Consider the following 57,671-nt stretch of genomic DNA (forward strand, 5'->3'; position numbering starts at 1 on the left):
AAGCCGAGGCCATCGCGCTGGCCAACGATACCCCCTATGGCCTCGCCGCCTACTTCTATGGCCGCGATATCGCCCGGGTATGGCGCGTCGCCGAGCAGCTCGAATACGGCATGGTCGGCATCAACGAGGGGATCATCTCAACCGAATTGGCCCCCTTTGGCGGCATCAAGGAGTCGGGTCTGGGTCGGGAGGGGGCAGCCGAAGGGCTGGAGGAGTATCTGGAGACCAAATACCTCTGCTTTGGCGCCATTCGCTAGCCCTGTGATAGGGGTAAGGTATCGCCATTTCGGATGCCTTACCCATCAATCCATCGCTTAAGTAGATAGATTTCGCAGCGCAATCTGCGCCACAGGGCCGAAACATAGCCAGTCAGGCCCATTCAGGCGCTTTTGCCACACAGAGAGTAGGCCGCCGACTCCGTCCGATGGACCGGTCGGCGGCCATGGGCGACAAATCGCCCGCGACCCATTCAGTCAGGGAATTTCGGGGCCAGGGCCCCTCAGGGAGGAAAGATGAGTCAGTCAGAATCAAACAAGGCGTGGCAAGCGCGCCGCGAAGCGGCCGTGGTCAACGGCGTTGGTACCCTGCTGCCGGTCTTTATCGACCGTGCGCAAAATGCCGAGCTGTGGGATGTGGAGGGCAACCGCTACATCGACTTTGCCTCCGGCATCGCCGTGCTCAACACCGGCCACAACCACCCGAAAGTGGTGGCGGCGGTGCGTGAGCAGCTGGAAAAATTCAGCCACACCTGCTTTCAGGTCACCCCGTACCCGGGCTATATCGAGCTTGCCGAAAAGCTCAACGCCCTGGTGCCAGGCCCGACCCCGAAACGCACCCTGTTTCTCTCCACCGGCGCCGAAGCGGTCGAGAACGCCATCAAGATTGCCCGCGCCCACACCGGTCGCAGCGGCACCATCGCCTTCAAGGGGGGATTTCACGGCCGCACCATGATGGGGATGGCGCTCACCGGCAAGGTGGTCCCCTACAAAACCGGCTTTGGCCCCTTCCCGGGCGAGGTCTACCACATCCCCTTCCCCGCCGACTATCTGGGGGTGAGTGAAGAGGATGCCCTGCATGCTCTCGACCTCTGCTTCAGCGCCGACATCGAGCCGAGCCGGGTGGCCGCCATCATCATCGAGCCGGTACAGGGCGAAGGGGGCTTCTATCCCGCCTCCCCGAGCTTTATGCAAAAGCTGCGCAGCATCTGCGATCAGCACGGCATTCTGCTTATCTGCGACGAGATCCAGAGCGGCTTCTGTCGCACCGGCAAGACCTTCGCCACCGAATATGCCGGCATCGAGCCGGACATCATGACGTTGGCCAAGAGTCTGGCGGGCGGCTTCCCCCTCTCCGCCGTGGTGGGCAAGGCAGAGATCATGAACGCGGCCAAGCCGGGCGGCCTTGGCGGCACCTATGCCGGTTCCCCCATCGCCTGCGCCGCCGCGCTGGCGGTCTTGCAGGTGATCGAAGAGGAAAAACTCAACCAGAAAGCACTGGATCAGGGTGAGCAGATCAAGGCGGGACTGCAACGCATAGCCGAGCGTTTTGACTGCATAGGCCAAATTCGCGGACCCGGTGCCATGGTGGCCATGGAGCTGGTGAAACAGCGCAATGCCGACCAGCCTGATCCCGACCTCACCAAACGTCTGGTGGCCGAGGCGGGCAAACGCGGTCTGGTCCTGCTCTCATGCGGGGTACGCGCAAATGTCATCCGTTTTCTCGCCCCGCTGACCGCCCCGGCGGCAGTGATTGACGAAGGGATGCAAATCCTTGAAAAATCACTGGAGGCCGCGCTGGCCTGACCAGCAGGAAAGTAACCGCTAACCTGTGCAAAAAAATGCAGTTTTGCCCCCTTTTTTTCTTGTCAAGGGGGCCCTGCAAATGCACAATGCGCCGCCACTGCAAGGACCGGTATTACCACATCTCGCCGGTCCTTTTTTGTACAGTGAACAAACCCATAAACGAGGCCGGATCAACCCCGGAAAAGATAGCGAGATTGGCAGCAATCTCCCGACACCACATTCAGTGAGGAACAACATGGGGCATCTCAATGCTTTCCGACCGGCTCTGCCCGGTGCGCGCCACCCCGGCGCCCTTGATTCCCGGGCCTCTTTCCCGGTTTCGTTGATGGAGTGTGCCGCCCCGGCACCGCGTGAGGAACAGGCATGATGAACGCCCAACCGGTTGGTCTGAAAAAGACCCTGAAACTGTGGCAGGTCGTGGTCATGGGTCTTGCCTACCTCACCCCCATGGCAGTGTTCGACACCTTCGGCATCGTCACCGAGATCACCGAAGGCCATGTCCCTACCGCCTACCTCTTTGCCCTGATCGGCATGCTGTTCACCGCCCTGAGCTACGGCCATCTGGTGCGCAAGTTCCCGTCGGCAGGCTCCGCCTATACCTATGCCCAGAAGGTGTTTCACCCCTATGTCGGCTTTATGGTGGGCTGGACCTCCCTGCTCGACTATATGTTCATGCCGATGATCAACATGCTGCTTGCCAAGATCTATCTGCAGGCGCTCTTCCCCGAGGTGGAGCCCTGGACCTATATCTTCGGTCTGGCGGCGGTGATGACCGCCCTCAACCTGCGCGGCATCAAGCTGGTGGCCAACTTCAACAGCGTCATCGTCATCATGCAGTTCAGCATCATCGCCGTCTTTATCGGCCTGATCGCCTGGGGCGTGCACAATGGCGAGGGGCTGGGCACCGTGGCCAGCAGCCGTCCCTTCTTCTCCGAACAGATCAACATCTCGCCGCTGCTGATGGGGGCCTCGATCCTCTGTCTGTCGTTCCTCGGCTTTGATGCCATCAGCACCCTGTCGGAAGAGACCCCGGACGCGGATCGGGTCATCCCCCGCGCCATCGTGCTGACGGCGCTGATCGGCGGTGTGCTGTTTGTCACCACCTCCTACTTCCTGCAGCTCTTCTTCCCGGACATCTCCCGCTTCCAGCATCCGGACGCGGTGCTGCCGGAGATCGCCCTCTATGTGGGCGGCAAGCTGTTCCAGGCGGTGGTGCTGGTCTGTACCACGGTGGCGGTACTCGCCTCCGGGCTCGCTTCCCACGCCGGCGTATCGCGCCTGCTCTATGTGATGGGGCGGGACCGCGCCCTGCCGAGCCGCTTCTTCTCCTACGTGCATCCGAAGTGGCAGACCCCGGCCTGCAATGTGCTGCTGGTCGGCCTGCTCGCCCTCTCCGCCGTTTCGTTCGATCTGGAGATGGCGCTGGCCCTGATCAACTTCGGCGCGCTGGTGGCCTTCACCTTCGTCAATCTGGCGGTGATTGCCCACTTCTATGTGAAGCTCGGTCGCAACAAGACTCTCAAGGATCATCTGATCTATCTGCTGCTGCCGCTCTGTGGCGCTGCCTGCATCGGGGTGCTGTGGCTCAACCTTGAGCCCTCCTCCTTCGAGCTGGGGCTGATCTGGGCGGCGCTCGGTGCCATCTACCTCTTCCTGCGCCTGACGGTGTTCCGCATTCCGCTGCGCACCAGCGAGGAGCTGGTGCAATAAGCCAGCCGCGCGGATAAAACGATAAAGGAGCCTGCGGGCTCCTTTGTTTTTACTCTGTCATGCTGATTTTTTAGCGCGTTGCTCCCCGTTTTAACGCTTTGCGGTGGCTCTCCTTCACCGCTCTGGCGATCCCCTGATCTGCTCTGTGTGATGCGGTTATGACCGCCACCTTTTGGCCGTCCCGCATGTTTTGCCATTGCGCTTTTTGCTGAAAATGTGACTGCTTTCAAATCGGCCCCCGCCACTATCGCCCTCCGTGACATGGCACTGACCAGACAAACCATTTAATTTAGTCACTTTAATGACTAAAAATGCAATTGCTATTCTCCCCCGCCAACCCCCTTATTCCCGCCAGCAACGCCTCCGGGAGGTTGGGCAACTACCCGGGTGATGGCGGCAAATATGATCAGGATCAATCTTGAGGCGCAATGCGCCCTGCAGGGACAATAAGGACAAATTTCGCACAGCAGGGAAATAGTGCATAGTCCCCCTCTATGCCCCCGTAAAGAGGGGGGCGGCACGGGGTCAGCCACAGGGGGCGAGTGACCACTTACCTTCGCTGCGCTTATGCAAAAAAATGCGATATTGAGCCGATTATTGCTTGTCAAGGGGGAATCCCGAATGCACAATACGCCGCCAATAAAGGACCGATGTTCACTGCGACATCGGTTTTTGTATTTTGAAGAGCAGTGCAAACCCACCACAAGAGGCCGGAAACGTTCCGGAAGTGATACCCGAGATTGCCAACAATCTCCCGACGTTAATGAGGAAAAACATGGGGCGTTTCAATGCTTTCCTGCCGGCTAATACCGGTTTGCGCCTCCCCGGCGCCTTTGATCTGCAGGCCTGCGAATCCACCGCAATCCTGTACTCGTTGCAAGCACGTGCTGCGGCACTGATTGAGGAGAAAGCGTAATGGCATCTCAAGGCGCCAAGCTGCTCAAAACCCTGACCCTGACCCAAGTGATCGTCATGGGTTTGGCCTACCTGACCCCCATGGCTGTATTCGATACCTTCGCCATCGTCGGTGACATCACCGAAGGCCGGGTCGCCACTGCCTATCTGCTGGCCCTCGGCGGCATCCTGCTGACCGCCTTCAGCTACGGCCATCTGGTGCGCAAGTTCCCCTCTGCGGGCTCTGCCTATACCTACGCCCAGAAAGTGTTCAACCCCTACATCGGTTTCATGGTCGGCTGGTCCTCCCTGCTCGACTACATGTTCATGCCGATGATCAATATCCTGCTGGCCAAGATCTACCTGACCGCCATGTTCCCGGGTGTCGAGCCCTGGGTCTTCATCTTCGGTCTGGTGACCGTGATGACCTTCCTCAACCTGCGCGGCATCAACCTGGTGGCCAACTTCAATGGTCTCATCGTGGTGATCCAGCTGGCCATCATCACCATCTTCATCGGTCTGATGGCATGGGGCATCTACCACGGCGAAGGCGCCGGCACCCTAATGAGCAGCCGTCCGTTCCACTTCGAGTCAGCACAGCTGGTGCCGCTCTTCACCGGCGCAACCATTCTCTGCTTCTCGTTCCTGGGCTTTGACGGGCTGAGCTCTCTCTCCGAAGAGACCCCGAATGCCGGCAAGGTGATCCCCAAAGCGATCGTGCTGACTGCCCTTATCGGTGGCATCATCTTCGTGGTGGTCTCCTACTGCCTGCAGCTCTACTTCCCGAGCCTCTCCCGCTTCCAGCATCCGGATGCGGTACTGCCGGAGATCGCCCTCTACGTCGGCGGCACCTTCTTCCAGTCGGTAGTACTGGTCTGCACCACGGTCGCGGTGCTGGCCTCCGGCATGGCGGCTCACGCCGGTGTGTCGCGCATCCTCTACGTGATGGGGCGTGACCACATGATCCCGGAGCGAGTATTTGGCTATATCCACCCGAAATACCGCACTCCGGCCATCAACGTGCTGATGGTTGGTGCGCTGGCTCTCTCCGCCGTGTCGTTTGATCTCGATACCGCGCTGGCGCTGGTCAACTTCGGTGCGCTGGTGGCGTTCAGCTTCGTCAACCTGTCAGTGATCGGTCAGTTCTGGGTACGCGAGAAGCGCAACAAGACCCTCAAGGACCACATCGTCTATCTGCTGATGCCGCTGCTCGGTGCCGCCACCATCGGCGCCCTCTGGATCAACCTGGAGCAGAGCTCCCTCGAGCTTGGCCTGATCTGGGCAGGTCTCGGCGTGACCTATCTGTTCCTGCGTCTGGCGGTGTTCCGTATCCCGTTCCGTCAGTACGAAGAGGCGGCCGACGCCTGATCGCCTGCAGATAGCGCATAACAAAAGGGGAGCCATGGCTCCCCTTTTTGCTGCCGGTCTGTTGCCGGTCACACGGGCTTGAGCCCGGTCTGCTTACTGCTTATCCAGCACGGCGGTCGCCGCAGCCTTGAGCGGATCGCGAGCGATGGTTTTGGCATCCTGCTCCGCCTTGTGCAGCTGCTGGTTTGCCTTGTCCATCTTCTGCTGCATACCGTTGCCGCTCTCCTTGAGGTCGGTGCGCTTCTCGCCCAGCAGGTCGGTGCGGCCTTTTTGCACCTCGGCTTTCACCTTCTCTTTCTCCTGCTTCACCAGCTTGCTGGTATCACAGTTGCCCTTGACCCCCAGAGTGGCATTAACCGCTTCGTTTTTGAGGGCCTTGTCGAGGTTGCAATCTGTTTTCAACAGGCTGGCCTGTGCCCCCGCCGAGAGCAGCCCCAGCGACAGAGAGAGGATCCATGCACGCATCATCTTGTTTACTCCTGCTTGCCAATAAAGGGGCGCAGTGTAGCGATCACGTCCCGGCTGGCAAGGCGACAGTGCCTTCGTCCCCCCTTTTGCCACCCCAGAGCCAACCGGCTCGGTCAACGCTTGTCGCCGCAGCTCGTCGTCATAAAAACATCATCGAAATGTCACGTTGTCATATTTCTGTCATTAACCACTGATTAAATGCGCGGGTCATCAACAACCCAAGACGGCACGGCCGTCCCAAGAGGCTTTATGCAACAGAGTGACTCCCAACAGCAGCAGTCAGCGACCCGCGCCCTGTTCAACTGGATGAGTGTCATCGCCCTGGTTTACCTGATCCTGGTAGCCGTCGGCGCAGTCTCCCACGGTTTCAAAGGTTTCTCCGGCGGCGCCGAGGGCGCAGCCCAGATCTTCGCGTTTGCCAACAACCCCTTCGTCGCCCTGCTGCTCGGCATCCTGGCGACCGCGCTGGTGCAATCCTCCAGCACTGTGACCTCGGTGATCGTCGGTCTGGTTGCCGGCGGCCTGCCCATCGGCATGGCCATCCCCATGGTCATGGGTGCCAACCTCGGCACAACAATCACCAACACCATCGTTTCGCTCGGCCATGTCCGCGACCGCACCGAGTTCCGCCGCGCCTTCGCCGCCGCCACCGTACATGACTTTTTCAACCTGATGGCCGTGGTCATCTTCCTGCCGCTGGAGCTGATGTTCGGTCTGCTGCAACATAGCGCCGAGTGGCTGGCCAACATGCTGGTGGGCTCTGCCAACATGTCGATGAAGGGCATGGACTTCATGAAGCCGCTGACCGCACCGGCCCAGCAGCTGATCGACAGTGCAGTCTCCTTCCTGCCGGGCAAGGGTGCCGCCATCGCTACCATCGTCATCGGTATCCTGCTGATCCTTGCCAGCGTCACTTATCTGGGCAAAGTGCTGCAGAAGGTGCTGGTTGGCCGCGCCAAAGAGGTGCTGCACAAGGCGCTGGGCCGTGGCCCGCTGAGCGGCATCACCTCCGGTGCGCTGGTGACCATCATGGTGCAGTCCTCCTCCACCACCACCAGCCTGATGATCCCGCTGGCCGGCGGCGGCGTGTTCAGCACTCGCCAGCTCTACCCCTTCACTCTGGGGGCCAATATCGGTACCACCATCACCGCCCTGCTGGCTGCCACCGCCATCAGCGGAGCCGGTGCCCAGCTGGCCCTGACCATCGCGCTGGTCCACGTACTGTTCAACGTCTTCGCCGTGGTGCTGATTTACGGCCTGCCGTTCCTGCGTGACTTGCCGGTGCGCGCCGCCGAAGGGCTGGCCCGGATTGGCAGCGAGAACAAGCTGCTGGCGCTCGGTTATGTGGCGGGTCTCTTCTTCGCCCTGCCTGCCCTGATGATGGTGGCCGCCAAGTAAGCGCTGCCGCCATGACAAGGGGCGAGTCACCGACTCGCCCCTGTTAACGTCTGCGTCCCCCTGCTTTGCCTGCCCGCTCACATCCTCCCGCCCTGTGGCTCGCCATCAGGGACGGTGCGCGATAAGATGGCCCCTCATTGCACTCTTTGTCTTTCTTGGAATAGGAAAACCGATGAAATTCATACTGATCGCGCTGCTGGTTGCCGGTGTCGCCTACTACTTCTACTCCAGCAGCAGCAACAAAAAGCTGGCCGAAGATAATGTTCGCAAGGGGGCCGAGTTCCTCGCCAGCAACAAGGAGAAACCGCTGGTGACCACCACCGCCTCCGGCCTGCAGTACGAAGTGCTGACCCCGGGCACTGGCACCGTTCACCCGACTGCCGCCAGCAAGGTGAAGGTGCACTACGAGGGCAAGCTGCTGGACGGTACCGTCTTTGACAGCTCGGTTGCCCGTGGCGAGCCCATCGAGTTTGGCCTCAATCAGGTGATCAAGGGGTGGACTGAAGGGGTTCAGCTGATGGTGGAAGGGGAGAAGACCCGCTTCTATATCCCGGCCAACCTCGCCTACGGTGACCGCGCCGCCGGCAAAATTCCGCCGGGATCCGTGCTGATCTTCGATGTGGAGCTGCTGGGTATCAAATAATCCCCTGTGGCGAAATCCCACGCCCGAGCTGATCTTCGACGTGGCGCTGCCGGGTATCCAGTCAACCGCAGCTCGGAGAGGGCCGACCATCAGTCGGCCCTCTCTGTTTGGAATGAACTCTGGCCATCAGCGCCCACAAAAAAACCGCCCGAAGGCGGTTTTTTGCAATCAGGCAGAGTCAGCCAACTTAGATGGACTGCTCTTCACCACCCAGGGCGGCAAACAGCGCCGGGATAAACTGGGAAAGCTCGGCGGTCACCAAGGCGAAGTCAGCATCCAGACGGGCGGCCGGATCTTCGCTGGTCACGTCGTCGTTCTGCTCGCGCAGCTCTTCGCTGAACTTCAGGCGCTTGATGGAGAGATCATCCCCCAGCACGAAGCTGACGGTCTCGCCCCAGTTGAGGGCCAGCTTGGTCACCAGCTTGTCGTTGGCCAGGTGGTTCTTGATTTCATCCGTCATCAGATCCTGCTGCTTGCAGCGGATGATGCCGCCGTGCTCCATGGCACTGCGCAGCTCGGCTTCATCTTCCAAGGTGAAGGAGGCAGGCAGATTGCCCTCGTTCAGCCACTCGGTCATGGTGATTTCGGGCGGGTTCTTGAGGGCCACCGGCACTACCGGCAGGGAGCCGATGGATTTGCGCAGCAGTGCCAGCAGGTCATCCGCTTTCTTGGCAGAGCCCGCATCCACCACCATCAGGTTGTCTGCCGGGTTGATCCAGGCGAAGGTCTGGCTGGTACGGCTGAAGGCGCGTGGCAGCAGGGTGTGGAGGATCTCCTCTTTGAGCGCTTCCTTCTCTTTCTTCTTGAGGGCGCGGCCCTGCTCGAACTCGATCGCCTCTACCTTCTCGGCCAGCATCTCCTTGACCACGGTACCGGGCAGCATCTTCTCCTCCTTGCGGGCGCAGATGAGGATATGACCGGAGGCGCTGTGGGTCAGGGTTGAGCCGAATTTGCCAAGGGGCTTGACCCACCCGAACCGGGAGATGTCCTGACTGCCGCAAGGGGTGAAGGCACAGGCCTCCAGCTGGGTTTCCAGCTGCTCAACGGTCAGGTCGAAGGGGCGGGTAAAGCGATAAATCTGCAGGTTTTTAAACCACATGGCGTCCTCGGTCTCGATAGATTGTCCGGCGGGCATTGTACTAGAGAGGCGCTTTGTGATCAGCCAATCATTCTTGCTAAATAAAGGGCGATCGACTTCACAGGGTGCCATCCCGGTTACCGGAACTGTCATCAAGTTCCCCTAGACTGCGAAGGTGAAGTTGTTAACAAGGATGAAGATATGTTGCGGCCCAGTCGCCCCGAAGACATGGACGAGATCGTCGAAATCTGGTTGCTGGCCTCCCTGCAGGCCCACGATTTCGTCGATGCCTCCTGCTGGTGGCAGGCTCAGGAGGATCTGCGCACCCGCTACCTCGATCACGCCCACATCTGGGTGTTCGAGGAGCGCGGTGACCTGCTCGGATTTATGGCGCTGGTGGACAACTACCTCGCCGCCCTCTTTGTGCGCCCCGACCGACAGGGACGCGGCGTCGGCCACGCCCTCTTGCAGGAGGCCAAGCGTCAGGGTGCGTCGCTCCACGCCAGAGTCTTCGTGGAAAACTCCCAGGCGGTGCGCTTCTACCGCCGCCACGGCTTCGTCATCGAGGCGGAGGAGTCCGATCCCCTCACCGGGCACCCCCAGTACAAGATGTGCTGCGAACCCGCATGAACTGACGGCAGCCCCCTGTTTTACTTGAAAAAAGCACGGGGCATCCTCATCTTGTCACCATCGGGTGCCACCGGCACCATCCCAGGATCCGGGTTGCTTTCTCATGAAAATCCTCCATACCGCCGACTGGCATCTTGGCCATCAACTCCATGGTCACGACCGCCGTTTTGAACACGATGCCTTCCTCAACTGGCTGACCGACACCCTCAAGGTGCGCGAGATCGACGCCCTGCTGGTGGCCGGCGATCTGTTCGATACCGCCAATCCCCCCGCCAACGCCTGGCAACAGCTCTACCGTTTTCTGGCCAGGCTGCGTGCCGAGATGCCCCACCTCAACATGGTACTGATTGGCGGCAACCACGACTCCCCCTCCAAGCTGGATGCCCCCCACGAGCTGCTGCGCGCCTTTGACCTGCATCTGGTGGGCAGCATCAGCCGTGATGGCAATGGCAAACTCGACACCGACCGCCTGTTGGTGCCGCTGCAAGACAAGGAGGGCAAGATTGCCGCCTGGTGCGCCGCCGTGCCGTTCCTGCGCAGCAGCGACTTGCGGGTGGAGCAGCTGGCAGAGGGGCAAGACCGGCTGATCGAAGGGGTGCGCCAAATCTACGCCGAGGTGCTGGCCGAAGGGCGCGCCCGCTGCGGCGAGGATCTGCCGCTCATCGCCATGGGCCACGCCTATCTGGCGGCGGGCCAGCTCTCCGAGCTTTCAGAGCGGCGGGTGCTCGGCGGCAACCAGCACGCCCTGCCTGCCGAACTCTTTGCCGATGCCGACTACACGGCGCTCGGTCACCTCCATCTGGCCCAGAGCCCGGCCGACGGGGTGCACTACAGCGGCTCGCCGCTGCCGCTATCGCTGGCCGAGGCCAACTACAACCATCAGGTGCTGGAAGTGACCTTTGCGGAGGGCAAGCTCACCACGGTGGCATCCATTCCAGTGCCACGCGCGGTCGAGATGATCCGCCTGCCCCAGAGCCCTCTCGACGACGCATTGAAAGCCATCGAGGCACTGACGCTCCCCCCTTGTCCACAAGAAGCACAGCCCTTCCTCGAAGTGCGGTTGCTGCTGCCCAAGCCAGAGGCCCGCATCCGCGAGCGGATTCTGGCTGCCATCGCCGACAAACCGGTGCGGCTGGCCCGCATCAGCACCCAGTATCAGGGTTCGGGCGAAGGGCTGGCCGATGGTCGCGAGCGGCGCAGGCTGGATGAGCTCTCCCCCACCGAAGTTTTTCGCCTCTGCTATCAGCGCCAGTTCGAGGGGGAGCCCGAGGCACAGCTGGTCGCCTCGTTTGAAGAGATCCTGGAGCAGGTGAAGGAGTCTAACCAATGAAAATCTTGTCTCTGTCTGGTGAGAATCTGGCCAGTCTGACCGGCGCCTTCACCATCGACTTTACCCGCGGGGCTCTCGGCGCCGCGGGGCTGTTTGCCATCACCGGCAATACCGGCGCCGGCAAGAGCACATTGCTCGACGCCATTTGTCTCGCCCTCTACGACGAGATGCCGCGCTTTATCGCCAATCGCAAGAACGTGGCCGAAGTGGGCCGCATGGATGACGAGGAGAAGCTCAAGGCCAACGACGTGCGTGGCATCCTCAGTCGCGGTCACGCCAGCGGCTTTGCCGAGGTGCAGTTTCGCGGCTGCGATGGCCGCATCTGGCTGGCCCGCTGGGCGGTGCGCCGCGCCCGCAACCGCGCAGAGGGGCGCTTTCAGGCGCAGGAGCGCACCCTGACCGATGTCGAGTCGGGTCAGGTCTTCTCCGGCAGCAAGCGGGAGCTGCAGGATCGCATCGACGAGCTGGTGGGCCTCTCCTGGGAGCAGTTCCGCCGTGCGGTGATCCTGCCGCAGGGGGAATTCGCCGCCTTCCTCAAGTCGGACGCCAACGAGCGCTCTGCCCTGCTCGAACGGATGACCGGCACCGAGCTCTACTCCGCCATCTCCATCCAGACCTATGAACGGGCGCGGGAAGAGCAGCAGAAGCTGGCCGCCATCACTCAGCGCCTCGGCGACGTGGCGCTGATGGACGAGGCGAACCGCGAGCAGTGGGTAAGCCGGCAGGTGAATCTCGCCACCAGCCTCAAGCATGAACAGCAGCAACAGCAGCTGATGCAGGATCTGCGTGACCTCAACAGCCGCATCGCCACTCAGCAACAAGGTTGCAGCGAGGCTGAAGCCGCGCTGGAGGCGGCCATGCAGGCCCATGGTGCGGCAGCTCCCGAGCGAGAGGAGTTTGCCCGCGCCGAGCAGGCCCAGGTGGCCCGCGCCGATCACGACGAGCTGGCCCGCCTCACTCTTGAGGTACAGCAGCAGGAGAAGGTGATCGCCGAGTTGGGGCCGGAGCTGGCCAAACTCGAGGAGCAGACCCAGCAGAGCGCCCTCACCGAACAGCAGCTGCTGGCCGAGAAGATCGCCGCCGAGCGCGAATGGGGCGCCCTTCAACCCGAACTGAAGCGGGCACAGGAGCTCGACACCCGCATTCGGGAAAAGCAGCAGCAGTTGCAGAAGATCCAGCAGGAGGGGACTCAGGAGCGGGAAGTGCAGCTCACCCTCGAGCAGGGGTGGCGCGAGCAGAGCCGACAGGTGGAACAGCTCAGGCGCCAGCACCAGCAGTGGAGCCTCTGGCTGGAAGAAAACAAGGAGCTGGCACCGGTCGCCCGCCAGTGGCAGCCCCTGCTCACCGCCATGCAGGATTGGGCCGAGGATGCCGACAAGCTGCAGCAACTGCTCACCCTGCGGGATCACAAGCTGCGCGCCCTGCAGCAGCTGCAACGCCAGCTGGAACAGGGCCAGCAGGAGCGCGACTACTGGCAACAGGAACAAGCTCGGCTACAACAGCAACAGAACGAGTTGCAGGAGCAGCAGTGGGAGAGCCGCCTCGCCAAGGCGCAGGAGCAGTGGCAGCAGCAGACCGAACAGCTGGGTCAGCTGCGCCAACTGCTGGAGCTGGCCGACTATGGCCGCAACCACGGCGAGCAGCATACCCGCTTGCAACAGGAGATTGGCCAACTGGAGCAGGCGCTCGGCAAACTCGCCGCCCTTGGCGAAGAGCTGGCACCCGCCCGCGAGCGGCTTGCCCTGCAGCGGGACGAGGCGCGCCACGCGCTGGAGCAGTCCCGGGCGGTGGCCACGTTCGAGCAGTATCGCCATATCCTGAGCGACGGCACCCCCTGCCCGCTGTGCGGCGCCGAGGAGCACCCCTACAGCCAGAGCCAGCCACAGGTGGCCGGCATTCTCGGTCAACTGGCGGAGCGGGCCCGCAGCCTGGAGCTGGAGTGGGAGCAGCTCAACCACCAATACATTCAGTGCGAGAGCGAGCGTCAGGAGCTGGCTCGCCAGCTGGCGGTGCGCCAGCAGCACCTGCCGGAGCTGGAGGCGCGCGCCGAGCAGCTGACCCAGCGCTGGCTGCAGCTCGGAGGCGATACCCTGCTGGGCCATCCGCTGCCACTGCGCCAGAGCCCCATTGAGTGGAACGAGCTGATGAGCACCCTGCTCGGCCACGGCCAGACGCTGGAGCAGGGGCTGGCCCAGAGCCAGCAACTGCTGCGTCAGGCCCAACTCGGCCAGCAGCAGTTGCAGGGGGTTCGCCAGCAGCTGAGCCAGCTGGGCGCCCAGCACCAGCAGTTCGAGCAGCAGTGGCAGGAGGCCGACCGCCATCGCATCACGCTGGAAGGGGAAGTGAAGGCGATGGGCGAGCAGGAAACAACCCTGCGCCAGCGCCTCGAACAGGGGGGCAACCGTCTCGATGAACAGATGGTTGGCCAACCCTGGCGCCAGTGGCTCGGCAGCCAGCAGTGGCGTGAGTGGCAGCGGGCCTGCGAGGCCTGGCTGCACGGCCAGAGCGAGTGGGAGCGGCTGGCCAGCGAGATCGCCAGTCTCACCCCGGCCCTGAGCGCGCAGGAGGCGCGCCTGCAGACCCAACGCGAACTGCTGCACAAGCTGGAGCGGGACTACAAGGAGCACGAGCAGCAGCGGCAGGGACTGCTCACCAGCCGCGCTGCCTGTCTGGGTGGTGAGGATATCGCACTGGTCGAGAACCGCTGGCAGCAACGACTGCAGCAGGTCGCCAGCGAACTGGAGGCGATGCAACAGAGCGCCCGCACCCTGCGCGAGCGGCAGACCGAGCTCAAGACCCGCCTCACCCATGTGGAGCAGGAAAAACAGGTGAGCAGCCGCCGCAAGCGGGAGGTGCTGGGCCGCTGGGCGGCCCACGCCAGTACCCTCGGCATCGCCGAATACGACCTGCGCCGGCTGTTGGCCATCAGCCCCGATGAGCTCAAGGCGCGCCGCGCCGCCCTGCAGGGGCTGGAGGATGCGGTTGGCGAGGCGCGCACCCGCCTTGCCGAGCGGCAGCGGGCGCTGGCGCTGGAGGAGAGCAAGCGGGAACGCTATCGCGAGCATCACCCCGAGCTGGCTGCCCTGCCGCAGGAGGAGCTGGTACTGCGGCTCACGGCGCTGGAAGCCCACTGCCGCGAGCTCGACGAGCAACTGTTCGAGTGCAAGAGCACGCTGGCGCAAGCCGAAGCGGCCGCCCTCAAGGCGGGCAGCCTGCAGCAGGAGCTCGCCAGCCAGCAGGCAGTCGCCGATCACTGGCAAAAGCTGTGCGATCTGATCGGGCAGGCCAACGGCGCCAAGTTCCGCACTTTTGCCCAGAGCCTCACCCTCGAGCGCCTGCTGCTGGAAGCCAACGCCCAGCTCGCCGAGCTCTCGCCCCGCTATCGGCTGGAGCGAGTGCCCGGCACCGATCTGGCGCTGCAGGTGGTGGATCTCGACATGGGGGACGAGGTGCGCTCGGTGGACTCCCTCTCCGGCGGCGAGAGTTTTCTGGTGTCGCTGGCGCTGGCGCTGGCCCTCTCCAGCCTCTCGTCACGGCAGACCCAGGTTGAGTCGCTCTTTATCGACGAGGGGTTCGGCACCCTGGATCCGGACAGCCTGGATCTGGCGCTCGCCAGCCTCGACTCCCTGCAGGCCGCCGGCCGCCAGATCGGGGTTATCTCCCACGTCCAGACCCTGGTGGAGCGGATTGGCGTGCAAGTCAGGGTTGAAGCCCTTGGTGGCGGCGAAAGCCGGGTGATCGTCCCCTGACCATAGCCAATCCCCAAAACGACAAGAGCCCGCCAATTGGCGGGCTCTTGCTTGCACGGCGCTCGTTAATCGAAGCGATAAGCCCCCATGTAGAGGCTGCCGCCATCCCAGCTCTCGTGCAGCAGGATCGGTGCCTTGCCCTGCGCGGCCCCCAGCGCCACAAAGAGCGGGCGCAGGTGATCGTCATGGGGGTGAGACTCCACCGCCCCGGGGGCCAGCCGACGATAGTCGAGCAGCGCCTCCCGCTCCTCTGCCGCCATCGCCCCTTCCAGCCAGTCGACAAACTGGCTGGCCCAGCGCGGCACCGGCGACCCCTCGGGCCCCAACGCCCGCAGGTTGTGGGTGATGGCGCCGGAAGCGAGGATACCAATCCCCTGACTGCGCAATTCGGCAAGCGCCTCCCCCAGTTGCCAGAGCTGGGTCGGGGTGAAGCTGGCGGGGATGGAGATCTGCACCAGCGGGATCTCGCTGTCCGGGTCGATCAGGGAAAGCGGCGACCAGACCCCGTGGTCCAGCTCACGCCGCACCGGGGTCGCGCTCAGACCCGCCAGCGTCAGCTGATCACCCACCGCCTGCTGTAACCATTCGGGGCTGCTGGCTGGCCAGCGCATCCGGTAGAGCGGCTCGGGGAAGCCGTAAAAATCGTACATCAGCGCCGGATTGGGCTCGACGTTGATCTGCAGCTCGCGGCTGAACCAGTGAGCGGAGATGACCACCAATCCCTTGAGATCCCCCAGCCGCAGGGTGCTCAGAAATCGGGTGGCAGGTTGATCACGCAACACCAGATCCGGTGCGCCGTGAGAGATAAACCAGACGGGGACGAGGGACATAACAGTGACTCCAGCAAGGGTTTGGATGGCGATTTTTGCCACAAGGCAACGCCGCTGAATTCATTATCAGCTCGCCTCAACAGGTTAACAATCAGGCTAAATGAATAAGCACTATCAACCCATTATTGATAATCAGATGGCCAGCCCCACCATTGTCAAAAGAGGGCAGCCCGTCTGGTTAGCCCGCTTTGCGGTTGCCCCGCAACCTGATGACCGTTCAATGCCTCTCGCCGGAAAGGGCCACGCGGGTCGCCGCCCCCTGCGCCAGCCACTCCTGCAACAGCAATCGCTCTGCGGCCACCTCTGCCGAGACCGGTGCCGCTCCTTCGGCAGAGTGGTTGCCGGTAAAGGCTGAGCGCCAGTGGTGATTGCCCGGCCAGATAGCGTCAGGCATGGCACGAGCCAGCAGCAGTGCCCCCGCCAGCAAAAGCAGGACCGGGCCACCCCATGGGCTGTTTTCCATCTGTTTCCCCTTCACAAGCGCGCCAATGGGCTAACATCTTTGCGCAAGCTGGTGACAAGACGGTGACAGTGAGCAGGTGGTCATTTTACAACATCTGAACCTTCTCTCCGCCAATAAGACACAGATGGCAACATTTGTCGTCAATCAGCTCAGACCAGTGGATGCATGCTCTAAAAAGTGACCATCAGGAAAACGTTATCCCTGAAAAGAAAACGTTATCTGGTCAAAACGTTGTTTCTGGATCATAAAAAGAATCCAAAAACTGGTGTATATTGCTCGGCGGAAACTCCTTAACCATGAAGACTGACATGAAAAAGACCAAAATCGTCTGCACCATCGGTCCCAAGACCGAATCCAAAGAAATGCTGGCAAAAATGCTGGACGCCGGCATGAACGTCATGCGCCTGAACTTCTCTCACGGTGATTACGAAGAGCACGGCACCCGTATCCGCAACCTGCGCGAAGTGATGGCCGAGACCGGCAAGCGCGCAGCTATCCTGCTGGATACCAAGGGTCCGGAAATCCGTACCATGAAGCTGGAAGGTGGCAATGACGTAGCACTGGTTGCTGGCCAGACCTTCACCTTCACCACCGACCAGACCGTGGTTGGCAACAAAGACAAAGTGGCCGTGACCTATGCAGGTTTCGCCAACGACCTGCGCGTCGGCAACCGCATCCTGGTTGACGACGGTCTGATCGGTCTGGACGTCATCGAGATCACCGAGCGCGAAGTTGTCTGTAAAGTACTGAACAACGGCGATCTGGGCGAGAACAAGGGCGTCAACCTGCCGGGCGTCTCCATCAAGCTGCCGGCCCTGGCCGAGAAAGACAAGCGCGACCTGATCTTCGGTTGCGAGCAGAGCGTTGATTTCGTTGCTGCTTCCTTCATCCGCAAGAAAGAAGACGTACTGGAAATCCGTGAGCACCTGAAAGCCCACGGCGGCGAGAACATCCAGATCATCTCCAAGATCGAAAACCAGGAAGGTCTGGACAACTTCGACGAGATCCTGGCTGTTTCCGACGGCATCATGGTTGCTCGTGGCGACATGGGTGTAGAGATCCCGGTTGAAGAGGTTATCTTCGCCCAGAAGATGATCATCGCCAAGTGCAACAAGGCCCGCAAAGTGGTTATCACTGCCACCCAGATGCTGGACTCCATGATCAAGAACCCGCGTCCGACCCGTGCCGAAGCCGGCGACGTGGCCAACGCCATCCTGGACGGTACCGATGCAGTCATGCTGTCCGGTGAATCTGCCAAGGGTAAGTACCCGCTGGAAGCCGTGACCATCATGGCAACCATCTGCGAGCGTACCGATGCCGTGATGCCGTCCAACCTGTCTGCTGCCAATGACAGCAACAAGCTACGCATCACCGAAGCCGTATGTAAAGGTGCGGTAGAGACCTCCGAGAAGCTGGACGCCCCGCTGATCGTGGTTGCCACCGAAGGCGGCAAGTCTGCCAAGGCCATCCGCAAGTACTTCCCGAAAGCCTGGATCCTGGCTATCACCACCAACAAGAAGACCGCTGCCCAGCTGGTTCTGACCAAGGGTGTGGTTGCTCACGTGGTTGACAGCATTGCCTCTACCGACGATTTCTATCGCATCGGTAAAGAAGCCGCGCTGGAAATCGGCATGGGCCAGAAAGGTGACGTAGTTGTGATGGTCTCCGGTGCTCTGGTACCGAGCGGCACCACCAACACCGCTTCTGTTCACGTTCTTTAATCGGAACTGAACACGCTGAAAACGGCGCCTGCGGGCGCCGTTTTTTTTATCCCTCCCCCCTGCTTCGCAAAGGGTGCCGGTGTTAGAATCCCCGCGGATTTAATCCAGGTGGGAAATTTCCCAATTACCGCGCAATAACCCGGAAGTTATATGCAATCAACACCCTTCAAGAGAGCATCGGCCATCCTGTTGCCGCTGCTCTGCCTACTCGTCAGCCTCTGCGGTGCTCCGCAAGCCATGGCGCAGGATGTTCCCTCCCGCGCCACAGTCCAGCGGGCGCTGGACAATCTGGGCAAATCCGAGACCCTGACCGTCAGTCAACAAAACGATCAGAAGTTTCTGACCGATACCCTCGCCCTGCTCGACAGCATCGACAAGGAGGAGGCGAAAGCCAAGGCGCAAGCCCAGCGCATTCGCAATCTGCCGGGTGAGCTACGCGACATCAGCGCCAAGCTCAACGACTTGACCCAGGGCAAGAGCCCGGAGCAGATCAAGAGTGAATACGCCAGCATGAGTCTGGCCGAGCTCGACAACCGCCAGCCCGATGTGCTGGCCAACATGCAGGCCGCCCAGGAGGCACTCGGCGCCATCGGCAGCCAGCTCACCAACCTGCAAACCCTGCCAGAGCGCGCCCAGAGCAGCATGAGCCGCGCCTATCAGCGCAGTCAGGAGATCCGCAGCCGTCTCACTGCCGGCGAGAACGTCAGCAGCGCCGAGAAGATGAAGCTCAATACAGAGCTGGCACTGCTCGACCTGCAAATTTCCCAGCTGCAAAAGGATATGGACAACCGTACCAGCATGCAGGATCTGGCGGTCAAACAGCGCGACTACCAGAACGCCCGCCTCACCAGTGAAGAGCAAAAACTGCAACTGCTGCAGGAGCAGAGCAGTGCCAAGCGCCTCGGCGACACCGAGAAAACCGCCGAACAGACCGGCGAGCTGGTGGCGACCGAAGACAGCCCGCTGGTACAAAAAGAGCAGGTCCTCAACCACCAGCTCAGCCAGCAACTCATCAGCGCCACCACCAACCTCAACTCGCTGGTGCAGAAAAACCTGCAGGCCAAGAGCTGGCTGGAGCGCGGCACCCAGACCGAACGCAACCTCAACGAACAGGTGCAGATGCTCAAGGGCAATCTGCTGCTGTCACGCATCCTCTATCAGCTTTATCAACAGCTGGAAGCGGCGCCCACCATCGCCGTCAAAAACCTGGAAGAGCAGATCGCCGACCTCCATCTGGCCCAGTTCGAGCTGAGCCAGCAGCGTGACCAGCTGTTCCAGAAGAACCTCTATCTGGACAACCTGATCGAGGGCAGCAAAGAGCCGGTCAGCGAGGAGGACAAAGAGAGTCTCAGCAAACTGATCGATACCCGCATCAATCTGCTCGATCAGCTCAACCGCCAGCTCGACAGCCAGCTCACCAACGCCATCAGTCTGCAGCTGACCCAGCAGCAGCTGGCGCGGGTCTATGCCTCTATCGAATTTACCCTGCAGCAGCACATCTTCTGGGTAAGCAGCAACAAACCGATCGACTTCAAGTGGGCCATCAGCTGGCCGGCCCAAGCCTACAAACAGGCCTCCGACTGGGTACTGAAACCGGACTGGAGCCAGTGGCGTCAGGAACTGCTCGGCGTCTCCCTGCTCGCCTTCCCGCTGCTGCTGATCGGCGGCCTGCTGATGTGGAAGCGTCCAGCGCTGGCCGAACGCCAGAAAAAGATAGCCAAGGATCTGGGCCGCTTCCGTCAGGACAGCCAGTGGCACACCCCGCGTGCACTCTTCTTTACCCTGTTGCAACGCCTGCCGGGCAGCCTGTTCATTCTGGCGGGCGGCTTGCTGCTCACCTACTGTGGTCTGCTGAGCCCCAAGCTCATCTTCCAGATCACCCTTAACCTGGCCCTCGGTTATCTGGTATTCAGCATCTACATGGCGGTCATGCGCCCGGGCGGGCTCGGTGAATCCCATTTCCGCATCCCGCGCGCCGAGCTGCAGGCCAAACGCAACAGCATGCGCTACCTCTGGCTGCCGCTGCTGCCCCTCATCATGCTGTCGACCAAGGCGGTGGTAGAACCCTCCACCCTGGGCAACGACGTGATCGGTCAGGCTCTCACCCTGATCCTGTTGGCACTGGCCGCCTATCTGGTGTTCCCCATCTCCCGCGCCCGCATCAAGGGCGAGGCGAGCATGACCCAGACCATGACCGCCATTGCGTTGGCACTGGCCCCGGTGGCGCTGATCGTGCTGGCGATGCTCGGCTACTACTACACCGCGCTGAAGCTGACCGGTCGCCTGATCGAATCCTTCTATCTGCTGATCATCTGGAGCCTGGTCTACCGCACCGCCCTGCGCGGGCTGGAGCTGGCGGCCCGTCGTCTGGCCTACCGCCGCGCCGTGGCCAAACGTGAGCACAAGTCCTCGGAAGATGCGGAAGGTGGCGAGTCCATCGAAGAGCAGCCGATGGATCTGGAGGATGTCAGCCAGCAGTCCCTGCGTCTGACTCGCACCGTGCTGATGCTGATCTTCGGCGTCGCCTTCTACTGGCTCTGGTCCGATCTGGTGGCGGTCTTCTCCTACCTCGACAGCATGGTGCTGTGGCACCGCAGTGAAGGCACCGGCGCCAATGCCGTGCTCTTCCCCATCAGCCTGAGTGACGTACTGATCGGCCTCCTGCTGCTCGGCGGTGCCTGGTCGCTGGCACGCAACCTGCCGGGTTTGCTGGAGGTGCTGGTGCTCTCCAAGCTAAACCTGGCTCAGGGGACGGCCTACGCCATCACCACCATGCTCAACTACGTACTGATCGGCTTCGGCTCGCTGACCGCCCTCTCCATGATGGGCGTGCAGTGGGACAAGCTGCAGTGGGTAGCGGGTGGTCTGTCAGTCGGTATCGGTTTTGGCATGAAGGAGATCCTCTCCAACTTCGTCTCCGGCATCATCATCCTGTTCGAGCGTCCGGTGCGGATCGGTGACACCGTCACCATCGGCTCCTTCTCGGGTACCGTTTCGCGGATCCGCATTCGCGCCACCACCCTGACCGACTTCGACCGCAAAGAGGTGATCATCCCCAACCAGCAGCTGATGACCGAACGTCTGATCAACTGGTCGCTGAGTGACACCGTGACTCGGGTGATCGTGCGGGTAGGCGTGGCATACGGTTCCGATCTGGAGCTGACCCGCACCCTGCTCAAACAGGCGGCGGACGAGAACAGCCGCGTGTTGAAAGACCCGGCGCCCATCGTCTACTTCCTCACCTTCGGTGCCAGCACCCTGGATCATGAGCTGCGCTTCTTCGTGAGCGAACTGGGAGATCGCAACCCGGCGGTGGACGAGTTGAACCGCAAGATCGACCAGCTGTTCCGCGAGAATGGCATCGAGATCGCCTTCAACCAGATGGATGTCTACATCAAGAACATGCAGGGGGAGGAGCAGAAGGTCGAATCCAACTCCGGCGCCCTGCCGCCACCTCCCGCTGACGAGGGCAAGCAGCCCGCTTAAGGGGAAGGCAGTTCAGGAAAAGCCGCTCACCTGTGTGAGCGGCTTTTTTATTGCGTTCACATGATCGGTCAGCGGATCGGAGGAGGCTCGGCAAGCCTTGGGGAGATGGCCACCCGGCAGGTGTTGCCCTCTCTGGCGACAGAATACTGTTATTTTATAAACAAAAAGGTTTATAAAATAAGCCACTAAACGTGCTGAATCATTACCGCAAGCCGCGCTGGTGACATCGGCAGACACGCAGCAGACCCCATCCGATCTGGTGCAAAATGCTGCTCCTCCCCCCCCTTTTTCCCTGCTTTCAGATGAGACGAGAGCCCGCCTCCGCCGTGCCCCAGAAATCCATTTACCACCTGCGCTGGCTAACCTATGTTAGAGAAAGTGACAAAAGGATCAGGGAGCACCACGTGACGATGGAAGAGAGAGAACTGCAGCAGATCCTGTTTCGCTCCTTTGATGTGATACCGCTCCCCATTCTGGTGTCAGAATCGGTGGCGCGCCGCGAGGGTCTGCCCGATACCGGTGACAGCATCCCTGTTCGTCGCCATCGCTTTCTCAACCGCGCCTTTCGCGAGCAGCTCGGGTATGACCTGACCGACCTGCCCGATATGGACAGCTGGTTTCGCCTCGCCTATCCGGATGCAACCTACCGCAGCGCGATCATTCAGGCCTGGCACACCGAGGTAGAGCAGTCACTGCAACAGGGGCTGGAAGTCGCAGAGATACCCGCCCTGATCCGCTGCAAGAATGGCCAGCACCGCTGGTTCGTGGTGACGGCCCAGCTGGGGGCCGATGCAATCCCGGATGGCCATATCGTCACCTTCCGCGACATTCACGACCTGCAGTGCATGGTGGAAGAGGTGAGCCGCCTCTCCTGTACCGACCCCCTCACCGAGCTGTGCAATCGTCGTGGTGCCGAGCAGCAGCTGCAATCCCACCGGATGCAGGGCGATGCCTTTGCCCTGGTGCTGGGCGATATCGACCACTTCAAGCAGATCAACGACCGTTACGGTCACCCTGCCGGGGATGCGGCGCTCTGCGCCGTTGCCGAAACCATGACTGAGCTGCTGCAACCGGGGGAGTGCCTGGCCCGCTGGGGCGGCGAGGAGTTTCTGCTGATCTTGCCGGACCACACGCTGGAGCAAGCTGCTTGCCGGGCCGAACGGCTGCGCCAGCAGGTCAGCGAGCAGGTCATGCCATGGCAGGGACAAGCTATCACTCTCACTATCAGCCTTGGCTGCGCCGCAACCCGGGGCGATCAGAGCATCGACTACCTGCTGATGATGGCGGATCGGGCGCTTTATCTCGCCAAGGAGCAGGGGCGTAACCGGGTGGTGGTCGCGAAAGAGTAAAGGGAGGAGAGGAAAGGGGTTCTGGCCCTGATCGCAGCCATAAAAAAACCGAAGCACAAGGCTTCGGTTTTTTTGTTGCAGTAACAGGCGCTTGGCCCGTCACGGCTTATTTCTTGATGCGGATCACCGGGGTCTCGCCCACAGTCACGGCACCAGTCATCTTCACCAGCTCTTTGATCTCGTCCATGTTGGAGATCACCACCGGAGTCAGGGTAGATTTGGCTTTCGCTTCCAGAACGGCCAGATCGAACTCGATGATGGTGTCGCCGCGCTTGACCTGCTGGCCTTCCTGAGCGATACGCTTGAAGCCTTCGCCTTTCAGCTCAACGGTGTCGATACCGAAGTGAACGAACAGCTCGATGCCGGAGTCGGATTCCAGAGAGAACGCGTGGTTGGTCTCGAAGATCTTGCCGATGGTGCCGTCGCACGGAGCAACCATCTTGTTGCCAGCCGGCTTGATGGCGATGCCGTCGCCGACGATCTTCTCGGCGAAGACTACGTCGGGTACATCTTCGATCGGCACGATTTCGCCAGACAGCGGAGCAAAGATTTCGATGCCGCCGGTGTCAGAGCTATCGTCGGAAACCAGTTTCTTCAGTTTGTCGAACAGACCCATATAAAGCTCCTAGAGATGATTTGTCGCTGTTTGCAGCCGATCTTAGCAGACTGCCTTCTGCTTAATAAAGTTATCTACGCACGCTTCGATTTCAGCAGCGGTGGCAAAGCTCAGTGCTTGATCAGCCATTGCCTTCACATCTTCGAAGTTGGTGTTGCGGATAAGCTTCTTGATACGCGGTACAGAGATGGCGCTCATGGAGAACTCATCCAGACCCATACCCAGCAGCAGCAGGGTGGCACGCTCGTCACCAGCCAGTTCACCACACATACCGGTCCACTTGCCTTCGGCATGGGATGCATCGATAACCATCTTGATCAGGGTCAGGACGGAGGGTGACAGCGGGTTGTACATGGCGGAGATCATCTCGTTACCACGGTCGACAGCCAGGGTGTACTGGGTCAGGTCGTTGGTACCGATACTGAAGAAATCCACTTCCTTGGCAAGATGATGAGCCATGACGGCAGCAGCCGGGGTCTCGATCATGATACCCACTTCGATGGATTCATCAAAGGCTTTGCCTTCGGCGCGCAGTTCGGCTTTCAGCGTCTCTACGGTAGCTTTCAGGCTACGGAACTCTTCGACAGAGATGATCATCGGGAACATGATGCGCAGTTTGCCAAAGGCAGACGCACGCAGAATGGCCCGCAGCTGAGCGTGCATGATGTCTTCGCGATCGAAGAAAATACGCACGGCACGCCAGCCCAGGAAGGGGTTCATCTCTTTCGGGAAATTCATGTACGGCAGCTCTTTGTCGCCGCCAATGTCCATGGTACGCACGATGATCGGCTGATCCGGCATCGCTTCGGCCACTTCTTTGTAGGCTTTGAACTGCTCGTCTTCGGTCGGCAGCGCGTCACGATCCATGAACAGGAACTCGGTACGGTACAGACCCACGCCTTCGGCGCCATTGCGGATGGCACCTTCGGTATCCTTGACGGTACCGATGTTGGCGCACACTTCGACCTGATGACCATCCAGCGTGATGGCTGGCAGATCTTTCAGCTTGGCCAGCTCGTCCTTCTCGGCCTGATAACGGGCCTGAGTCTCTTTGAACTGGGCCAGCTCGGCTTCGCTCGGGTTGATCACAACCTTGTTGTTGATGGCATCGAGCAGGATCATCTCACCGTTCTTGACGCGATCGGTGATGTCGTTGGTGCCCACGATAGCCGGCAGCTCCAGGGAGCGGGCCATGATGGAGGTGTGAGAGGTACGGCCACCGATGTCGGTAACGAAACCCAGCACATATTTCAGGTTGATCTGAGCGGTCTCGGACGGAGTCAGGTCTTTGGCGACCAGAATCACCTCTTCGTCGATGGTGCTCAGGTTGACAACGGCGATGCCCAGGACGTTCTTGACCAGACGGGTACCGATGTCACGGAAGTCGGTTGCGCGCTCGCGCAGATAAGGGTCGTCCAGCTCGGCCATCATCTTGGCGTACTGTTCGATCACCTCGTAGATGGCTTTGTCGGCGGATGCCTTGTTATCTTTGATGAAGGATTTGATATCCCCTTCCAGCTCTTCATCTTCGAGCAACATGATGTGGCCTTCGAAGATGGCCTCTTTTTCTTCGCCGAAGGTGCGACCGGCCATCTCTTTGATGGCTTCCAGCTGTGCAGCTGACTTGGTGCGGGCTTCGAGGAAGCGGTTGATCTCGACATCAATCTGGTCAGCAGAGATCTTGCCCTGATTGATAACGATTTCATCTTCTTTCAGAAGAAGCGCCTTACCGAATGCGATACCGGGGGACGCAAGAATGCCAGATATCATAATCCTTCCTATTAAAACGACTGTGGGGGAGGAATAAAGCTGGATTACTCCAGCTCGTCCATCAGGGCAACCAGCTTCTCAACGGCTTTCTGAGCGTCCGGGCCGTCGGCCTGGATAGTCACGTTGGTGCCTTTGGTCAGACCCAGAGTCTGCAGCTTGAACAGGCTCTTGGCGCTGGCTGATTTGCCACCGGAGACCACAGTGATCTCGCTTTGGAATTCTTTGGCTTCTTTCACGAACTGAGCTGCCGGACGGGTGTGCAGGCCGTTTTCAGCAGTAATAACAACAGACTTCTCGTACATGGTTTCACCCCATATTATTGATATTTTTTAGTGAGCTGGTCGCTTTTCAGACAACCTGACCCACCGTGTCAGTATGGATATGTTGTAAAGTAACGAAAGCAGACCCGCAATGGTTTAATCCAGGTCAATTTTCTGTGCAGTATTTCGGTGTCTTGATCGGGGTTTTTCCGTTATTGAGCTACAAGCCGCATCAGGACTGGCCTGAAATTATTTTATAACGAAAAATAACACTTTGTTACTTTGTGATACCTGACCATCAGACACCGCGTGACGCCGCACAGGATATGAGATTTATCACAGAATGTCTGCTTTTTTTCTCGCTCCGGAGCTTGTTATTTTACCCCAAAAAATAAGGTCCCGAGTGGCGCTGGGCGATGCAGAGTCTAGCCCATAAAGAAACGGCGCTCCTGGGAGCGCCGTCTTGTCAGTGCAATCTTGTGGTTTACTGCTGCAGCTCCTGCTCGCTGAATACGCCGGCAAACAGGGCGCTGGAGAGGTAGCGCTCCGCGGCGCTCGGCAGGATGACGACAATCGTTTTTCCTTCAAACTCCGGCAGCTCGGCCAGACGGCTGGCAGCCACCACGGCTGCACCGGAGCTGATACCAGCCAGGATCCCCTCCTCCTCCATCAGGCGGCGGGCCATCTCGATAGCTTCGTCACTGGTCACCTGCTCAACCCGGTCAATCAGGGAGAGGTCAAGGTTGCCCGGGATAAAGCCGGCACCAATCCCCTGGATCTTGTGGGGGCCCGGTTTGATCTCTTCACCGGCCAGCTTCTGGCTGATAACCGGCGACTCGGCAGGCTCAACGGCGACAGAGACCACCGCCTTGCCCTGGGTCTTCTTCAGGTAGCGGGAGACACCGGTAATGGTGCCACCGGTACCGACCCCGGCCACGAACACATCTACCTCGCCGTCAGTGGCATCCCAGATCTCGGGGCCGGTGGTCTTTTCGTGGATCTCCGGGTTGGCCGGGTTTTCAAATTGCTGCAACAGCACATACTTGCCCGGCTCGGACTCGAGGATCTCGTTGGCCTTGGCAATGGCCCCTTTCATGCCGAGCGGTCCTTCGGTCAGCACCAGATTGGCACCGAGCGCCTTGAGCAGCTTGCGGCGCTCCAGGCTCATGGTGGCCGGCATGGTCAGGGTAATGGGATAGCCGCGAGCTGCTGCGACAAAGGCCAGAGCAATACCCGTGTTGCCGCTGGTGGGCTCGATGATCTCCTTACCCTTGGTCAGGATGCCGCGCTTCTCGGCATCCCAGATCAGGTTGGCACCGATACGGCACTTGACGCTGAAGCTGGGGTTGCGGCTCTCGATCTTGGCCAGCACGCGGCCTTTGGTAACACGGTTGAGACGAACCAGCGGGGTGTGACCGATAGTCTGGCTATTGTCCTCAAAAATTTTGCTCATGGTGCTATCCCTGTGTTTGTTACGACGATGAAACAAGATTACCCTGTGGTTTCTGAATGAGAAGTGACTATTCGTTATAACCATATGGTATTACAACATATAGAGCTTATTCTCTCTGGCCCCTGACTCCGGGTGCCAATCGTCAAAGGAACCGACGTTATGGGATTTTCAGGAAGCAGCCAGTATCTCGCCTCCGATGCATTGAAGATGGCTGTCAATGCTGCCATCTCCCTCGAAAAACCGCTGCTGATCAAAGGGGAGCCGGGCACCGGCAAGACGGTACTGGCAGAAGCGGTCGCCGACCATCTCGGCACCGATCTCATTGCCTGGCATATCAAGTCCACCACCAAAGCCCAGCAGGGACTCTACGAATATGATGCGGTAGCCCGGCTGCGCGACTCCCAGCTAGGTGACCCTAAAGTGGCCGATATCAGCCACTACATTCGCCAGGGCAAGCTGTGGCAGGCTTTCAGCGCCGAACAGCGACCGGTGCTGCTGATCGACGAGATCGACAAGGCCGACATCGAATTCCCCAACGATCTGCTGCTGGAGCTGGATCGGATGGAGTTCGACGTCTACGAGACCGGCGAGCGAGTCAAGGCGCGCCAGCGGCCGGTCGTCATCATCACCTCCAATAACGAAAAAGAGCTGCCGGATGCCTTCCTGCGCCGCTGTTTCTTCCACTACATCCGCTTCCCCGACAAGGCCGAGATGCAGGCTATCGTCAAACTCCACTACCCCGACCTCAAGGAGAACCTGCTCGGCGAAGCGATGGAGCTCTTCTTCGAGCTGCGCGAGGTAGAGGGGCTGCGCAAGAAACCCTCCACCTCGGAACTCTTGGACTGGATCCGCCTGCTGCTGGCCGACGATATCGCCCCCGAAGCGATGCGCGCCCGCGAGCCGGGCAAGCTGGTGCCCGCGCTATACGGCGCCCTGCTCAAGACCGAGCAGGATCTGCATCTCTTTGAGAAGCTCGCCTTTCTGGCCCGGCGCGGCAGCTGACTCATGCTGATCGACTTTTTTACCCATTTGCGCCGCCACAAGCTCCCCTGCAGCCTGCGCGAGCTGCTGGACTTGCACGCCGCGCTGGCCGCCCACTTGGTCACTGTCGACATGGACGAGTTCTACCAACTCTCCCGCTGCCTGCTGGTAAAAGACGAGGCCCACTACGATCGCTTCGATCGCGCCTTCGCCGAATACTACGAGGGGCTGGAAGCCATCCCCCTGCTGCCGGAGAGCCTGCCCGAGGAGTGGCTGCGCAAGGAGTTCGAGCGACTGCTGAGCCCAGAGGAGAAGGCGCTGCTCAAATCCCTCGGCGGACTCGACAAGCTGCTGGAGACCCTCAACCAGCGATTAAGCGAGCAGAAAGAGCGCCATGCCGGTGGCAACAAGTGGGTAGGCACAGGCGGCAGCAGCCCGTTTGGCCACGGCGGTTTTCACCCCGAGGGGATCCGCATGGGTGGAGAGGGGCAGCACGGCAAGGCGACCAAGGTATGGGAGGCCCGACACTATCGCAACTTCAGCGACGACTCGCCGCTCGGCCAGCGCGCCATCCAGCTGGCACTGCGCAAACTCAGACGTTGGGTGCGCAAAGGCAATCCCGACGAGCTGGATCTCGACGACACCATAAAAAGTTCTGCCCGCCAGGGTTGGCTCGATGTGAAGTTGCGGCCCGAGCGCCACAACGGGGTCAAACTGTTGGTTTTCTTCGATATCGGAGGCTCCATGGATGCCCACGTAGCCGAGGTGCAGCGCCTCTTCTCCGCCCTGCGCCACGAGTTCAAGCATCTGGAGTACTTCTATTTTCACAACTGCCTCTATGACTTCGTCTGGAAGGATAACGAGCGCCGCTTTGAGGAGCGGTTCGATACCCTGCGCCTGCTGCGCACCTACGGCAGCGACTACCGGGTGATCCTGGTAGGGGATGCCACCATGGGCCCCTATGAGATCACCTGGCCGGGCGGCAGCGTCGAGCACTGGAACGAGGAGCCGGGTCAGGTGTGGCTTACCCGCTTGCAGCAACACTTTCCCAAACTGGTGTGGATCAACCCCACCCCGCGCCGGGAGTGGCTCTGGCATCCCTCCATCAAACTGATGAATGACGTGGTTGGCGGGCGGATGCATCCGCTGACTCTGGCGGGTCTCGCTGCGGCGATCGACCAGCTGTAGCCCTCTCAACCCTATAAACCGACAAGCCGGGAACGTACCCGGCGAGGAGCAAAGATGACCTCTATCGTGATCAGCGGCTCAGGCCTCTATACCCCACCCTTTGCCGTCAGCAATGAAGAGCTGGTGGCCGCCTTCAACCAGTATGTGGATCTCTACAACGAGGAGAACGCCTCCGCCATCGACGCCGGCCAGCTCCCTGCCAAGCAGCATTCCAGCAGCGAGTTCATCGAAAAGGCCTCCGGTATCAAGAGCCGTTATCTGGTGAGCCGCGAGGGGGTGCTCAACCCCGACATCATGCAACCGCTGCTGGCGGAGCGACCCGATGAGATGCCCTCCATCATGGTGGAGATGGCGGTAGCCGCCGCCGAACAGGCGCTGATCGCCGCCGGCCGCGAGCCGGGGGAGATCGATCTGGTCATAGTGGCGGCGTCCAACATGCCGCGCCCCTATCCGGCCTTGGCTATCGAGCTGCAACACTATCTGGGGGCGAGCGGCATGGCCTTTGACATGAACGTGGCCTGCTCGTCTGCCACCTTCGGTATCAAAACGGCCGCAGACATGCTGGCGGCAGGCACCGCCAAAGTGGCGCTGGTGGTCAATCCGGAGATCTGCTCTGGGCACCTCAATTTTCGGGACAGAGACAGCCACTTTATCTTCGGCGATGCCTGCACCGCGGTGCTGCTGGAGCGGGAAGCCGATTGCAAGGTAGCCAATCCGTGGCAACTGGTGGCCAGCAAGCTGGTGACCCAGTACTCCAACAACATCCGCAACAACTTCGGCTTTTTGAACCGGCTCAGTCCGCGCACCCGCTACGGCGATGACAAGCTGTTTCGCCAGCAGGGGCGCAAGGTGTTCAAGGAGGTGTTGCCGCTGGTGTGCGAGCAGATCGCCAACCAGCTCGATGAGCAAGGCTGGCCTGCCGAGAGCCTGAGCCGGCTCTGGCTCCATCAGGCCAACCTCACCATGAACCAGTTCATCGGCCGCAAGCTGCTGGGCCACGATGCCAGCCAGCAGGAGGCGCCGGTCATTCTCGACAGCTATGGCAATACCAGCTCGGCGGGTTCCATCATCGCGTTTCATCTGTACAATCGCGACCTTCCTGTCGGGGCGCGCGGCGTCCTCTGCTCGTTTGGCGCCGGCTACTCTATTGGTAGTCTGTTGCTGCAACGGTGCTGAGGATGGCGCGCCTGTCGCGGCGGCCATAACAACAAAAACGCTGTTCAGGTGAAATCATGATGAGAATCTCGGGGCGTTGTGCCCTGCATTACGGGGTTACCCTGTCACTCTTTTGTCTCTATGGCTGGCAGGTCTGCCCGTTTCTCGAGAGTCTCACCCTGCCCCAGCTGCTGGGGCCGACGCTGGTGACGTTCGCCATCATGTTCGCCATACGCAACATGCTGCTCTCAAGGCGCCCCCTGCCGCGCAACGGTCTGGATGGATTCATGCTGGAGCTGGGCTTTTACCTGCTGGGGGCGCTGCTGCTCTCTGGCTACAACGCAGTGGCCCACGATTTTCCACTGACAAGCCACCTCAAGGTGCTACTGGGGATGACCACCCTCGGCTTTCTGGTGGCGGCCGATCTGACTCTGGAGCGGGATTGGCATCGAGCCAGAGCACGGCAAGATGAGCAGAACCTGGCGCTGAACTACCCGCTGGCCATGCCGCTGCCACGCAAGTTCATCCTCTTTACCCTGGCGACGCTCAGCCTGCTGGGGTGCGTCTTCTTTTTGCTGTTCAACAAGGATCTGGAGTGGCTGGTGACGGTGGAGCGCAGCCTGCCGAGGGTCGAGGCCCAGCACTACATCCTGTGGGAGATCGCCTTCGTGATGACGGTGACCTTCAGCTATCTCGCCCTCATCATTTACGGCTACGGCCGCAATCTTGGCCTCTCCCTGCGCCACCAGACCCGCACCATGGCCAGAGTGCAATGCGGTGACTTCGATGCCCGGGTGCCGGTCACCCGGGATGACGAGTTCGGCCTTATCGCCGCCAGCACCAATCAGATGATCGGCGAGCTGAAATCCCGCAGCGACGAGCTCAACCTGACCCGTGATGTGGCCATTCTCGGGCTCGCCTCGCTGGCAGAGACCCGCGACAACGAGACCGGCGCCCATATCATCCGTACCCAGCACTACGTCAAGGCGCTGGCAGTGCATCTGAGCCTCAGCGACTGGGATAGCTATCCACTGGATGATGCAACCATCGATCTGCTGTTCAAATCGGCCCCGCTGCACGATGTGGGCAAGGTGGGCATTCCCGATGCCATCCTGCTCAAGCCGGGCAAGCTGACCGATGAGGAGTTCGCCATCATGAAGCGCCACCCGCAGATCGGCGCTGATGCGCTGGCGAGCGCCGAAGCGCAGCTGGGCTCCAACTCCTTCCTGCGGCTGGCCCGGGAGATCTCCCTCACCCACCACGAAAAGTGGGATGGCAGCGGCTATCCGGCAGGGCTGGCGGGTAAGGATATCCCCCTCTCGGGGCGGCTGATGGCGGTGGCGGATGTCTACGATGCCCTCATCTCGAAACGGGTCTACAAACCCGCCTTCAGCCATGAGGAAGCGAAGGAGATCATTGTGAAAGGGAGCGGCAGCCATTTTGATCCTGGCATCGTCACGGCCTTTCTCGCCTGCGAGGCGCAGTTCAAGGATATTGCGGCCAAATTTCAGGATCATCGCTGAGTCGGCAAACCCGTTAACGAACTGACAGGTGAAAACTTCGTCTCCCCAAGCTGTTGACAATAAACTTATTTTTGCAAATCACCGCTATTTTTTGACCGTTTGACCGGCACAATCCCGATTCTGGATCACAAGATGAAGGGAAAGTGCCGTCATTTGTCTCTTGCCCGCTCGGATAGCTTCCAATGAGTGCGAGGTTTGCTATCATCCGGAGACATTTTTACCTGTAACTGGTCACAAAAGAATCCTCATGTACACACAGTTCTTTGGCCTCTCGGAACACCCGTTCTCCATCTCGCCCAATCCCAAATATCTCTATATGAGCGAGCGTCACGGGGAGGCTCTGGCCCATCTCAGCTACGGCTTGCAGGATGGCGGCGGCTTTGTGCTACTGACTGGCGAAGTGGGCACCGGCAAGACCACTGTCTCCCGCTGCCTGCTGCAACAGCTGCCCGCCGAGACCGAGATCGCCTATATCCTCAACCCCTCGCTGACCGAGCGGGATCTGCTGGCGGCCATCTGTGACGAGTTTCAGCTTTCCTACCCCGCCGAAGCGGGGATCAAGCAGCTGTTCGACCTGATCCGTGACCACCTGCTGGCCAATCTGGCGGCAGGCAAGCGCAGCGTGGTGCTGGTGGATGAGGCCCAACATCTGCTGCCCGGAGTGCTGGAGCAGCTGCGTCTGCTGACCAACCTCGAAACCGACGACAAGAAGCTGCTGCAGGTGGTGCTGATCGGTCAGCCTGAACTGCAGCAGATGTTGCGCCAGCCCCTGCTGCGCCAGCTGGCCCAGCGCATTACTGCTCGCTATCACCTGCTGCCCCTGGGTGCCGGCGATGTGGATGCCTATGTTCGCTTCCGTTTGCAGGTTGCCGGCTGCGTGCAGCCCATTTTTACCCCCAGGGCAATTCAGGCCCTCCACCGCCTGAGCGGTGGCATCCCCCGTCTTATCAACCTCATCTGCGACCGCGCCCTGATCGCCGCCTTTGCCCGCGGCAGCTACAAAATTGTCCATGGCGACATCAGTCAGGCCGCCTTTGAGGTGAGCGGGATCCGTGACGAGGGGAGCTGGCTCTCCGGCCTGACGGTCGCGCTGGCTGGCGCCCTGCTGGTGGCGGCAGGCTGGTGGGGCTGGCAGTTCTTCGGCGTCTTCCCCACCCGGCCGGTGGTCAAGGTCGAGGTACCGGTTACCGTCGATGAGACCGCCGAGCAGCAGGAGCAGCTCACCGAGGCGATCAATCAGGCGCTCGACCCCGAGAGTGCAATGCAGAATCTCTACCGGGTCTGGGGCTACGAGCCCGAGCTGGAGGATGCCACCTGCGATAACGCCCCCCGCGCCGGCCTGCGCTGTCAGGAGGGGGAGGCGAGCCTCGATGAGCTGCGCAATCTGCAATACCCCGCCATGGTAAGCCTTACCGACGAGACGGGCGGCATCTACTACGCCACCCTGGTCACTCTCGGCCCCAAACAGGCACGCCTGATGATCGGCAACCAGAGCTGGCAGGTTGAGAGACAGTGGCTCAGCGACAACTGGGGCGGCAGTTACACCCTGCTCTGGCGCATGCCCAAGGGGGGCGCCAACCTGATCGGCAACAATGCGGGTCAGGCCCAGATCCAGTGGCTCGACAATGCCCTGAGCCGCGCGCTGCAACAGCCCGAGCGCAAGGTGAGACGCTTCGATGGCGAGCTCAAGAACAAACTGCAGCAGTTCCAGCGGGATCAGGGGCTCAATCCTGACGGCATCGCCGGCAGCAATACCCTGCTGCGACTCAACGCCCTCTCCGGTGAACCCATGCCCAGACTGGAGGAGGCCTCCTGATGTCTACCCTGCTCAAGGCGCTGCACCGCGCGCAGCAACCGCAGCCACAAACCTGTATCCCCGCCATGGGGCTTGCCATCCCCCGCGAAGAGGCGCGGACATCCCGCCGCTTCGTCTGGCTGCTTGCCCCGCTCGCCCTGCTGCTAGGCGCTGGCGCCAACTATGGCTGGCACCTGATCCACCTGCGCCCCATCGAGGAGAAAGTAGAGGTGAAAGAGGTGGTCACCCCGCCCTTCGTCCGAGTGGAGCCCAAGGCGATGGTAACACGACCACTGCCGCCTCCCCTGCCGGAGCCGGTGGTGCAGCAGCCCAAGGTTGCAGCCGCCACCAGCAACCCGGCCGCCAGTCGACCAACCCTGGCCGAACAGCTGATGCGCGCCCTCAACGAAACACCGCTGCAACAGGGGTCGGGTACCGTGCCCCAGAGCGTGCAACCGGCCCAGCTGATGCCGCTTAATGCCGCGCCGCTTTCGATCCGCCAGCAGGTGCCCGCGTTCAGCTATGGCTCCCACGTGTTCTCATCCAATCCGGCCAAACGGGCCGTGGTGCTCAATGGCCGTGAATACCGGGAGGGGAGCGAGATTGCCCCCGGGGTGCGCCTGGTCTCCATCGCCCAGGAGTATATGGTGCTGGATGTGGGTGGCCAGAGTGTCACTCTCAAGGCGCTGCAGGATTGGCAGGGCTGACATTCGCCACAACCAGGGTGCTGACAGGCACTTGGTTATCCCTTTAATAAGCAATGGAACGCTCAAGGTGTGATGAAATATCCAGTTTTGCCGATTGCAACCGCACGAACGTTGTGTCCAAACGGCTCGCCGTACACAATAGCCAGCTGCACCAAAGCCCGAAACAATGTTGACTAACATGACCCGACCATCCAGGGATGAGATCTTGATCAAGCTGCTGGCCCAGTACCGGCGGCTTCCCATGGCCCGCATCACTCAGGCGGTCTTTCTGCTATTGCTGATCCTGCTGGCCCAGCAGTGTGCCAACCTCACCTGGCGTCTGCTCGCCCTGGCCACGCCCCAGAGCAGCCAGCCGTGGCAGCCCTCCGTCATTGCAACTGCCGGCCAAAGCGCCCCCCGCCTTGAACTGGGTGAAGTGAGCAGTCTCTCCCTGTTTGGCAAGGCCATCGCCAAGGCACAGCAGAGCAAGGAGGTCGCAGCCAACGCACCGCGGACCCAGCTCAATGCCCAGCTCAACGGCGTGCTGGCAAGCTCGAATCCAGACAAGTCCATCGCCATCATCGCCATGTCCGGTATCCAGAACTCCTACAGCGTGGGGGATCTCATCGACGGTACCCAGGCACGGATCCGTCAGGTCTACCCCGACCGGGTGATCATAGAGCGCGATGGCCGCGACGAAACCCTGATGCTCGATGGCGAAGAGTACGGCAAACCCCTGCCCCAACAAGGCGGTAGCGCGCAGATCTCTTCCGTGCGCAGCGAGCTGATGAGCGATCCCGGCAAGATCACCGATTACCTCAATATTTCACCGGTTCAGGTGGATGGCCGTCTGGCGGGCTATCGCCTCAATCCGGGTAACAATCCGGAGCTCTTCAAGCAGAGCGGGCTGCAGGCCAATGATCTGGCCCTCAGCATCAACGGCCTGGATCTGCGTGACAACATGCAGGCCATGCAGGCGATGCAGCAGCTGGCTGGCGCAACCGAATTGACAGTGACCGTCGAGCGGCAGGGTGAACAGTTCGATGTCTATGTTCGCTTGTCAGAATAATGATTTTGGAGTCGTACCAAGAATGACCAATAAAGGGAAAGGCTGGCGTCTGGCCACCATAGCGGCGGCACTGATGATGGCAGGATCAGCCTGGGCCACCGAGTATTCGGCCAGCTTCAAGAACGCCGATATCGAAGAGTTCATCAACACGGTGGGCAAGAACCTCAACAAGACCATCATCATCGAGCCCTCGGTGCGCGGCAAGATCAACGTCCGCAGCTACGACCTGCTCAACGAGGAGCAGTACTATCAGTTCTTCCTGAGCGTGCTCGACGTCTACGGTTTTGCCGTGGTGCCGATGGATAATGGCGTACTCAAGGTACTGCGCTCGCGCGATGCCAAGACCTCCGCCATTCCGGTGGTGGATGGCAGCAATCCGGGCATGGGCGACGAGATGGTGACCCGGGTAGTGCCGGTGCGCAACGTCTCGGTGCGTGAACTGGCCCCCCTGCTGCGTCAGCTCAACGACAACGCCGGTGGCGGCAACGTGGTGCATTACGAGCCCTCCAACGTGCTGCTCATCACCGGCCGCGCCGCCGTGGTCAACCGGTTGGTGGAGGTGGTCAACCGGGTCGACCGTGCCGGCGATCAGGATGTGGATATCATCAAGCTCAAGTTCGCCTCGGCGGGTGAAATCGTGCGGCTGGTGACCAACCTCAACAAGGATAACAACCCGCAAGGGGGCACCACCAGCCTGCTGCTGGCACCCAAAGTGGTCGCCGACGAGCGCACCAACTCGGTGGTGGTGAGTGGCGAGCCGAAAGCGCGCGCCCGCATTATCCAGATGGTACGCCAGCTCGACCGCGACCTGCAGAGCCAGGGCAATACCCGGGTCTTCTACCTCAAATATGGCAAGGCCAAGGACATGGTCGATGTGCTCAAGGGGGTCAGCTCCAGCATCGAAGCGGACAAGAAGGGGGGCGGCAACGCCGCCATGGGCGGTGGTGCCAGCATCGGCGGTGGCAAGCTTGCCATCTCTGCCGACGAGACCACCAACGCCCTGGTCATCACCGCCCAGCCCGACGTGATGGCAGAACTTGAACAGGTCATCGCCAAGCTCGATATTCGCCGCGCCCAAGTGCTGGTAGAGGCGATCATCGTCGAGATGCAGGATAGTGATGGCCTTAATCTCGGCGTCCAATGGAATCATGCTGACTATGGCTCGATCCAGTTCACCGATACTGGCGTCCCCATTACCGCAAAAGTGGCGGCAGACAAGCTCAATAAAAATGGCAACCCCGAGCCGCTCACCAAGCTGATGTCTTCGGTAAATGGCATGGCTGCCGGTTTCTATCACGGAGACTGGAGCATGCTGGCTACGGCCATCGCCTCCAATACCAAGAACGATATTCTCTCGACCCCGAGCATTGTCACCATGGACAACAAGGAGGCGTCGTTCAATGTGGGTAAAGAGGTGCCAACCCCGACGGGTAGCCAGAGCTCGACCAGCACCGACAGCATCTTCAACACCATCGCATACAAAACGGTCGGTACCAAGCTGACGGTCACTCCCCAGATCAACGAAGGGGATTCGGTGCTGCTCACCATCGAACAGGAGGTCTCCAGCGTCGCCAAGCAGGCCGATGGCACCGCCGGACTGGGACCGACCTTCGATACCCGTACCGTAAAAAACGCCGTCCTGGTCAAGACTGGCGAGACCGTGGTACTGGGTGGTCTGATGGATGAACAGACCAAGGAAGAGGTCTCCAAGGTACCGCTGCTCGGCGATATCCCCGGGCTGGGTTACCTGTTCCGTTACACCTCCAACAGCACCGCGAAGCGCAACCTGATGATTTTTATCCGGCCCACCATCTTGCGCGATGCCAACGTTTACTCCGGCATCTCCAGCAACAAGTACTCCCTGTTCCGTGCCGAACAGCTGGATGCGGCCGCCCAGGAGGGCTATCTCACCTCACCCAAACGCCAGGTACTGCCGGCTTATGGCCAGGATGTGATGGTGTCGCCTGAAGTGCAAAAACAGCTGGAGCAGGTGAAGGTTCGCCAGCAGAGCGCGATAGAAAGCACCACACCCTTTGTGCAGAGCCGCCCCTGATGAGCGCCTATCATCTCGACGGGAGCAGCCTGCCTCCCCCGCTGCCCGAGCTCCCCTTTGCGTTTGCGCGCAACTACGGGGTGATCCTCAGCGAACGTGACGGTGCACCTGTGCTGCAGTGCCGTACCGGCGTCACCCCGCAAGCCCTGCTGGAAGTGCGGCGGGTAGCGGGCTGCGCCTTTGCCGTTGAGCAACTCGACAACGACGCCTTCGAAGAGCTGCTGATGGCCCACTATCAGCGCGACTCCTCCGAGGCGCGCCAGCTGATGGAAGATCTCGGTAACGAGATGGACTTCTTTGCGCTGGCCGAAGAGCTGCCACAGAGCGAGGATCTGCTGGACGCCGATGACGACGCCCCCATCATTCGCCTTATCAACGCCATGTTGAGCGAGGCGATCAAGGAGGAGGCCTCCGATATCCATATCGAGACCTTCGAGCGGGCGCTGGTGATCCGGTTTCGCATCGACGGGGTGCTGCGGGAGATCCTGCGCCCCCATCGCAAGCTGGCGTCCTTGCTGGTATCGCGGATCAAGGTCATGTCGCGGATGGATATCGCCGAGAAGCGGGTGCCGCAGGATGGCCGCATCTCATTGCGCATCGGCGGCCGCGCCGTCGATGTGCGGGTCTCCACCATGCCGTCCAGCTACGGCGAGCGGGTGGTACTGCGTCTGCTCGACAAGAACACCATTCGCCTCGAGCTCAAGCAGCTCGGCATGACGGCGCGCAACCGCAGCATCATCAGCGAGCTTATCCGCAAGCCCCACGGCATCATTCTGGTCACCGGCCCGACCGGTTCCGGTAAATCCACCACCCTCTATGCAGCGCTCTCCGAGATCAACTCGCGGGATCGCAACATCCTGACGGTGGAAGACCCCATCGAATATGACCTCGAAGGGGTGGGCCAGACCCAGGTCAACAGCAAGGTAGACATGACCTTCGCCCGCGGCCTGCGCGCCATCCTGCGCCAGGATCCGGATGTGGTGATGGTGGGGGAAATCCGTGACCTCGAGACCGCCCAGATCGCGGTGCAGGCATCGCTCACCGGTCACTTGGTGATGTCGACCCTGCACACCAACACCGCCATCGGCGCCATCACCCGGATGCGGGACATGGGGATCGAGCCCTTCCTGCTCTCATCCTCCCTGCTGGCGGTGCTGGCCCAACGGCTGGTGCGCACCCTCTGCCCCGATTGCCGCGCCTCGCGTCCGGCCACCGAGCAGGAGCGCCTCGCCATGGGGATCAATCTGGAGCCGGATCAGCATATCTGGCATGCGGTGGGCTGCGAGCAGTGCAACCACACCGGCTATCGCGGTCGAACAGGTATCCACGAACTGGTGGTGGTCGATGAGGCAGTGCGCGAGGCGATTCACGGCGCCAGCGGCGAGATGGCTATCGATCGGTTGATCCGCGGCCACACCCCCAGCATCCGCCGCGACGGCATCGACAAGGTCCTCAAGGGGCAGACCAGCCTCGAAGAGGTGCTGCGCGTGACCCGGGAAGATTGAGATGGCGGCATTCGAATACAAGGCCCTCGACGGCAAGGGGTGCAGCAAGAGCGGCGTGATGGAGGGCGATTCGGCCCGTCAGGTGCGCCAGCTGCTGCGCGAGCAGGGACTCACGCCCCTCGAGGTGAACGAGACCACCGAGAAGGCAAAGCGGGAGGCGACCCGCTTCGCCCTGTTTCGGCGTGGCGCCAGCACCGCCGAGCTGGCCCTGATCACCCGCCAGCTGGCCACTCTGGTGGGGGCCGGCCTCACCATCGAAGAGGCACTCAGGGCGGTGGCCGAGCAGTGCGAAAAGGCCCACCTGCGCAGTCTGGTAGCGACCGTGCGCAGCAAGGTGGTCGAGGGTTATTCGCTGGCCGACTCGCTGGGGGCTTTTCCCCATGTGTTCGACCAGCTGTTTCGCTCCATGGTGGCAGCCGGTGAAAAGTCGGGCCATCTGGAGAAGGTGCTCAACCGCCTCGCCGACTACACCGAACAGCGCCAGCATATGCGCACCAAGCTGCTGCAGGCGATGATCTACCCCATAGTGCTCACCTGCGTCGCCATCGGGGTTATCTCGATCCTGCTCACCGCGGTGGTGCCCAAGGTGGTGGCCCAGTTTGAACACATGGGTCAGCAACTGCCGGGCACCACCCGTTTTCTCATCGGTACCAGCGAGCTGATGCAGGCCTACGGCCTCTGGTTTCTGCTGCTGCTCTTTATCGCCAGCTTTGTCTGGCGCTGGTGGCTCACCGACGAGAAGCGCCGCCGGCGCTGGCATCAGGTGCTGCTCGGCCTGCCGGTGATTGGCCGGGTCAGCCGCGGGTTGAATACCGCCCGTTTCGCCCGCACCTTGAGCATCCTCAACGCCAGCGCGGTACCGCTGCTGGAGGGGATGAAGATCGCCGGCGAAGTGCTCTCCAACGACTTTGCCAGAATGCGCATTCTCGAGGCCGCCGAACGGGTGCGCGAGGGAACCAGTCTGCGCAAGTCGCTGACCGAGACCAAAATTTTCCCGCCCATGATGTTGCACATGATCGCCTCCGGTGAGCAGAGCGGCGAGCTCGACAGCATGCTGGAGCGGGCGGCGGACAACCAGGATCGGGAGTTTGAATCCCAGGTCAACATCGCCCTCGGGGTGTTCGAACCCATGCTGGTGGTCTCCATGGCCGGGGTAGTGCTGTTTATCGTGATGTCGATCCTGCAGCCGATCCTCGAGCTCAACAACATGGTGAATATGTAAGTTTCCGGCGTTCGACGGCCCACTGGCGGCCTGTCGAACCCACCCAGTGATCAATCTCTGATGGGCCATCCCATCTCATTCGTTACGGAGCAACTCATGAACAAACGTCGTCAATCCGGTTTTACCCTGCTGGAAGTTATGGTGGTCATCGTGATCCTCGGCATTCTGGCCAGTCTGGTGGTGCCCAACCTGATGGGCAACAAGGAGAAAGCTGACCAGCAGAAAGCGGTCTCTGACATCGTGGCACTGGAAAATGCCCTCGACATGTACAAGCTGGACAACAACCGCTACCCGACCACCGAGCAGGGTCTGGAAGCGCTGGTGACCAAACCCTCCATCGACCCGGCGCCGCGCAGCTACCGCGATGGCGGCTACATCAAACGCCTGCCGCAAGATCCCTGGGGTAACCAGTATCAGCTGCTGAGCCCGGGCCAGTACGGCAAGATCGACATCTTCTCCATGGGTCAGGATGGCGAAGCCGGTACCGATGACGACATCGGCAACTGGAACCTGAAGGATTTCCAATAAGTGATTAACCGCCGCGTGCACTCTGCGTTGCTGGGGCAGCCTGAATGAGGGCTGTTCCATCTCCCCGTTGTCAATCCGGCTTTACCCTGCTGGAGGTGCTGCTGGTTGCCATGCTGATGGGACTGGTGGCCACCGCCGTCACCCTCAGCATGGGTGGCGCAAAAGGTGACAGGGAGATCGACAAGCAGGCGCGCCGCCTGATGGCGACTGTGCAACTGGCGCAGGAGTATGCGGTGATGGATGGCCGACTGGTGGGCATTCGCGTCGAGGAGAATGGTTGGCAGTTTATGCAGCGCCAGGCCAAGGATCGCAAGTGGCTCGCCCTGACCGGTGACAAGCAGCTCGGTCAGGTGCAACTGCCGGAAAACATGGTGCTGACCCTGGAGCTGGAGGGATTTGGCTGGCAGCCAGATCCCGATGAAGAGCGCGAGAAGAAGCGGGATGACAAGGAGCGCACCCCGCAGCTCCTCATCTTCCCCGGTGGCGAGCTGAGCCCCTTTACCCTCACCTTCAGCCAGCAGGATGACGAGGTGCGCTACACCCTCATCGTCAAGGGGGACGAGTTCGGCCACCTCACCCTGCTCACCGGCGATGAGGATGAAGAGGTGAGCGAATGAACGCCCGGGGCATGACATTGCTCGAAGTCATGGTGGCGCTGGCGGTCTTTGCCATCGCGGGTCTCGCGGTGATGAAGACCGCCAGCGAGCACCTCTCGGCCCTCAACTATCTGGAAGAGAAAACTCTCGCCACCTGGGTGGTGGAGAACCAGCTGGTGCAGCAGAAGCTCGAGAACAAGTGGCCCGGCGACAGCTGGGTGGAAGGGGATGAGCAGATGGCCGGGCAGACCTGGTACTGGCGCTATCGCGGCGTCGCGACCAGCGACAACAACTTCAAGGCGCTTGAGATGGAAGTGCGCACCGAGGCCAAGGCCGAGAACCCGATAGCCATGATGCGGACCTATATCAACCGATGATCCCGAGCAACACCCGCCCTTCCCGTCACCGTGGTTTTACCCTGCTGGAGATGCTGGTAGCCATCGCCATCTTCGCCACTCTCAGCATGAGTGCCTATCAGGTGCTGCAGGGGGTGCTCACCAGCGACGAGGTAGCCAAGCGCAAGGAGGCCCGCCTCTCCGAGTTGCAGCTCGCCTTCACCCTGCTGGAGCGGGATGTCACCCAGATGGTGCCGCGCAGCGGCCGCATAGAGGGAGAGAACAACAAGGTGCTGCTGGCCGCCTCCCGTTTTGGCCAGCAGAGCGATGACTGGGGCATGGCTTTTATGCGCAGCGGCTGGCTCAACCCGGACGGCATGCTGCCCCGCTCTCATCTGCAGCGGGTCGGCTGGCGGCTCAAGGATCAGAAGCTGGAGCGCCTCAGCTACCTCTATCCGGATCCGGTGATCGGCACCGAGCCACGCACCCAGCCGCTTCTGACCGGCGTCACCGCGTTTCGCCTCTACTTCTACGACAAGGGGAGCTGGAAGGAGGAGTGGACCCAGCGCAGCGTGCTCCCTTACGGGCTCGCGGTCGAGCTGGATCTGGAGGATTACGGCACCATTCGCCGGCAATTTCTGATTGGCGCCGGCGGCCAGCGCGCCGAAGATAACAGCCAGAGCAACAATCCCAATCAGGGCGGCGACAGCAATAACGGTAACAACGGCGGCAACGGCAATAACAGTGGTAACAACAGCAATGGCGGCAACCAGAACGGGGGGAGCTCCAATGCGAGCTAACCCTGTACGCCCCGGTCGCCAGAGCGGCATGGCCCTGCTGGTGGTGCTGCTGATCCTCTCGGTGATGGTGATCATCGCCAGCAACATGAGCGGTCGCCTGCAGCTGGAGCTGCGCCGCACCAGCAATGTCACCGCCGGCAAGCAAGCCTGGTGGTATGCCCTCTCGACGGAGGCGCTGGTGAGCAAGGTGCTGGCACAGGACTTCAAGGATGACCCCGAGGTGGTGAGCCTCGGCCAAAAGTGGGCCAGCAAGAATACTGTGTTTCCGGTCGATGATGGCCAGCTCAAGGGCGAGGTGACCGACCTGCAATCATGTTTCAACCTCAACAGCCTGAGCGTACCCAATCAGGCGGGCAACAACGGGGAAGAACTGGAGCAGCAACCTTATCCGGTGCAGGTGTTTCGCGCCCTGCTCAAGGAGCTGGCGATGGATGATTACGAGGCAGCCCAGCTCACCGACGCCATCCGCGACTGGACGGACAAGGATACGGTGCTGGTCTCCAGCCTCGGCGCAGAGGATGCCTACTACGAGGGACTCAAGCCTCCCTACCTCACCGCCAACCAGTGGATGCTGGGCAAAGATGAGCTGCGGGCGGTGCGCGGCGTAACGGCCAGGGTCTATGCCAAACTGGCCCCCTATGTCTGCACGCTGCCAAGCGACAAGCTGAAGATCAATATCAACACCCTGCTGCCGGAACGCCCCGAGCTGCTGGCTGCCCTCTATCTGGGCAAGATTGGCAGCGATGACGCCAAGCGGGTAGTGACCGAGCGGCCAAAAAAGGGGTGGAAAGAGACCAAGCTGATGACGGATCAGTTGCCCGTACCTCTTGAGAGCGTCAAGGGGCTCAAGGAGGCGCTGGTGGTCAAAAGCGACTTTTTCGAGGCCCGCGTGGTCGCCGAAATCGGCGACAGTCGCGCCTGGCTGGAGAGCATCTTCCAGCGGGGCAAGGATAACAAGCTGGTCATGCTGCGCCGCCTCAACAGTGGCGCCGAATAAACAAGCGCTGGCGGGAGCGACTCCCGGCAGGGCAAACATTGGATGCAGCCTGCGGGCTGCGCACCGGTTGCGTTGGCCTGGCCCGCGCGAACCGGTATCGCAGGAGAGAGATGCGTGAGCGAGAGTCTGGTCATCCGTCTGGGGACCACCAAACAACAACCGGTCGCCTGGCTGGTCTGGTCGAGTCAGGAGCAGGAGATCATCGCCTCCGGCGAGCTCCCCTCAGCTGACGCGCTGGGCGAGCTGCAGGAGCGCGCTGGCGGCCGCCCCGTGGTCACCCTGGTGCCGGGCAGCGATCTGATCTTCCGCCGCGTCACCCTGCCGGGGCGTTACAACCGCCAGTCGGCGGCGGCCCTGCCCTATCTGCTGGAGGAGCAGATCGCCTCCGACGTGGATGAGCTGCATCTGGTGGTGCTGGCCCACGACGGCCCGCAGGTCGACCTGATGGCGGTGGATCGCCAGAAGATGGCCGAGTGGCTCGGCTGGCTCGAGGCTGCCGGCCTTAGAAGTCAGCAACTGCTGCCCGATGTGCTGGCACTGCCGCAGGCGGCTGATGGCTGGTCTGCCCTGCAGCTCGGCAGCGAGTGGCTGATCCGCCAGAACGCCTGTCAGGGGATTGTGGCCGACGAGTCGCTGCTGGCCATCTTGCTGGCCGCCGAAGCCGACCCCGTCACCATTCACAACCATACCCCGGCGCCCGCCATTGCCGCCGCCAACTGGCTGCCGGCCGAGCCCGAGCTCCCCATGCTGCTGCTGGCCAAGGGGGCCCTCACCTGCCGCGCCAACCTGCTTACCGGCCCCTATCGGCCACAGACCGAATATGCCCGCTACTGGTTGCAGTGGCGCAAGGTGGCCATTACCGCCGCGCTCTTGCTGCTGGTGGCACTCGTCCAGCGCGGTGTCCAGCTGCATCAACTGGCAGAGCAGGACAAGGCGCTCAAGGCGGAGATCCGTCAGGTCTACAGCCGCATCTTCCCTAACGAAAGCCGCATCGTGAACGTGCGCAGCCAGATGACCCAGCACCTGCGGCTGATGGGTCAGGCACCGCAAAACGGCATGCTGCTGATGCTCACCGAACTGGCCCCGACCTTTGCCGAAGTGCCCGGTCTCAAGCCGCTGGTAATGCGCTTTGATGCCAGCCGCCGCGAGCTGCGGCTGCAGGTGACCGCCCCCGGCTTTGCCGAGATAGAGCGGTTCCGCGAACTGGCGGGCAAGCGCTTCGAGGTGCAGCAGGGCGAGGTGCGCAGCACCGAGGGCAAGGTTGAAGGGGCGCTGGTGCTCAAGGGTAAATCATCATGATGGAAAAATTGCAGAGCTGGTGGCAGAGCATCACCGCACGAGAACAACGACTGGTGGTTGCAGGCAGCATCCTGCTGCTGGTCGGCCTCTTCTACTGGAGCGTCTGGCATCCTCTCGACAACCGCATCGCCGAGCGCGAACGTCAGGTGCAAAACCAGCAACAGACCCTCGCCTGGCTCAAGGAGAAGGGGGAAGAGGTGCTGGCCATGCAGGGGGGGCAGGGTCGTCAGATAGATACCAGCGGTACCCTGGAAGGGGTGGTCAACCGTACCGCCTTCAACCACAAGATCAAGATTGCCCGCCTGCAACCACAGGGGCAGGAGCTGCAGGTGTGGATCGATACGGTTCCGTTCGATGATCTGCTGCTCTGGCTCGCCACCCTGGTGGAGCAGCACGGCATTCAGGTTCAAATCATCGAGCTGGCCCGCGAGGAGCTGGCCCCGGGTCTGGTCAAGGTCAGACGTTTGCAGTTGAGTCGTCCCCAATGAAAAAACGCATCCTGATTGCCAGCCTGTTTCTGGCAGCCTACTTCGTCTTCCTGCTGGCGACCCTGCCTGCGGCGCTGGTGGTGCGCTATCTGCCGCTGCCCGCCAACGTTGCCAGCCTGCTGAAGATGGAAGGAGTGAGCGGCACCCTGTGGAGTGGCCAGATCGCCCGGCTGCAATATGCCAGCGAATCCATCAGCCAGCTGCGCTGGGATCTCAATGGCTGGTCACTGCTGCGCTTCGCCCCCGAAGTGGCCATTCGCTTTGGCGAGCGCAACGGCCTCAACGGTCAGGGCGTTGTCGGCTGGAATGGCGCAGCCTTCGGTCACGACCTGACCCTCAATGCCCCGGCTCCCTGGGTAATGGCGCGCATCCCGCTGCCACTCCCCTTCCCGGTCACCCTCACCGGTCAGCTGCAACTCAAGGTGGATCAGTTTGCCCAGGGCAATCCCTGGTGTGACAACCTCTACGGCAACCTCGACTGGTACAACGCCAGCGCCGATACCCCGGCGGGCAAGCTGGATCTGGCCGACCCCGAGGTGAAACTCACCTGCCTCGACTCGAGACTGGTGGCCGAGCTCAAGCAGGGTTCGGATGCGGTACAGACCAGCGGTCGCCTCGAGCTGCAACCCAATGGCCAATACCTGTTTCAGGGCAGCCTGAAACCGGGCCCAGCCCTGCCAGAGCAGATGCAGCAGGGGCTCCCCTTCCTCGGCCAGCCCGACAGTCAGGGCCGCTTCCCCCTGCGCTATCAGGGGCGGATCTAACCCCTTCAACGACAAGGCCCCGGAGTATTTCCGGGGCCTTTCTTCGCTAATACCCTGCTCCTGTTACCAATATTTGTTTATTTCGCGGCGCAACGCTTCGGCGGTTGCCCGACCGCTTTCCGATGCCAATGCCCGTCCGGCGATAAAGGTCTTGGCCCGGATCCCTTCAAACAGATGGATATCTTCCGGCACGATACCGCCGGTGATCGACAGCTCCAGCCCAAGCTCAGAGAGTGCCCGCATCTTGCTCAAATCGGCCTGGGTCCAGCTGACCCCGGCCAGCTCGGCATCCCGCGAGCGGTGATAGATAGCCTGACTGATCCCCATATCGGCCCACTGTTTGGCATCATCCAGCGTCCAGTTGCCATAGATCTCGATCTGGATCTCCCCGCCAAACTCGTCCGCGACTTTCTTGCAGGCAGCAATGGTAGCGACGTGTGCAGCGGCCGATACCGTGATCCAGTCAGCTCCGGCCGAGAAGGCCATGCGAGCCAGAATGGCACCACCATCTGTGGTCTTCATATCACACACGATAATGTGATCAGGGTGACGCTCGCGCATGGTGCGTACCGCAGACATGCCTTCCGCAAAAGCCAGAATAGTGCCGACCTCAATCACCTCGACATAACTGGCGACACGATCGGCAATATCCACGGCGGTAGCAAGATCGGTAGAATCCAGAGCAATCTGTAACATGGGTTTGGTCATACTATATTTCCTCAATTTAAAACCTTGGCAGAATGGATTGGCCCATTGATTTAAAGTTGATAAAGGGCCGTAACCTGACGTCACTAATATAAATAGATGGGCAATTTAAATAACGGGTCGACTAATTAGCGCTGGCCGTAATAGGCATTCTCACCATGTTTTCTGAAATAGTGTTTGTCAGACAACTCCTGCGCAATATGGATGGCAGGATTCAACGCTCTGGTTGCCAGCGCCATGGTAGCAACCTCCTCCAGCACCAGCGCATTGTGCACCGCATCCACCGCACTCTTGCCCCAGCAAAACGGGGCATGGCCAGTAATGACCACGCCTGGCAAGGCCTGCGGATCCAGCGCCCGTCGCTGAAATTCTTCGACAATGACCTTGCCGGTATTTTTTTCATAATCAACGCGAATTTCATCTTCGGTCAGCGGACGGGTGCAGGGAATATCGCCATAGAAATAATCGGCATGGGTGGTACCCAAGGCGGGAATATCCATTCCCGCTTGCGCCCAAATAGTGCCATGACGGGAGTGGGTGTGCACAATACCGGAAATACCTTTAAACGCTTTATATAAAACCAGATGGGTTGCGGTATCACTGGACGGGGATAAATGCCCATCGACGACCTGGCCTGCCAAATCAACCACCACGATATCGTCAACGGTCATATTGTCGTAAGAGACCCCCGACGGCTTGATGGCAACCACGCCCAAGCTACGATCTATCTGGGATACGTTACCCCATGTCAGGGTAACCAGACCGTATCGGGGCAGCAGCAGGTTGGCCTCCAGTACCGCCTCTTTCAATGAGTTGTACATTTCGTTCTCCTGGGCCCCTTGCGGGGCCGCGTTGGGTGCCTCAGACCACTTGCGCCAGCGCCTGATCAATGACGTTGAATACATCTGCGGTGCTCTGGCACGCTCGCAGCTTCTCGAGGTTGATCCCGCTCTCGCTGTTTTCATCCTCCAGCACCTGAGTCACCTCCATCAGCCCCTCCATGTGTTCATCCGAGGTGCTGCCCGCCAGCGTCACCAGCACGTCCACCGGCTCCTCTTCCCCCTCAAACTTCACCGGCGTGGTCAGGGTGACCAGTGCAAACGCCGTGCGATTGACTCCATCCTCCGGCCTCGCATGGGGCATCGCGAATTGGGGGGCAATCACGATATAGGGCCCCATCTTTTCAATGCTGCCGATGATTGCATCATGGTAACCCGGCTCCACGGCACCGGAGCGGATCAGCATGTCGGTGCCCAGCTTGATGGCGCTGCGCCAGTCGCTGGCGGCCGCATTGAGCAATACAGAGTTGTTTTCCATCAGAGATTGTTTGAATTTCATCTTGTTCTCCTTGCCCGCGGCCACATGCCGCGAGGCTCATCGGCTTAATTTGCAAAGTTGTTCTTGATGATGCCCAGCAGTTCATCACCAAACGAATTGGGGTTGAGCATGTTCTGCACGCCCAGCACGAATTTGCCCTCACCGGGGCTCATCTCGCCGGCCAGATGCTTGGAAGAGACGATGATGTCGGTGGTCTGCAGCTTGGTTTTGTAATCGGCCACGGCGCAGGAGTCCATGACATGGGGCACGCCACGCTGTTCGAGAAACTTGCCGATCTTCATCTTCATCATCATGGAGGAACCCTGACCGTTGCCGCATACCGCCAGGATCCGCACTGCATGTCCCCCTTTGGCACTCTCGGCTGGCGAGGCTGGCAGATCAGCCGCTTCTTCTGCCACGGCGACACTCGGGACAGCCATATCCTCTTCCATCCGCAGGGTGCGGGAAGCGAAGTACATATAGAGCCCGGCGCCGGCCAGTAACACCACGAAGAACAGGGAAGATAGCGAGAGACCCTGCATGATCACCGGGAATACCAGCGCCCAGTCAGCCATCCCCATCCAGCCGTTGAAGCTGGTGCCATTGACCGCGAACAGGTGGATAGCCCAGGCAGAGCCCAGCACCTCAATGATCCCCATGACGAAGCAGATCTTCATCACCGCTCGCCAGCCGCCAAAGTGGTTGGCGAACACCCCTATGGTGGCGTTGGAGAAGAACATGGGAATAAAGCCCGGGATAATCATGATGGGCGCCTGGAATGCCAGCAGGGCAAGCACAGCAAGGAACTGACCGATAGCCCCCCACATGAAGCCAAAGACCATGGCATTCGGCGAGTAGGCGTAGATGGCGGCGCAATCGATTGCCAGGACGGCGTTGGGAATGACCCGTTCGGAGATCCCCTTGAAGGCCTCGGAGAGTTCGGCAACGAACATCCGCACCCCTACCACGATGACCTGAATGGCGACCGCAAACTTGAGACCGGTTTCGAGAATGTAGATGGACCAGTGAGTCTGACCCGCCATCTGTTGCAGATTATCGAGGCCAAACGAGAGCAGGATGATACCGAAGAAGATGGTCATCACGATGGCGGTCGCCGTGATGCTGTCGTGGAAAATGTGCAGCCACTTTGGCAGCTTCAGGTGATCGACGCTCTCTTCCTTGTTACCCAGTTTCGGCGCCACCTTGGTGGCAATCCAGGAGGCGACCTGTTGCTGGTGACCGATGGAGAACCCAGCCCCGCCGGTTACTTCCTGAGTCGGCTTGAACATGATGTTGGAGGAGATCCCCCAATAGAGCGCCATGATAACGGCGGAATAGAGGATGGTTTCCCACATCGAGGCCCCCATCACCATATAGAAGACCGCGATCAGACCCACCTGCTGAAACATGATGTGGCCGGTCAGCATGATGGTGCGGATCCCGGTATAGCGCCGCAGCAACACCAGCAGAATATTAAGGGCAAGGGCCAGCAATACCGCATAGCCGACCCAGGAGTAGTTCTCTCCCATGGTTTCCATGGTCGCCATCATGGTGGTGTAGGGATCAATCACTGAACCGGTGAGGTGATGATATTCCGCAATTTTGTCCACCACCGGCTTGAAGCCTGCCACCAGCGTACTGGCGCCCACCTGCACCAGCATGAAACCGACGATGGTCTTCACGGTGCCCTTGACGACCGTCGTGCCATCCTGCTTGAGCAACAGGTAGCCAATACAGGTCACCAGCCCCAACAGCAGGGGTGCCTTGGTCATCACCTGACTGTAAAAGATGTAAAAAGCGTTGTAGAGGGTTTCCATATTTATGCTCCGTCCAGATGAGGACAACTCATGGCTATTGGATTGGTGCGGACATCTCACCATTCATATGGGCATTGCTTTACCTGACGCCCCGCGAGCAGATTCAACTGTCACCACTCACTATCAAATCCAAAATAATCATACATAATCACATGGTGATTTATTGTGATGAAGATCGAGGTCGGGAGAATCTCTTTTTTCCACCATCCGGATGTGAAATTTAGGTTAAAAGGGTACTCAAAGCTGCATGAAAGGATTCAAAGAATCCCTACAAATAGGCGAAAAATAAGTAAACCCAATAAATACAATCACTTAAAAACATGATCATCTCTTGATTGTGATATGCCGCCATTAATCTCACAAAACAATCACCACAATCATTGATAATCACAAAAGCGAGTAATATAGTCACAACCAATCAAAGCAAATCACTGACTCGCAACCATGCAAGTCATGTCATCACCCGATGAATCACCACTGTGTGAACCATCCAAATCAGAAAGGTATGTGAGATGAGCAAGATTGAAGAAATCACCCGTGAATCGTGGATCCTCAGCACCTTCCCCGAGTGGGGCACCTGGCTGAATGAAGAGATTGAGCAGGAAGAGGTCAAACCGAATACCTTCGCCATGTGGTGGTTGGGTTGCACCGGTATCTGGCTGAAGTCTGCCGGCAATACCAACATCTCCATCGACTTCTGGTGCGGCACGGGCAAGCGAACCCATGGCAATCCCTACATGAACAAGCAGCACCAGATGATGCGGATGGGGGGCGTGCGCAAGCTGCAACCCAACCTGAGAACCTCACCTTTCGTGCTCGATCCTTTCGGGATTAAAGATATCGATGCAGTGCTCGCTACCCACGATCATGCCGACCATATCGACGTCAATGTGGCGGCTGCCGTGCTGCAAAACTGTGGTGAGCATGTGAAGTTCATCGGCCCGAAAGCCTGTGTCGACCTCTGGTTGCGCTGGGGGGTGCCTGCCGAGCGTTGCGTGGTGGCCCGCGTAGGTGACGAGATCCCGGTGGGCGATATCGTGATCCAGGTACTCGATGCCTTTGACCGTACCGCGCTGGTCACCCTGCCGGCGGGGGTCTCCTCCACCGACAAGAGCATTCTGGATGGCATGGATGATCGGGCAGTGAACTATCTGGTCAAGACATCCGGGGGCAACCTCTACCACTCGGGTGATTCTCACTACTCCAACTACTATGCCAAGCACGGCAATGACTACCAGATCGATGTGGCGCTGCTCTCTTATGGCGAGAACCCGCGCGGTGTGACCGACAAGATGACCTCCTCAGACATCTTGCGCGCCGGGGAATCCCTCAACACCAAGGTAGTGATCCCGTTCCATCACGATATCTGGGCCAACTTCCAAAGCGATCCCCGCGAGATCGAAGTGCTCTGGAACATGAAAAAAGATCGCCTCGGCTATCGCTTCAGCCCCTTCTTCTGGCAAGTCGGTGGCAAGTACACCTTCCCGACTGACCAGAGCAAGCTGCACTACCAGCACCCGCGCGGCTTTGATGACATCTTCATCGACGAGCCGGAGCTGCCTTACAAATCCTTCTTGTAAGCACGCCCTGTCATACGTCGGGTAATGCGAGGGATGGTGATGGAGATGGGCCAGCAAGGCGTCATCTCAATCACCCCCTCTATTGCCCCCACCTCACCGGATAACAAGAAGATCAGACGATGCGCTATCACGCCCTGGCCCTCGATCTCGATGGCACCACCCTGACCAATGCTCACACCATCATGCCGGCCGTCAAAGAAGCCATCATGAGGATCAAGGAGCAGGCCACCGTCATGCTGGTTACCGGCAGACACCACACGGCCGCCCACCCCTATCACCACGAACTGGGGTTGAACACTCCCATCATCTGTTGCAACGGTACCTACGTTTACGACTACGACCAACGTGCTGTGCTGACAGAGAACGCCATTCCCCATGCGCTGGCACAACGCTTTATCACGCTGGCAAGGGATCACCGGCTCAACCTCGTCATGTATGTCACTGACCGCATGGTCTACTCCGCTCATCAGCCGGTGCGCTACATGGCCGCCCTGCAGCAGTGGGCCAACGGCTTTGCGCCGCCGATCCAGCCACAGGTGGCAGCAGTTCACTCGTTTGAAGAGGAGCTGGCCAACAGCAGCCATGTCTGGAAGTTCGTGGCAGAGGGAGAGATCACCGCCATTCAGGCCTTCTCACATCACCCCTGGGTACGCGAACACTTCAATGGCGAGCAGTCATGGGCCAATCGGATCGATTTTGCCCGCCGCGGCAACAGCAAGGGAGCGCGACTGCAGGATTATCTGGACCAGCAAGGGATCAGCCCGGCACGACTGGTCGCCATCGGCGACAACCACAACGACACCTCCATGCTCTGCCTTGCGGGGATGGGCATCGCCATGGCCAATGCCGAGCCGGAGGTCAAGCAGATGGCCAACCGGGTCACCTGCGAGAGCAACGACGAGGGCGGGATCCTCGAGGTATTGAACCACTATTTTCCTATCTGAATGCAGGAGCTTGTATGCATCACTTTGACCATGCCTTTCGCCTCGGCCTTTATGAAAAGGCGATGCCCTCTGCACTGGAGTGGCAAGAGAAAATTCTGTCGGCCAAGGAGCTTGGCTTTGATTTCATCGAGATATCCATTGATGAATCAGATGAAAAACTGCAACGGCTCGATTGGTCAGATAGCGAAATCTATCGGCTCAGACGACTGTGCGAGCAGCACAGCTTGCCGTTACACTCCATGTGCCTGAGCGCCCATCGCCGCTTTCCGTTCGGTTCGCACGATCCAGCCATCCGCGAGCAAGCGGCCATCATCATGGAAAAAGCGATCAATCTGGCCTACAAACTCGGCATTCGCTGCATCCAGCTGGCAGGCTACGACGTCTATTACGAACCCCAAAGCGACGAGACCCACCATCACTTCATCGATGGGATGAAGGCGGCAGCCAAGATGGCTGAGCGGGCAGGCATCATGCTGGGTGTCGAGATCATGGATACCCCCTACCTCAACTCCCTCAGCAAATTCGAGGTGCTGAAAAAGCAGCTCCCCTCTCCCTACTTCATGGCCTACCCGGATGTCGGCAATATCACCGGCTGGAACTATGACACCTGTACCGAGCTGCAATTGAGTGCAGACCATATCGTGCAGATCCACCTCAAAGACACCCGCAAGGTAACGGCCAATTGCAGCGGGCAGTTCCGTGATCTGGTCATTGGCGAAGGAGAGGTCGACTTTGCCGCCATTTTCCACACCCTGGCAAAAATCGGTTACAACGGCCCCATGGTGCTGGAGATGTGGGCCAAGGATGAAGAGTGGGCAAGCAACCTGAAAACGGCCAAGGCGAGACTGGCCGAACACGCTCGGCAAGCCGGTCTGGCGCTCGCCTGAACGCCCGTTATCAGAAGAGTTAACAAGGTTGCTGTCATCCACACCTATGCGCGATATAATCACCATCCAATCAGATTCAATCATCATCAGGCATGATATGACAGAAGCACATCGCCATAACGCCATTTTGGAACTGCTCAATCAGAAACGTCATCTGTCGGTCAACAGCATAATGCAAGCCTTTGATATTTCTCCGGCTACTGCTCGCCGCGATATCAACAAGCTCAATGACTCCGGCAAGCTGCGCAAGGTGCGCAACGGCGCCGAAGCCTTGATGCAGGCCAGAAAGACCCACTGGTCTCCTCTCGACAGCAATGAAAGCCTCAATCACAGCGAAAAGGTGCGTATCGCCCAGGTGGCCGCAGCCCTGATCAAACCGGGGGAAAGCGCGGTCATCAACTGCGGCTCCACCGCCTTCGTGCTGGGTCAGGAGATCTGCGGACAGGATGTTCAGGTCATCACCAACTACTTCCCGCTCGCCAACTACCTGATCGAGAATGACCATGACGGCGTGGTGATCATCGGGGGTCAATACAACAAGTCACAATCCATCACCCTGGCACCGCAGGACGAGATCTCCTCCCTCTATGCCGGGCACTGGATGTTCACCAGCGGCAAGGGCGTGACCGCCGATGGTCTCTACAAGATGGATATGCTGACCGCTATGGCGGAGCAGAAGATGCTCAACCACGTCGGCCGACTGGTGGTACTGGCCGACAGCAGCAAGGTGGGACAACGGGCAGGCATGCTGTTTTGCGCCGCAAGCAAGATCGACATTCTGATCACCGGCAAAGATGCGGATAAAGAGGTCATCGAGCAGATCAAAGCCAAAAATGTGCAGGTCATTCTGGTCTAGGACATAAAGTGCTGGGGCGCTTTGTAGGCGCCTTCTTTCAAGGCCATTTTCGGCCAGAAACCGCAGATACAAAAAAGCCCAAGCGGGTGACCGCTTGGGCTTTCTCTTTGAATATGGCGGAGGAGGTGGGATTTGAACCCACGGATGGTCGCCCATCGCCGGTTTTCAAGACCGGTGCATTCAGCCGCTCTGCCACCCCTCCGAACGGCGAGCATACTACGTCAAGCGCTTGTTCATATGCAATACATATTTCCTGTGGGATAGTGTGCGGGAGCAAAATGGCAGGTGGCTTGAAATTGTTCCTCGTCATCCCTATTTGTTCTACATACAATGCGTAAACATGCAGTAACAAACAGCGATCACGAGGCGGCTGCTCGCCGTCTCACCCGGACATCAAGAGGACACCCAAGATGGATACCCGTTCTATCTACACTGGCACCCAAAGTGCCGTACGCGATACCAACAAGGTGCTGCGTAACACCTATATGCTGCTCTCCCTCACTCTGGGCTTCTCTGCCGTGGTGGCGGGGGTCGCTACCGTGATGAACATGCCGCCGCTGCACTGGGCCGTGTTCCTGATCGGTGTCTACGGTCTGATGTTCCTGACCGAGAAGAATCGCAACAACGGCATGGGGCTGGTCTTCACCTTCGCCCTGACCGGTCTGCTGGGCTATAGCCTGGGCCCCATCATCAACATGTACATGAACAATGGTGGTGGCGAGATCGTGATGACTGCCCTTGGCGGCACCGCGCTCACCTTCTTCGGTCTGTCGGCCTATGCCCTGACCACCAAGCGTGACCTCTCCTTTATCGGCGGCATGCTGTTCGTCGGTTTCTGGGTACTGCTGGTGGCCATGATTGCCAACATCTTCCTGCAGATGAGCGCCCTGAGCCTGGCTCTGTCCGCCATGTTCATGCTGTTCTCTTCCGGCGCCATCCTGCTGACCACCCAGCAGATCGTGCGCGGCGGCGAGACCAACTACATCTCAGCCACTGTCACCCTGTATGTCTCCATCTACAACATTTTCCTGAGCCTGCTGAGCCTGCTTGGCGGCAACCGCAACTAATCAAAAACCCCGCTTCGGCGGGGTTTTTATTGGCTCCTGTTTCTGTCAGGATAAGTTGCAAATCAAGGATATGATGCGAAGCGGCCCTGATCCAAATCAGGGCCGCTTCTCGCTTGGCGGGGTAACATCCTGCCCTCGTTTCGTTCAAGGGTTGTTCCTGTTTCATGCCGATGGATCTCTCTGGCCTGCTGCGCCGACTGCTGACCGATAGTCACATCTACTTCGCCCTCAAGGTGCTGCTGGCCATTCTCGGTCTGCTCGCCTTCACCCTGGCCACAGGCAATATCCAGCTCACCGTACTGCTCTCCCTCGGGGTCGTGGCGGGCGCCATCGCCGAAACCGACGACAGCCTGTGGGGACGGCTCAAAAACCTCGCCATGACGCTCATCTGCTTCATGTTTGCGTCCCTGTGCGTGCAGTATCTCTACCCCACCCCCTGGTTGTTTGCCATCGGGTTGGCCAGCTCCACCTTTATCTTCGTGATGGTGGGGGCGCTCGGTGCACGCTACGCCACCATCAGCTTCGGCTCGCTGCTGATCGCCATTTACACCATGCTGGGCGCCGCCAAGGCGCCGGATCTCTTCTACCAGCCGCTGGCGCTCGGCGCTGGCGCCCTCTGGTACGGGCTGGTCTCGTTTATCTGGCTCTGGCTGCTGCCCTACAAAACCCTGCACGAGCAGCTGGCCCAGAGCTACTTCGCCCTTGGCCGCTACCTGCTGGAAAAATCCCGCTTCTTCCCGGCGGACGAGCACGGCGCCCAGGCCATTCGCCACAATCTAGCCCAGCTCAACATCAATCTGGTGAGCGCCCTGACCCTCACCAAGTCGGCCCTCAATGCCCGCCTGAGCCGCCGCCATCCAGCGAGCCCCGAGCTTGCCAGCCTGCTGCGTCTCTATCTGCTGGCGCTGGAAATTCACGAACGCGCGACCTCCAGCCACTACCCCTACAGCCGACTGGAAGCGGAGCTCAAGCAGGGCATCGTACTGGAAGGATTTCAGGAGGTGTTCCTGCAGCTCTCCGAGGCGTGCCAGCGGCTCGGTTACGCCATTCTGGTGCACAAGCCCTACGCCCATAACAAGCGCATTCACTGGACGCTGGAGGCCCTGGGCGATCAGCTGGAGTTCACCAATCTCAAGCAGCACTACCCGAAAACCCTGCTGACGCCGATGAAGTTCCTGCGCCGCAATCTGGCCAGCATCAACCAGCTGCTCGGCAGCGCCGAAGTGCTGCAAAACCCCGAGCAGCCGGAACAGGAGTTGCCCGCGCTGGCGCGGCCGCCCCGCCTGCCGCTGCTGACCCAGCTCAAGCAGCACCTCACCTTGCACTCCATGGTGTTTCGCCACGCGCTGCGCCTATCCTTGGGGCTGGTGATCGGCTACGGCATACTGCAAGCCTTTGACCTGGAGAAGGGCTACTGGATTTTGCTGACCGTGTTGTTTGTCTGCCAGCCCAGCTACAGCGCCACCCGCCGCCGACTGGTGCAGCGGATGCTCGGCACCTTCGCCGGTATTCTGGTGGGCATTCCGGTACTCTGGCTCTTCCCCGAGCTGCACGTTCAGCTGGTGGTGATGGGGCTGGCGGCCTTCCTGTTTTTCACCCAGGTGCGCAACAACTACAGCGCCGCGGTCTGCTTTATCACCCTCTACGTGCTGATGGCGTTCAACCTGCTCGATGGGATCGGCTTTGCCATTCTCGGGCCACGGCTGCTCGATACCCTGCTCGGCTGCCTGATCTCCTACGGGTTGGTGGCCTGGCTCTGGCCGGACTGGCAGTACAAACGGCTGCCAACGCTTATCGCCAATTCGCTCTCGGCCAACGCCCGCTACCTCTCGGCGGTGCTGGCAAGCCTCAAGCAGCAGCGGGACGAGTCCATCGACTATCGGGTAGCGCGCAAAAGCGCCCATCTGGCGGACAGCGAGCTGGCCACCGCCTGGCAAAGCATGCTGGTAGAGCCGCAAAAGCGCCGCCGCTTCCTCGATCTCTGCTTTACCCTCACCTGGCGTAACCACGCCCTGCTCTCCTACATCTCGGCGCTGGGGGCTCATCGCGACAAGCTGGAGGCCATCAGTGGGCTGGATGAGGTGCGCCACCACATCTGCCACACCCTTGAGCAGGCCGCCGGTCATCTGGCGGGCAACCCATCCAGCTCCATCGGTGGTCAGTGTCCGGTGATCAGCCCGGATAGCAGCGAGGAGCAGCTGATGCTGACCCAGCAGCTCAACCTGATCAGCGAGCTGGCGGATCAGCTGCTGCATCTGGCCAACGAGAGCCGGTTGCTCACCGGGGATCAAGGCGCTACCATGCCCGCCCAATCCTGATAGCCCCATTAGCGAGGAGCCCTCATGTCTGCGTCCGAAAAACATCAGCTGGAATTCAACGGCCAACTCATCGAGACCGATGCCAAGGGCTACCTGCTCAACAGCAACGACTGGAGCGAGGAGCTGGCGCTGGTGCTGGCCGCGCAGGAGGGGATCGAGCTGGAGGAGCCGCACTGGG

The 57,671-nt window shown here is 60.2% G+C and carries 49 protein-coding genes, 1 tRNA gene and 1 pseudogene (1 of these 51 running past the window's edge); 38 read left to right on the top strand and 13 right to left on the bottom strand.

The window, feature by feature from the left end; translation table 11 throughout:
• From AACS24_RS18590 to AACS24_RS18610, 5 genes are all read left to right on the top strand, one after another.
• Window positions 1-257, top strand: a 257-nt coding sequence (locus tag AACS24_RS18590; protein ID WP_146181433.1) for an aldehyde dehydrogenase family protein, incomplete at its 5' end; no start/stop codon positions are given.
• Between the two features lie 255 nt (window positions 258-512).
• On the top strand, window positions 513-1,802 hold the full coding sequence (gene gabT, locus AACS24_RS18595) for a 4-aminobutyrate--2-oxoglutarate transaminase (RefSeq protein WP_042033089.1): 1,290 nt from the start codon (window positions 513-515) through the stop codon (window positions 1,800-1,802).
• Window positions 1,803-2,168: 366 nt separating this feature from the next.
• The gene (locus AACS24_RS18600; RefSeq protein ID WP_108571605.1) at window positions 2,169-3,512 is read left to right on the top strand and encodes an APC family permease; all 1,344 of its coding nucleotides are present in this window, start codon (window positions 2,169-2,171) and stop codon (window positions 3,510-3,512) included.
• A 679-nt stretch (window positions 3,513-4,191) separates the two neighbouring features.
• Window positions 4,192-4,428, top strand: coding sequence for a hypothetical protein (locus tag AACS24_RS18605; RefSeq protein WP_133164096.1), 237 nt, complete (start codon window positions 4,192-4,194; stop codon window positions 4,426-4,428).
• Window positions 4,428-5,774, top strand: coding sequence for an APC family permease (locus AACS24_RS18610; RefSeq protein WP_041208258.1), 1,347 nt, complete (start codon window positions 4,428-4,430; stop codon window positions 5,772-5,774). Before AACS24_RS18605 ends, AACS24_RS18610 begins: the two co-directional genes overlap by 1 nt.
• 93 nt (window positions 5,775-5,867) lie before the next feature.
• Here the strand turns inward: AACS24_RS18610 and AACS24_RS18615 are convergent, their stop codons facing one another.
• Window positions 5,868-6,242 (bottom strand): hypothetical protein, encoded by a 375-nt coding sequence (locus tag AACS24_RS18615; protein WP_108571606.1) that lies wholly within the window; start codon window positions 6,240-6,242, stop codon window positions 5,868-5,870.
• Window positions 6,243-6,491: 249 nt separating this feature from the next.
• Between AACS24_RS18615 and AACS24_RS18620 the strand changes: the two genes are divergently transcribed.
• Both AACS24_RS18620 and AACS24_RS18625 read left to right on the top strand, forming a co-directional pair.
• Window positions 6,492-7,640, top strand: a complete 1,149-nt coding sequence (locus AACS24_RS18620) for a sodium:phosphate symporter (RefSeq protein WP_108571607.1) — start codon at window positions 6,492-6,494, stop codon at window positions 7,638-7,640.
• A 172-nt stretch (window positions 7,641-7,812) separates the two neighbouring features.
• Complete coding sequence (locus AACS24_RS18625; protein WP_108571608.1) at window positions 7,813-8,283, top strand: FKBP-type peptidyl-prolyl cis-trans isomerase; 471 nt, start codon at window positions 7,813-7,815, stop codon at window positions 8,281-8,283.
• Window positions 8,284-8,470: 187 nt separating this feature from the next.
• Here AACS24_RS18625 and rdgC read toward each other — a convergent pair whose 3' ends face one another.
• Window positions 8,471-9,382: a recombination-associated protein RdgC gene (gene rdgC / locus AACS24_RS18630; RefSeq protein ID WP_033113354.1), complete on the bottom strand. Its 912-nt coding sequence runs from the start codon at window positions 9,380-9,382 to the stop codon at window positions 8,471-8,473.
• A 180-nt stretch (window positions 9,383-9,562) separates the two neighbouring features.
• Between rdgC and AACS24_RS18635 the strand changes: the two genes are divergently transcribed.
• The 3 genes from AACS24_RS18635 (at window position 9,563) to AACS24_RS18645 (ending at window position 15,070) form a co-directional block, all read left to right on the top strand.
• Window positions 9,563-9,991, top strand: coding sequence for a GNAT family N-acetyltransferase (locus AACS24_RS18635; protein ID WP_041208255.1), 429 nt, complete (start codon window positions 9,563-9,565; stop codon window positions 9,989-9,991).
• 103 nt (window positions 9,992-10,094) lie between these two features.
• Window positions 10,095-11,321 carry an exonuclease SbcCD subunit D C-terminal domain-containing protein gene (locus tag AACS24_RS18640; protein WP_108571609.1) on the top strand — a complete coding sequence of 409 codons (1,227 nt, stop codon included), beginning with the start codon at window positions 10,095-10,097 and terminating at the stop codon, window positions 11,319-11,321.
• The gene (locus tag AACS24_RS18645; RefSeq protein WP_108571610.1) at window positions 11,318-15,070 is read left to right on the top strand and encodes an AAA family ATPase; all 3,753 of its coding nucleotides are present in this window, start codon (window positions 11,318-11,320) and stop codon (window positions 15,068-15,070) included. The genes AACS24_RS18640 and AACS24_RS18645 overlap by 4 nt, the downstream gene beginning before the upstream one ends.
• A gap of 65 nt (window positions 15,071-15,135) precedes the next feature.
• Here the strand turns inward: AACS24_RS18645 and AACS24_RS18650 are convergent, their stop codons facing one another.
• Both AACS24_RS18650 and AACS24_RS18655 read right to left on the bottom strand, forming a co-directional pair.
• Window positions 15,136-15,900: a DODA-type extradiol aromatic ring-opening family dioxygenase gene (locus tag AACS24_RS18650; protein WP_108571611.1), complete on the bottom strand. Its 765-nt coding sequence runs from the start codon at window positions 15,898-15,900 to the stop codon at window positions 15,136-15,138.
• Between the two features lie 217 nt (window positions 15,901-16,117).
• On the bottom strand, window positions 16,118-16,363 hold the full coding sequence (locus AACS24_RS18655) for a hypothetical protein (protein ID WP_108571612.1): 246 nt from the start codon (window positions 16,361-16,363) through the stop codon (window positions 16,118-16,120).
• 308 nt (window positions 16,364-16,671) lie between these two features.
• Here AACS24_RS18655 and pykF point away from each other — a divergent pair, with 308 nt between their 5' ends.
• The 3 genes from pykF (at window position 16,672) to AACS24_RS18670 (ending at window position 22,919) form a co-directional block, all read left to right on the top strand.
• The gene (gene pykF, locus AACS24_RS18660; RefSeq protein WP_108571613.1) at window positions 16,672-18,084 is read left to right on the top strand and encodes a pyruvate kinase PykF; all 1,413 of its coding nucleotides are present in this window, start codon (window positions 16,672-16,674) and stop codon (window positions 18,082-18,084) included.
• Window positions 18,085-18,234: 150 nt separating this feature from the next.
• Window positions 18,235-21,570 carry a mechanosensitive channel MscK gene (gene mscK / locus AACS24_RS18665; protein WP_108571614.1) on the top strand — a complete coding sequence of 1,112 codons (3,336 nt, stop codon included), beginning with the start codon at window positions 18,235-18,237 and terminating at the stop codon, window positions 21,568-21,570.
• Between the two features lie 410 nt (window positions 21,571-21,980).
• Window positions 21,981-22,919 carry a GGDEF domain-containing protein gene (locus AACS24_RS18670; protein ID WP_108571615.1) on the top strand — a complete coding sequence of 313 codons (939 nt, stop codon included), beginning with the start codon at window positions 21,981-21,983 and terminating at the stop codon, window positions 22,917-22,919.
• 106 nt (window positions 22,920-23,025) lie between these two features.
• Here AACS24_RS18670 and crr read toward each other — a convergent pair whose 3' ends face one another.
• The 4 genes from crr to cysK form a co-directional block, all read right to left on the bottom strand.
• Window positions 23,026-23,535, bottom strand: coding sequence for a PTS glucose transporter subunit IIA (crr, locus tag AACS24_RS18675; RefSeq protein ID WP_005303134.1), 510 nt, complete (start codon window positions 23,533-23,535; stop codon window positions 23,026-23,028).
• A gap of 42 nt (window positions 23,536-23,577) precedes the next feature.
• Complete coding sequence (gene ptsI, locus AACS24_RS18680; RefSeq protein WP_108571616.1) at window positions 23,578-25,305, bottom strand: phosphoenolpyruvate-protein phosphotransferase PtsI; 1,728 nt, start codon at window positions 25,303-25,305, stop codon at window positions 23,578-23,580.
• A gap of 44 nt (window positions 25,306-25,349) precedes the next feature.
• Window positions 25,350-25,607, bottom strand: a complete 258-nt coding sequence (locus tag AACS24_RS18685; protein ID WP_005303128.1) for an HPr family phosphocarrier protein — start codon at window positions 25,605-25,607, stop codon at window positions 25,350-25,352.
• Between the two features lie 442 nt (window positions 25,608-26,049).
• The gene (gene cysK, locus AACS24_RS18690; RefSeq protein WP_005347490.1) at window positions 26,050-27,018 is read right to left on the bottom strand and encodes a cysteine synthase A; all 969 of its coding nucleotides are present in this window, start codon (window positions 27,016-27,018) and stop codon (window positions 26,050-26,052) included.
• 159 nt (window positions 27,019-27,177) lie between these two features.
• On the opposite strand from cysK, the gene AACS24_RS18695 reads away from it, so the two are divergent.
• From AACS24_RS18695 to exeN, 18 genes and pseudogenes are all read left to right on the top strand, one after another.
• Window positions 27,178-28,020: an AAA family ATPase gene (locus AACS24_RS18695; RefSeq protein ID WP_108571617.1), complete on the top strand. Its 843-nt coding sequence runs from the start codon at window positions 27,178-27,180 to the stop codon at window positions 28,018-28,020.
• A 3-nt stretch (window positions 28,021-28,023) separates the two neighbouring features.
• Window positions 28,024-29,187: a vWA domain-containing protein gene (locus tag AACS24_RS18700; RefSeq protein WP_108571618.1), complete on the top strand. Its 1,164-nt coding sequence runs from the start codon at window positions 28,024-28,026 to the stop codon at window positions 29,185-29,187.
• Between the two features lie 54 nt (window positions 29,188-29,241).
• Window positions 29,242-30,363, top strand: a complete 1,122-nt coding sequence (locus tag AACS24_RS18705) for a beta-ketoacyl-ACP synthase III (protein ID WP_108571619.1) — start codon at window positions 29,242-29,244, stop codon at window positions 30,361-30,363.
• Between the two features lie 56 nt (window positions 30,364-30,419).
• The gene (locus tag AACS24_RS18710) at window positions 30,420-31,865 is read left to right on the top strand and encodes an HD domain-containing phosphohydrolase (RefSeq protein ID WP_108571620.1); all 1,446 of its coding nucleotides are present in this window, start codon (window positions 30,420-30,422) and stop codon (window positions 31,863-31,865) included.
• 247 nt (window positions 31,866-32,112) lie between these two features.
• Window positions 32,113-33,681, top strand: coding sequence for an ExeA family protein (locus tag AACS24_RS18715; RefSeq protein ID WP_108571621.1), 1,569 nt, complete (start codon window positions 32,113-32,115; stop codon window positions 33,679-33,681).
• Entirely contained in the window at window positions 33,681-34,367 is a 687-nt protein-coding gene (gene exeB, locus AACS24_RS18720; protein ID WP_108571622.1) for a GspB family T2SS assembly factor variant ExeB, read from the top strand. The genes AACS24_RS18715 and exeB overlap by 1 nt, the downstream gene beginning before the upstream one ends.
• 205 nt (window positions 34,368-34,572) lie before the next feature.
• Window positions 34,573-35,415, top strand: coding sequence for a GspC family type II secretion system variant ExeC (gene exeC, locus AACS24_RS18725; RefSeq protein WP_258222994.1), 843 nt, complete (start codon window positions 34,573-34,575; stop codon window positions 35,413-35,415).
• A gap of 22 nt (window positions 35,416-35,437) precedes the next feature.
• Complete coding sequence (gene exeD / locus AACS24_RS18730; RefSeq protein ID WP_033113028.1) at window positions 35,438-37,468, top strand: GspD family T2SS secretin variant ExeD; 2,031 nt, start codon at window positions 35,438-35,440, stop codon at window positions 37,466-37,468.
• Window positions 37,468-38,973, top strand: a complete 1,506-nt coding sequence (gene gspE, locus AACS24_RS18735; RefSeq protein WP_033113029.1) for a type II secretion system ATPase GspE — start codon at window positions 37,468-37,470, stop codon at window positions 38,971-38,973. The genes exeD and gspE overlap by 1 nt, the downstream gene beginning before the upstream one ends.
• A gap of 1 nt (window position 38,974) precedes the next feature.
• On the top strand, window positions 38,975-40,195 hold the full coding sequence (gene exeF / locus AACS24_RS18740) for a GspF family T2SS innner membrane protein variant ExeF (protein WP_108571624.1): 1,221 nt from the start codon (window positions 38,975-38,977) through the stop codon (window positions 40,193-40,195).
• 96 nt (window positions 40,196-40,291) lie between these two features.
• Window positions 40,292-40,723, top strand: a complete 432-nt coding sequence (gene exeG / locus AACS24_RS18745) for a GspG family T2SS major pseudopilin variant ExeG (RefSeq protein ID WP_033113031.1) — start codon at window positions 40,292-40,294, stop codon at window positions 40,721-40,723.
• Between the two features lie 44 nt (window positions 40,724-40,767).
• Window positions 40,768-41,340 carry a GspH family T2SS minor pseudopilin variant ExeH gene (gene exeH, locus AACS24_RS18750; RefSeq protein ID WP_108571625.1) on the top strand — a complete coding sequence of 191 codons (573 nt, stop codon included), beginning with the start codon at window positions 40,768-40,770 and terminating at the stop codon, window positions 41,338-41,340.
• Window positions 41,337-41,696: a GspI family T2SS minor pseudopilin variant ExeI gene (exeI, locus tag AACS24_RS18755; RefSeq protein ID WP_108571626.1), complete on the top strand. Its 360-nt coding sequence runs from the start codon at window positions 41,337-41,339 to the stop codon at window positions 41,694-41,696. The genes exeH and exeI overlap by 4 nt, the downstream gene beginning before the upstream one ends.
• A pseudogene (gene gspJ, locus AACS24_RS18760) lies at window positions 41,693-42,331 on the top strand (type II secretion system minor pseudopilin GspJ); the annotation flags it as partial. The gene exeI and the pseudogene gspJ, both read left to right, overlap by 4 nt.
• Window positions 42,332-42,443: 112 nt before the next feature.
• Window positions 42,444-43,451: a GspK family T2SS minor pseudopilin variant ExeK gene (gene exeK / locus AACS24_RS18765; protein ID WP_108571628.1), complete on the top strand. Its 1,008-nt coding sequence runs from the start codon at window positions 42,444-42,446 to the stop codon at window positions 43,449-43,451.
• A gap of 114 nt (window positions 43,452-43,565) precedes the next feature.
• Window positions 43,566-44,750 carry a GspL family type II secretion system protein ExeL gene (exeL, locus tag AACS24_RS18770; protein ID WP_108571629.1) on the top strand — a complete coding sequence of 395 codons (1,185 nt, stop codon included), beginning with the start codon at window positions 43,566-43,568 and terminating at the stop codon, window positions 44,748-44,750.
• Window positions 44,747-45,238, top strand: coding sequence for a GspM family type II secretion system protein ExeM (gene exeM, locus AACS24_RS18775; protein ID WP_108571630.1), 492 nt, complete (start codon window positions 44,747-44,749; stop codon window positions 45,236-45,238). The genes exeL and exeM overlap by 4 nt, the downstream gene beginning before the upstream one ends.
• On the top strand, window positions 45,235-46,002 hold the full coding sequence (exeN, locus tag AACS24_RS18780) for a GspN family type II secretion system protein ExeN (RefSeq protein WP_108571631.1): 768 nt from the start codon (window positions 45,235-45,237) through the stop codon (window positions 46,000-46,002). Before exeM ends, exeN begins: the two co-directional genes overlap by 4 nt.
• Window positions 46,003-46,065: 63 nt before the next feature.
• Here the strand turns inward: exeN and AACS24_RS18785 are convergent, their stop codons facing one another.
• From AACS24_RS18785 to AACS24_RS18800, 4 genes are all read right to left on the bottom strand, one after another.
• The gene (locus AACS24_RS18785; protein ID WP_108571632.1) at window positions 46,066-46,710 is read right to left on the bottom strand and encodes a 3-keto-L-gulonate-6-phosphate decarboxylase UlaD; all 645 of its coding nucleotides are present in this window, start codon (window positions 46,708-46,710) and stop codon (window positions 46,066-46,068) included.
• 125 nt (window positions 46,711-46,835) lie between these two features.
• Complete coding sequence (locus AACS24_RS18790) at window positions 46,836-47,528, bottom strand: L-ribulose-5-phosphate 4-epimerase (protein WP_108571633.1); 693 nt, start codon at window positions 47,526-47,528, stop codon at window positions 46,836-46,838.
• A gap of 40 nt (window positions 47,529-47,568) precedes the next feature.
• The gene (locus AACS24_RS18795) at window positions 47,569-48,045 is read right to left on the bottom strand and encodes a PTS sugar transporter subunit IIA (protein WP_108571634.1); all 477 of its coding nucleotides are present in this window, start codon (window positions 48,043-48,045) and stop codon (window positions 47,569-47,571) included.
• 44 nt (window positions 48,046-48,089) lie between these two features.
• A complete protein-coding gene (locus tag AACS24_RS18800) occupies window positions 48,090-49,841 on the bottom strand; it encodes a PTS ascorbate-specific subunit IIBC (RefSeq protein WP_108571635.1) in 1,752 nt (583 codons plus the stop codon).
• A 512-nt stretch (window positions 49,842-50,353) separates the two neighbouring features.
• Here AACS24_RS18800 and ulaG point away from each other — a divergent pair.
• From ulaG to ulaR, 4 genes are all read left to right on the top strand, one after another.
• Window positions 50,354-51,421: an L-ascorbate 6-phosphate lactonase gene (ulaG, locus tag AACS24_RS18805; RefSeq protein ID WP_021229099.1), complete on the top strand. Its 1,068-nt coding sequence runs from the start codon at window positions 50,354-50,356 to the stop codon at window positions 51,419-51,421.
• A gap of 119 nt (window positions 51,422-51,540) precedes the next feature.
• Window positions 51,541-52,365 (top strand): Cof-type HAD-IIB family hydrolase, encoded by an 825-nt coding sequence (locus AACS24_RS18810; RefSeq protein WP_108571636.1) that lies wholly within the window; start codon window positions 51,541-51,543, stop codon window positions 52,363-52,365.
• 14 nt (window positions 52,366-52,379) lie between these two features.
• Window positions 52,380-53,252 (top strand): L-ribulose-5-phosphate 3-epimerase, encoded by an 873-nt coding sequence (locus tag AACS24_RS18815; RefSeq protein ID WP_108571637.1) that lies wholly within the window; start codon window positions 52,380-52,382, stop codon window positions 53,250-53,252.
• Between the two features lie 97 nt (window positions 53,253-53,349).
• Window positions 53,350-54,108, top strand: a complete 759-nt coding sequence (gene ulaR / locus AACS24_RS18820) for an HTH-type transcriptional regulator UlaR (RefSeq protein WP_108571644.1) — start codon at window positions 53,350-53,352, stop codon at window positions 54,106-54,108.
• A gap of 114 nt (window positions 54,109-54,222) precedes the next feature.
• Here ulaR and AACS24_RS18825 read toward each other — a convergent pair.
• Window positions 54,223-54,310: transfer RNA gene (locus tag AACS24_RS18825), tRNA-Ser, on the bottom strand.
• 208 nt (window positions 54,311-54,518) lie between these two features.
• On the opposite strand from AACS24_RS18825, the gene AACS24_RS18830 reads away from it, so the two are divergent.
• The 3 genes from AACS24_RS18830 to AACS24_RS18840 form a co-directional block, all read left to right on the top strand.
• On the top strand, window positions 54,519-55,175 hold the full coding sequence (locus AACS24_RS18830) for a Bax inhibitor-1/YccA family protein (RefSeq protein WP_005338308.1): 657 nt from the start codon (window positions 54,519-54,521) through the stop codon (window positions 55,173-55,175).
• Between the two features lie 164 nt (window positions 55,176-55,339).
• Complete coding sequence (yccS, locus tag AACS24_RS18835; protein ID WP_108571638.1) at window positions 55,340-57,493, top strand: YccS family putative transporter; 2,154 nt, start codon at window positions 55,340-55,342, stop codon at window positions 57,491-57,493.
• A 24-nt stretch (window positions 57,494-57,517) separates the two neighbouring features.
• Window positions 57,518-57,671 carry the start of a TusE/DsrC/DsvC family sulfur relay protein gene (locus AACS24_RS18840; RefSeq protein ID WP_005347582.1) on the top strand. Its footprint extends 197 nt past the window's final position, so only the first 154 of its 351 coding nucleotides appear in the window; it begins with the start codon at window positions 57,518-57,520; the stop codon falls past the right edge of the window.

It is taken from the genome of Aeromonas sp. HMWF016 (genome assembly GCF_963878195.1).
Lineage (GTDB): Bacteria > Pseudomonadota > Gammaproteobacteria > Enterobacterales > Aeromonadaceae > Aeromonas > Aeromonas lacus.

Coding starts and splice junctions, on each gene's coding strand:
- mscK (WP_108571614.1), top strand. CDS start 18,235: ATGCAATCAACACCCTTCAAGAGAGCATCGGCCATCCTGTTGCCGCTG.
- AACS24_RS18785 (WP_108571632.1), bottom strand. CDS start 46,710: ATGACCAAACCCATGTTACAGATTGCTCTGGATTCTACCGATCTTGCT.
- exeH (WP_108571625.1), top strand. CDS start 40,768: ATGAGGGCTGTTCCATCTCCCCGTTGTCAATCCGGCTTTACCCTGCTG.
- AACS24_RS18700 (WP_108571618.1), top strand. CDS start 28,024: ATGCTGATCGACTTTTTTACCCATTTGCGCCGCCACAAGCTCCCCTGC.
- AACS24_RS18715 (WP_108571621.1), top strand. CDS start 32,113: ATGTACACACAGTTCTTTGGCCTCTCGGAACACCCGTTCTCCATCTCG.
- cysK (WP_005347490.1), bottom strand. CDS start 27,018: ATGAGCAAAATTTTTGAGGACAATAGCCAGACTATCGGTCACACCCCG.
- pykF (WP_108571613.1), top strand. CDS start 16,672: ATGAAAAAGACCAAAATCGTCTGCACCATCGGTCCCAAGACCGAATCC.
- exeF (WP_108571624.1), top strand. CDS start 38,975: ATGGCGGCATTCGAATACAAGGCCCTCGACGGCAAGGGGTGCAGCAAG.
- exeG (WP_033113031.1), top strand. CDS start 40,292: ATGAACAAACGTCGTCAATCCGGTTTTACCCTGCTGGAAGTTATGGTG.
- AACS24_RS18670 (WP_108571615.1), top strand. CDS start 21,981: ATGGAAGAGAGAGAACTGCAGCAGATCCTGTTTCGCTCCTTTGATGTG.
- AACS24_RS18815 (WP_108571637.1), top strand. CDS start 52,380: ATGCATCACTTTGACCATGCCTTTCGCCTCGGCCTTTATGAAAAGGCG.
- AACS24_RS18640 (WP_108571609.1), top strand. CDS start 10,095: ATGAAAATCCTCCATACCGCCGACTGGCATCTTGGCCATCAACTCCAT.
- exeK (WP_108571628.1), top strand. CDS start 42,444: ATGCGAGCTAACCCTGTACGCCCCGGTCGCCAGAGCGGCATGGCCCTG.
- gspE (WP_033113029.1), top strand. CDS start 37,468: ATGAGCGCCTATCATCTCGACGGGAGCAGCCTGCCTCCCCCGCTGCCC.
- gabT (WP_042033089.1), top strand. CDS start 513: ATGAGTCAGTCAGAATCAAACAAGGCGTGGCAAGCGCGCCGCGAAGCG.
- AACS24_RS18800 (WP_108571635.1), bottom strand. CDS start 49,841: ATGGAAACCCTCTACAACGCTTTTTACATCTTTTACAGTCAGGTGATG.
- crr (WP_005303134.1), bottom strand. CDS start 23,535: ATGGGTCTGTTCGACAAACTGAAGAAACTGGTTTCCGACGATAGCTCT.
- ptsI (WP_108571616.1), bottom strand. CDS start 25,305: ATGATATCTGGCATTCTTGCGTCCCCCGGTATCGCATTCGGTAAGGCG.
- AACS24_RS18635 (WP_041208255.1), top strand. CDS start 9,563: ATGTTGCGGCCCAGTCGCCCCGAAGACATGGACGAGATCGTCGAAATC.
- AACS24_RS18685 (WP_005303128.1), bottom strand. CDS start 25,607: ATGTACGAGAAGTCTGTTGTTATTACTGCTGAAAACGGCCTGCACACC.
- AACS24_RS18615 (WP_108571606.1), bottom strand. CDS start 6,242: ATGATGCGTGCATGGATCCTCTCTCTGTCGCTGGGGCTGCTCTCGGCG.
- AACS24_RS18650 (WP_108571611.1), bottom strand. CDS start 15,900: ATGTCCCTCGTCCCCGTCTGGTTTATCTCTCACGGCGCACCGGATCTG.
- AACS24_RS18620 (WP_108571607.1), top strand. CDS start 6,492: ATGCAACAGAGTGACTCCCAACAGCAGCAGTCAGCGACCCGCGCCCTG.
- yccS (WP_108571638.1), top strand. CDS start 55,340: ATGCCGATGGATCTCTCTGGCCTGCTGCGCCGACTGCTGACCGATAGT.
- ulaG (WP_021229099.1), top strand. CDS start 50,354: ATGAGCAAGATTGAAGAAATCACCCGTGAATCGTGGATCCTCAGCACC.
- AACS24_RS18695 (WP_108571617.1), top strand. CDS start 27,178: ATGGGATTTTCAGGAAGCAGCCAGTATCTCGCCTCCGATGCATTGAAG.
- AACS24_RS18625 (WP_108571608.1), top strand. CDS start 7,813: ATGAAATTCATACTGATCGCGCTGCTGGTTGCCGGTGTCGCCTACTAC.
- AACS24_RS18795 (WP_108571634.1), bottom strand. CDS start 48,045: ATGAAATTCAAACAATCTCTGATGGAAAACAACTCTGTATTGCTCAAT.
- exeM (WP_108571630.1), top strand. CDS start 44,747: ATGATGGAAAAATTGCAGAGCTGGTGGCAGAGCATCACCGCACGAGAA.
- AACS24_RS18610 (WP_041208258.1), top strand. CDS start 4,428: ATGGCATCTCAAGGCGCCAAGCTGCTCAAAACCCTGACCCTGACCCAA.
- AACS24_RS18710 (WP_108571620.1), top strand. CDS start 30,420: ATGATGAGAATCTCGGGGCGTTGTGCCCTGCATTACGGGGTTACCCTG.
- AACS24_RS18600 (WP_108571605.1), top strand. CDS start 2,169: ATGAACGCCCAACCGGTTGGTCTGAAAAAGACCCTGAAACTGTGGCAG.
- exeN (WP_108571631.1), top strand. CDS start 45,235: ATGAAAAAACGCATCCTGATTGCCAGCCTGTTTCTGGCAGCCTACTTC.
- ulaR (WP_108571644.1), top strand. CDS start 53,350: ATGACAGAAGCACATCGCCATAACGCCATTTTGGAACTGCTCAATCAG.
- exeD (WP_033113028.1), top strand. CDS start 35,438: ATGACCAATAAAGGGAAAGGCTGGCGTCTGGCCACCATAGCGGCGGCA.
- AACS24_RS18790 (WP_108571633.1), bottom strand. CDS start 47,528: ATGTACAACTCATTGAAAGAGGCGGTACTGGAGGCCAACCTGCTGCTG.
- exeI (WP_108571626.1), top strand. CDS start 41,337: ATGAACGCCCGGGGCATGACATTGCTCGAAGTCATGGTGGCGCTGGCG.
- AACS24_RS18655 (WP_108571612.1), bottom strand. CDS start 16,363: ATGGAAAACAGCCCATGGGGTGGCCCGGTCCTGCTTTTGCTGGCGGGG.
- exeB (WP_108571622.1), top strand. CDS start 33,681: ATGTCTACCCTGCTCAAGGCGCTGCACCGCGCGCAGCAACCGCAGCCA.
- AACS24_RS18830 (WP_005338308.1), top strand. CDS start 54,519: ATGGATACCCGTTCTATCTACACTGGCACCCAAAGTGCCGTACGCGAT.
- AACS24_RS18705 (WP_108571619.1), top strand. CDS start 29,242: ATGACCTCTATCGTGATCAGCGGCTCAGGCCTCTATACCCCACCCTTT.
- AACS24_RS18645 (WP_108571610.1), top strand. CDS start 11,318: ATGAAAATCTTGTCTCTGTCTGGTGAGAATCTGGCCAGTCTGACCGGC.
- AACS24_RS18810 (WP_108571636.1), top strand. CDS start 51,541: ATGCGCTATCACGCCCTGGCCCTCGATCTCGATGGCACCACCCTGACC.
- rdgC (WP_033113354.1), bottom strand. CDS start 9,382: ATGTGGTTTAAAAACCTGCAGATTTATCGCTTTACCCGCCCCTTCGAC.